The sequence below is a fragment of the Sutcliffiella tianshenii genome (assembly GCF_016908565.1).
GTDB classification, from domain to species: domain Bacteria; phylum Bacillota; class Bacilli; order Bacillales; family Bacillaceae_I; genus Sutcliffiella_A; species Sutcliffiella_A tianshenii.
In genome coordinates this window covers 57,672-114,490 of sequence record NZ_JAFBED010000007.1, presented here as the reverse complement: position 1 = coordinate 114,490, position 56,819 = coordinate 57,672, and the positions used below count along the sequence as shown (strand labels likewise).

Below are 56,819 nucleotides of genomic sequence, written 5' to 3'. Positions count from 1 at the left end.
ATCGATGTATGCAGGAAAGATCCATCTTGATGTGGATCATGCGTTGATGGGAGAGATTGCCTTCGTGCCATGGGATACCTTCGTTTTTGCGGGGATGGAGCTCGGGCCCAAAGCAGTCTGGATGCTCGGAACGGTTCTCATCATTAATATCGCATTGATTGTCTTTTTCTATAAAGAGCTGAAAATCTGTGCATTTGACCCGGAGATGGCAGTAGCAATCGGCATACCGGTCATGTTCATGCATTATCTTTTGATGGGGATGCTCTCCATCACGACTGTCGCATCGTTTGACAGTGTCGGGGCAATTCTGGTCGTGGCCATGCTGATTGCACCAGGAGCAAGCGCCTACCTTTTAACCGATAGATTGAGTGTCATGCTGGTATTAAGTGCCGTCATAGGAGTAGCTTCTGCAGTACTGGGGTACTATTTTGCTTACCTCTATAATGTTTCCATTTCCGGATCTATGGCCATGATGGCAGGGGTATTGTTTGTTCTCACCTTTTTCCTTTCACCAAAACATGGTATTGTGATGAAATGGATTTTTAGAAAATCCTTAACAAAACGATCGGCATGACTTACAAAAAACAAATGGACCAGCGGCAAAATGCCTATGGTCCATTTTGTTTTCATCATTAATGTGTAGGTTCAAATGTTTTGCAATCGGTATCTTTGCTATCGTGTGCAGTGTTTCCTTTGTGGCTTACTACATAGATAGCATCGGCGTTACAACGGTTACCTTGTCCCCAGAAGTTGCAATTTTCCACTTCGCATAAAACTTCAACATCTCTAGCCATTATCTCGTCCTCCTTTAGTTGTGGCCCTGTAAACCCGCTGTTGATTTCCGCACTAGGCGCAGCGACCCAAGGGGCGATGCTGGAGCCTCCTCAGGCTTCGCCTTGCGGGGTCTCCAGCCTACCGCTATCTTCCCGCAGGAGTCTTCGCCTATTGCTCCAATCAACAGCTAGTATAGAACAACTCTATTCTTTAACAGAACCTATGTGTAGAAGATACACTCTTAATTTCTCCCCACTTGCAAATACCATTCTTCCTATTTCAGGGAATTTTAAAAAACATGAATAATTTATATATTTTATTGACAAAGAGAATCATTCTCAATTATTATAGATTCAACAAGAGAGAATCATTCTCAATTAAAAGTGTAGGGAAAGGGTGTAAAGCGATGACATCATTAATGGTTGTAGGAGCAGATCATTTAGGGAACATCCAGGATAAATTGAAGACTTTCGGTTTTGAGGATATTGTTCATGTGGATGGCAGAAAAGTGCAGGTGGTTAAGCGATCGATCCCTGATCATGTGGATTTGATTCTGGTATTGACGGATTACATAAATCATAATTTGGCAAAAGTCATCAAACAGAAAGCGAAGGAATGCAACAAGCCTGTCTACTACTGTAAAAGGTCATGGAGTTCGATTCAGCAGACATTAAGCAGGGTGTAAAAATATAAAAAGCCAAGAGGCATCCTCCTGACTTTAATTTTCACTCTTGATATAGCGGTCGTCCTTCATGAATAAACGCCAAAAGTAGATAAAACCGGGAAACAGGATTACAAATCCGACTATATAGGAAATGAATAGCGCTCGAAATGAGGCTGGATCTGTAAATCCGTTCTCGATGGTGACATTTGGATAGATGATATAAGGCAAATGTGCACGCCCGTAAGCGTAGCTTGCCAGAGCGTACTGGATAAATGCAGAAACCACTGCAAGCCGAGGTAAACCAGTCCAGCCCTTCCTTTTATCCGGCAGTACGAGAGCTATCCCGGTTACGACAAACATCCCGGCTGAAATGAACAACCACACCAGATAATCCATCATTCCGTCAAAAAGCCATCCTGCTTCATATCTCATGGTAATCATGATCAATAATGCCCCAAACAACGAAACAGGGCCAAGAATAAGGGCATCCCTCCGATAGATTTCATAAGCATCCTTATCATTTGCCACTTTAGAAAAGTCTGCGAGCAACAAAGAGGACAGGAATAAAGTACTGCTGATTGCAAATATGATAAAGGAAAGCGCATGTGGGCTTGTCAGGAGACGACCGAGCATGAGCCTATCCACTCCATCTACCGTATCTACGTAACCTCCGTGAGTGACTGGCAGGACGAGGATAAGAAAAGCCGGAATCAAAAACCCCGTAATGCCTGAAATATAGGTTAATGGCTTTTGGTATTCCTCCACAATATGTGAAAAAACGAGAAAGCCGCTTCGAACAGCCAGAAGTAGCAGAATGATGCTTCCCGGGATTAATAATACCGTTCCCAATGTATAGGCGGCACTCGGAAAAAAGCTGTAGATGGCTACCACCACTGCCACGATGAATACATTTGTCACTTCCCATGTCGGAGAAAGGTAGCGGTTAGCGATATTGGTTGCATTCGTTTTGTTATTTTTAATATAAAGCATCGACCAGAAGCCGGCACCGAAATCCATTGTGGCCATTACCGCATAGATGAATATAAATCCCCAGAGTACAGTAATAGCAAGAATTGCATCTGTCATAAGATCAGTTCCTTTCTAGACTTGAACCCCGGAATTGGAAGGAGGCACTTCATCCAGCTCGTCCTCAAGTGGATGCCGCTTGAAGTAGTGACGCAGCACCCATACCACTGCGACTCCTAATAGTACATAAATAAACGCAAATGCGATAAAAAGGACAGCAAGATTCTGGTTGCCTGTTACCGCTTCTTCCGTCAGCATGACACGATAGATGACCCAGGGCTGACGGCCGGTGCAGGCAAATATCCAGCCAAATTCGATAGCGAGTATGGCCAGCGGCCCAGCTGCCATAAAAAGCCACATCAGCCACTTTGGAAACGTTGGCTTTTTCAGGATTTTGCTCCAAAAGAATCCTATCATTGATAACAATATCAACAAGGAGCCTATCCCTACCATTCCGTTGAATAACGTATGAACAAATAGTGGAGGCCAGTACTCTTCTGGAAAATCGTTTAAGCCAACAACAACGGTATCAAAGCGGTCATCCGCCAAAAAGCTCAAAGCCCAAGGTATTTCGATGCCCCATTTGACCTCTTGGGTTTCCCGGTCGGTGAATCCGCCGACGGCAAGTGGAGCATAGGCCTGGGTTTCAAACAACCCTTCTGCAGCAGCAAGCTTTTCTGGTTGATACTGATGCAGAAGCTGGGCTGATTCATGACCATTGATCGCGGTCATGAAAGAGAAGATGCCTCCCACGACCAAGCCCATGACCAATGCCTTTCGATGAAATTTGTATACCCGTTCGTTATGCTTGTTGCGAAGCATTTTAAAGGCTGCAACAGAGGCAATGACAAAAGCTCCTGTCATGAATGCAGATACAGCTACATGGGCAGCAGTGACGATAAAGCTTGGGTTGAAGAAGGCAGCCCAAGGGTCGACGTCCACTATTTCCCCATTTTCAATGCGAAAGCCTGCTGGTGTTCCTTCAAAGGCATGTACATTGGTAATCAGTACTGCGGATGCAGCTGCCCCGATCGTGACCAATGTCACACTCAATATACGCATCCAGGGAGAAATGCGATCAGCTGCGTATACATAAATGGAGATGAATAATGCTTCGATAAAGAATGCGTAGATTTCAATTTGAAAAGGGAGCGCCATCACTTTTCCGATCACTTCCATGAAGCCCGGCCATAAGAGGGAAAGCTGGACTCCTGCAATGGTACCGGTTGGAATGGCAACCCCTAAAAGAACAGCCTTGGCCTTTGTCCATCTCTTAGCCATTACTGCATAATCCCTGTTCTTTGTTTTCTGGTACATCAATTCCGCAATAAGGATCATCAGAGGGATCCCGACTCCGAGTGTTGCAAAAATGATATGAAATCCCATCGTGGTTCCAAACAGGGATCTTGCTATTACGACATCATCCATACTCTTACTTCCCTTCACACAAATCTGTTCCTGTCTTTTAATACTTATGGTCCACATTTTTCCACTTTATATGCATTTTTTTCTAAATTGATAGGGAGGAAGAAAAGTAGTATAATCAAAACGTAATCATTTCGTTTTGAGTAAATGATATAATGGGTATTATATATGATAGGCCAATAGAAAGGAGTGTTATGTATGAATTCAAATCCAAAGGTACCAGTTTATGTAATCAGTGGATTTTTAGGCAGCGGAAAGACGACCGTACTTTTACATATGATCAGTCATTTTAGAAATATTGGGAAAAATCCTGGCATCATCCTGAATGAACTCGGGGATGAAAATGTAGAAAACCATCTTTTTGAAGGACAGCAGGTGGTGGAACTCCTGAATGGATGTATATGTTGTACCATCCAGGATGACCTGAAAACAACCTTGAAAGGTTATATAAATGAAGAGGTTGACGTTCTGTTGATTGAGGGGACAGGCGTTGCCAATCCATTGGAGATCAAGGATGTCCTGCTTGACCCGTTGTATTTGGAGCATTTTGAATTGCAATCCATGATAAGCCTCGTTGATGCGAGTCATTACCTGGAGTATCAAAGCTTTTTTAACAGCTCCAAAGAAATAAGGGCCTTGTTAAAGGAGCAGGTAACTTCTGCAAATATCCTTGTCTTAAATAAAATCGATTTGGTTTCCGAAAAAGAGTTGAACAAAGTGGAAGCAAAGCTGGCAGATGAATTGGACGATCATGTCCCGATATACAGAACAAGCTTCGGTGAAGTTCCATTGGAGCTGATGCTTGAGAAACGATTTCATGTCAGGGAGGTCTCACACTCCCATTCCACTCATGAACTTCATCACCATCACCATCATCATATTGAAGCAACAAAGCTGAGAGTGGAAAGCCCCGTTAAAAAGGATGTGCTGGAAAAACAGCTGAAAAAGCTATCCAAGCATGTTATCCGAGCGAAGGGGATCATTCAGCTTGCAGACGATTCGAGATATTTTGAGTTTCAATATGCTGCAGGACAGTTGCGCCTCAACATGATAGAAAAACCGGATGGACTGAGCCCAGCAGTTGTTCTCATAGGTGATAAATTGGAGCAGGATAAAGTGGAGAGATTCTATAAAGAGCTGACAGAACAGTAAATGATAAAAAAGCACCGACTTTTATGGATGTAAAAAGTCGGTGCTTTTATTAGTTTAATGCTTTCTTTAAGGTTTCCAAATTCTTTCTCATCAAGCTGAAATAGTCTTCTTCATTATTCACATCTTCTTCAGTTGCTGCTTCAAGATTATGCAAAGTCAATGCTTCCGCTTTTATTTCATTCTTTACAACTTCCGCTATCTTACCGCTGATATTCTGATCGAAAATAACGTATTGAATGTTGTATTCTTTTGCAGTTTCAATGATTTCAGTAAGCTGCTTTTGGGAAGGTTCCTGAGTTGGAGATAACCCGGTTACGCTGATTTGCTCCAAGCCATATTCCTTTTCCCAGTAGCCATAGGCTGCGTGAGATACCAGTATCTTATTTGTCTTGGCGGATTCCATCGTTTCTTTATATTCCGAATCCAACGCTTCTAATTCCTCTTTTAATGATTGAAAGTTAGCTTCGAAATCTTCTTTTGCCTCTGGCTTTAATTCCACCAAAGCATTTTTGATATTTTCCGCCAGAGAGATAGAAAGAGTAGGACTTAACCACACATGTGGGTCTCCATCAGCGTGATTATGTTCATCTTCCCCGTGGGCATCCTCTTCATGGGCGTGTTCATCTTCCTCGTGGGCATCCTCTTCATGGGCATGCTCATCTTCTTTCATTAACTCAATTTCCTGGGCGGCAGCCACTACTTTAACTTCCTCATTTTCCAGAACATCTTTCGCCTTATCAGCAAAGCCCTCCACCCCAACACCGGTGTAGATGAAAGCATCAGCAGAAGCCATCTCACTCATTGTTTTCGTGGAAGGTTCAAAAGTATGTGCGTCAGCACCTGGAGGGTAGACGGATTTAACATCCACATGATCTCCTCCAATTTTATTTGTGAAATCCTCCAAAGGGAATATGGTTGTATACACTGTTAGTTTTCCTTCAGATGATTGGTTATCCGAATTACAACCAACTAAAAATGTAAAAAATATAAGTATTAGAATGGATAAAATTGATTTATTTTTCATTGTGTTCTCCTCTCATTGAGTATCCTTGAACATTATATCGTAATTATTACGATTTGAGAACTGAAAAGGAAATTGATTAATAATTTTTATTACTCTGTAACAAATGCAGGTATCGGATCATGGAATTTTGTCCAGTCCCCTAACATTTCTTCTTCAGTAAGTAGGCATGTATCCAGTGACTCTTCTAACTCATCTCGATCTAGATCAAATCCGATAAAGACTAACTCTGTCATTCTATCCCCATGAGTCTCATCCCATTTGGCCAAAAGCTCAGGTTCTTCTTTTAACGTCATTTCCTTCTCTTCCTCACTATAGGCTGCTACCCAAAGTCCCGCACCCTGAAGCATGATCGAGGCGCCTGCCTGTGAGAGCAAACCAGCCATTTCATTTCTTGAAGCTAACCAAAAGAACCCTTTTGCACGATCCACATTTTCCGGCCAATTCTCAAGCCAACTCATGAATCTCTCGGGATGGAATGGCTTTTTCCTTCTATATACAAAGGAGGATATGCCGTATTCTTCAGTTTCCGGAATGTGCTCTTCATTCAATTCCTTGATCCAGCCTGCTGCCTGGCTTGCTTTGTCGAAATCAAACAGGTTCGTATTCAGTATTCTATCAAGATCAACTGAGCTTTTTTCGGTTGGAATGATTTTTGCTTGCGGATTCATTTTTTTCAAAAAAGCTACCATATCCATCACATCCTCAGAATCGATGAGGTCAGTCTTATTCAACAGGAGGATATCGGCAAACTCTATTTGATCAATGAGAAGGTCGGAAACCTCCCGTGTGTCGTTTTCGTCGGTTCCCTCCATGCGATCAAGCAGACTTTCACCGGAATTGTAATCTTCAAAGAAGCGGAATCCATCCACGACAGTAATCATTGCATCAATATAGCATTTGGACGTTAAATCTATATTAAACTCCTCATCGATATAAGTGAATGTCTGGGCTACAGGTATCGGTTCACTGATTCCGGAAGATTCAATAACGATATATTCGATATTCCCTTCATCTACCAGACGTTCTACCTCTTTCATCAAATCCTCACGCAGCGTACAGCAGATACAGCCATTCTGCAATTCCACGAGCTTTTCCTCTGTTCTGGAAAAGCCGCCATTCTGAACAAGTGCCGAATCGATATTGACTTCGCTCATATCGTTCACAATTACAGCGATCTTTAAACCCTGCCTATTGGATAAAATATGGTTAAGTAAAGTGGTTTTTCCCGATCCTAAATATCCGCTTATCACGGTAACTGGTATTTTTGACATAATAAAATACTTCCTTTCTGTACGTAAAACGTAATCTTTACGATTTATACTTTTCTATAGTACAAGAAAGCTGAACACCTGACAACTCATTTTTATTGTCATTATGTTTTTTTTTTGTCATATTGGAAGAGAGAAAAATTTGTTGCAGAAAGAAGGTAGTAGGATGAAATTGCTGAATGAAATATTAGATCATAATCGAAACTTTGTGGAAAATGAGGAGTATGTCCAATATAAGACAACGAAGTTCCCGGATAAAAAACTAGTTGTATTGTCTTGTATGGACACTAGGCTGATCGACCTTTTGCCAAGTGCAATGAATGTGAAGCACGGGGATATGAAAATGGTTAAAAATGCAGGTGCCCTTGTATCCCATCCGTTTGGAAGCATCATGAGAAGCATATTGGTTGCGGTGTTGGAACTCAATGCGGATGAAGTGATGGTCATCGGTCACCATGATTGCGGCATGGGAAAAGTGAATTATGACTCGATTAGAGAAAAAATGGAAGCAAGGGGAATAAAGAAAGAAACGATCGATGATCTGAAATACGCAGGTATCGATGTGAAAACTTTCCTGAAAGGCTTTGACAGTGTCGAGGAAAGTGTCAGGGAGAGTGTCGATATGATTGCCAACCATCCGTTGATGCCTGATGGAGTACCTGTACATGGACTGGTGATAGACCCTAACACAGGTAAACTCGATTTGGTAGTGGATGGTTATCAATCGGTTTAAGCTTTTTCTTTTTTCTCTGGAACATGATCGATTCCACCAGGATGAAACGGATGGCACTTCAGGATTCTTTTTATGGTCAGCCATCCTCCTTTAATGGCACCAAAGCGGCTGATTGCCTCCATCCCGTAATGGGAGCATGTCGGATAGAACCGGCATGAGGGCGGTGTTAATGGAGATATGACCTTTTGATAAAAGCGGATTAGCAAAAGAAAGATCTGTTTCATATACTGTCACCTCAGAATAAATTATAGCTGATTTTTTCGGGAACGGAAAATTTATTAAATTCATATAAATCAGATGAATTTAATTGGAATTAAATCTGTGCTATAATGGGTGTAACTTACCAATAAGGAGATGTTTTCATGCCTTCAGTAGAAAGCTTTGAACTTGACCATAATGCAGTAAAAGCTCCATATGTCCGCCATTGCGGGGTACACAAGGTCGGGACAGATGGTGTTGTGAATAAATATGATATCCGTTTTTGCCAGCCGAACAAACAGGCAATGAAGCCCGATGCGATCCATACCCTGGAGCATCTGTTGGCGTTCAATATCCGTACTCATTCGGAAAAATACGACCATTTCGATATTATCGATATTTCACCGATGGGCTGCCAAACAGGCTATTATCTGGTTGTAAGCGGCGAGCCGACAGTGGATGAAATTGTCGACCTGATGGAAGATACGTTGAAGGATGCAGTGCAAATCGAGGAGATCCCAGCGGCAAACGAAAAACAGTGCGGCCAGGCAAAACTGCATGACCTTGAAGGTGCAAAACGCCTGATGCGCTTCTGGTTGGAACAGGACAAAGAAGACCTTAAAAAAGTGTTTGGATGATAATGAGGGAAGGATGGCCTACTGTGGTCATCCTTTTTAATTTCTTATGTTATATAAAACAGCGGTGTTTAATGTGCCCATAACAAAATCTAGCAAATTTGATTACAATATCATATTTTTAATAGAGATACATATATTGTTAATAACTAGAGTGAAAGTTTCCAAGACCTCTATGCTATAATGCAAATAGATAAATTAGAAGGAGTCGAAAAATGAGGACAAGCAATAATCTCTTTAAAGATATCATAGGGCTTCTATTGATTGGATTTTTCCTATATCTGTTCTTTTTTATGGATATGAAAGATTTCTCTGAGAAGATCCCTGGCTCATGGCTGAATGTGAATACCATTTTCTTGAGTATAGTCATTGAAGCTGTACCTTTCATACTACTGGGTGTATTTGCATCTGCATTGATCCAGACTTTTGTATCGGAGGAGAAAATTAAAAAATTCCTCCCGAAGAATGCGTTTGCCGCCATCATTCCTGCAGCGATTCTTGGCGCAATATTCCCGATTTGTGAATGTGCCATCATTCCGGTCGTACGTCGCCTGATAAAAAAAGGGATGCCGCTCCATGTAGGGGTCGTTTTCCTTGTTGGTGCACCGATTTTAAACCCTGTTGTAGTAGCATCCACTTTTTATGCATTCAATGGGGATCCCATCATCATGTACGGAAGATTTGGCCTGGCATTTGTACTTTGTATTGTTATCGGACTGTTGATGCTATTACTTTTTGATAATAAAAATCAGCTTCGCTGGACGAAAAATGAATTGCAAGGAAGAGTGGATACGGAAGATGAACAACCAGCCACTGCGAATAAGTGGAAAGCCACTTTCTATCATGCAAGTGATGAATTCTTCGATATGGGGAAATATTTGATTGCAGGAGCATTCATTGCAAGCTTATTCCAAACCTTCCTAGACCGGGATGTACTTGTTGCACTTGGCTCGAATGAGGTCTTGTCGCCGGCTGTCATGATGGCATTCGCCTATGTTCTCTCCCTATGTTCTGAGGCAGACGCATTTGTTGCAGCATCTTTCGGTTCCACGTTTACAACTGGATCGATTCTTGCCTTTTTAATCTATGGACCTATGCTGGACCTGAAGAATACATTTATGCTATTTGCCTATTTCAAGACGAAATTCGTGTTGGCATTCATGGCTGTCGTGACAATTGTCGTTTTTGCAGCAATCCTCATTTTCCAGCAGATTGTGTTATAAGGAAAGGATGAGATAGGATGGAAAATAATCGAGATTATGGGTTCCACATCTATTTGCGTGGAATCATACTATTAGGCTTTACACTTCTCTTCTTTAAACTTTTAGTGACCGGAAATATTACAAACTTTATTGCGCCACGGATGATGCCATTCATGTATTTTGCTGGTGCAGTCCTGTTTATCCTTGGTGTTGTGCAGATATGGAGAAGCGGTTCCAAAAATAAGGACGAATTGGTGTGCAACTGCGGATTTGACCATGGTGAGTCCTCCACACCAATCCAATCCATTGTCATCTACTCCATGTTTGTCCTGCCGATAGTGACTGGCTTCATGTTCCCGGATAATATATTGGATAGCTCGATCATTGAAAAGCGCGGATTTACGAATTCCAAGCAGATTGTGGAGGAGCGCCAGCAGGCTGGAGCCTTTGAGGGAACACCGGAGGCGGAAGGTGAAGATTCCACTTCCCGCGCAGAAGAGTATTTGAAAGACCCTGAAAAATATATGGATGAATCAGGTGAGCAATCCATAGATGAAAAATTAGCCGATGCACCTCTTGAGCATCCTGAAGGATTTGAAGTCCAGGCCCCGCCTGAAGGGTACTACGAAGAACTGAAGGCTGAGCTTTTGACAAAGGATACAATTGTAGTGGAAGACGACAAATACATTCCCATCATGAACATCATTGATATGAACCCTGAAGAATTTGTAGGGAAGAAAATTGAAATGCTGGGCTTTGTCTTCAGGGAGTCCGACTTTACATCCGATCAGTTCGTTGTCGCCAGATTTGGCCTTTCGTGTTGTGTTGCCGATGCCTCCGTCTACGGGACATTGTCTACACTTGAAGGGGCCAGTGACCTGGAAAACGATGAATGGGTAAAGGTGAAGGGGACATTGTCTGTGACAGAGTATAATGGTTGGAACCTTCCCTATGTGGAAATCGAAAGCCTGGAGAAAGTCGAACAGCCTGAAACACCGTATATCTATGAATATTATTAAAAAATATTAAAAAAACAAAACCCCAAGCGCATCCCATAAAAATTGGCGCTGGGGGTTTATTATATTTAGGGGCTCCATTAACTATCCTTCTCTTTGCCTTGTTCTTTTTCTTCAGGCATCGGATCCACCGGGTCGATTTTATGTTCATAGTTATATGCTTTATTAGTGGTCAAGATGGTCAATAAAAGAACAACAAGAACGATGATGACACATATGATCAATACGGTAGTCATATGATGAGTATTCCTCCTTGCAAGGTGATATTTCCCCTATTCTACCATTATTAGTCCGGGGTAGGAAGCAGATTACAGGATAATGAATTTGTTTATGGGGAAGATAGGAAGGGTAAAAAAAGAGCAGATACTTATTGATCAAGGAGGAAATAAGCATGTCAAAGCAATTAACAGAAGTAGTGAACAAGCAAGTCGCAAACTGGAGTGTCCTATTCACGAAACTACATAATTATCATTGGTTTGTTAAAGGGCCGGAGTTCTTTACTCTTCATGAAAAGTTTGAGGAGCTATATAATGAGGCTGCAACCCATATTGATGAATTAGCAGAGAGGCTCTTGGCTATCGAAGGCAAGCCGGTAGGTACCATGAAGGAAATACTGGAGATCTCCACCATCAATGAGGCTGAAGGAGGAGAATCAGCCCAACAGATGGTAAAGAATATCGCCAGTGATTTCTCCACTCTTATCGAAGAGTTGAAGGAAGGAATGGAAATTGCGGATTCTGCAGGTGATGAAACAACAGGTGATATGCTATTGGCCATTCATCAGAGTGTGGAAAAGCATAATTGGATGCTCCACGCCTTCTTAGGAAAATAACTGTTTCATAAAAATGGCCCGATGCAGGGGGATCCCTGCGTATCGGGCTATTTTATTGTATTTCCCCTGTTAATGGAGGAATCCCGATCCATCCCTTTCCATGTCCTCATCCGCGTTGATCAGTAAAGCCTTCACCTTGTCCATCACAAAGAGTGCTACAATCTGATGAAGCTCTTCGTCTGTTAGTTCATTCAATAATTCCAAGCACTGATCCCTCGTAAAGCTATTAACAACCGAGTATGCAACAGCATCCACATCTTCGTCATCTCTCAATAATCTTTTTTGGTATTTTTCTACCATTCCTTCTATGGATTTCACCAGCTTTCACCTCCATGATAGCTATTTACTCTATCCCTTTATCGTTCTCTATCTTCAGCGCTTCATGCAAAAAAAAGGCGGATGCTGCTTACACACCGAAATCTTTGGAGGCATAAAATAGAGTATTAAGAGGAGGGGACCATGGACAAGTATATAATTATTTATTTTGGAGCAGTTTCGTTAACAGGTTCCATCGCTTCTCTGCTTTTTGGTGGGTTGAGTAAACTGCTGTTCTTCCTGATAGCCTTTGTCATAGTCGATTATATTACAGGTGTATTTGCAGCTATTGTTGAAAAGAAACTATCTAGCAGAGTAGGTTTTAAAGGGATTGCGCAAAAGGTTTTTATCTTTGCGCTGGTAAGTATTGCACATGTGTTGGACATCATCTTAAGTACTACTATCATCAAGGACATCACTATCCTTTTCTATCTGGTAAATGAATTCATATCCATCATGGAAAACGCTCATAGAATAGGCGTACCGATTCCGGAAATATTGAAAAGAATGATTGACACCGTCAAGAAAAAGTCCGGCCTTTAATAACTTTCATGCAACAGAATAAAGCGGAGATCCTTTTGGGAAGATAAAAAAAGGATGTTGTAGGAAAGGATGAAAAAGGATGGATAAAAAAACTTATTATATTTCTCTCGCAGAAGGAAATATCTCGCAAGTCAGAACTGCAAATTCATGGGATTATCAAATACAGGCAAATGACGAGGAAATAACCCGCCTCAGGGAATTGTTCGATCAAAATTATTCCTCTGATTGGCAAGGTTTCTGGCGGGCACATATTCCTTACATCGAATACCATTTCGACCGGGCCAATGATGCTTATGACACCGGTTTGCAGCAGGTTTATAAAATGATCTATGAGCTTGGTGACGAAGAAACGAAAGCGCATATCAAAAATGAAGGGCTGATGGACGACTTAATAGAATAAATGACAAAAATTCTTCACTGGATGGTCTATATAGGATACTTGACTCTCACAATTTCGATGCTACTATGTTAAGATGGAAGAAGAAAAAAGAGGTATTGGAGTTTCGATAGTATGTATGAGTTTGAAGACATTTACCATAATCGAGTGATGTTATCCTTTAAAGACCATCCCTTTTCATCCACGCCCAAGCATGTGTGGGTCATTTGTCAGTTTGAAGATCAATGGCTTTTGACCAGTCACAAAAACCGTGGACTGGAGTTTCCAGGTGGAAAGGTTGAAGAAGGGGAAAGCGCCGATCAGGCGGCCATCAGGGAAGTGAAAGAAGAAACAGGCGGACACGTATCCCGATTGCATTACATAGGGCAATACAAAGTGGAAGGCAGAGAGAAAGTCATCATCAAAAATGTATACTTTGCCCTTATTTCACGTTTAGAGAAACAACCTACATATTTCGAAACAAACGGTCCGGTATTACTGAAAGAGCTGCCCCAAAACATAAGGAAAGACAGCCGTTTCAGTTTCATCATGAAAGATTCGGTCCTTACTTACAGTTTACAAAGAATAAAGGAGAGCAACTTTTAATGTTGCCCTCCTTTAATTATTCTTAACAAGCTTCTTCTCCAAATAGTCGACAAGCTGATACATGATTGTGGCAAAGACAGCAATGATCAGTAGGCTCAATAACACAAGCGTGAAGTTGAAGACCTGGAATCCGTAGATGATCATATACCCAAGACCCTTGGAGGAGACAAGAAATTCCCCGACGATGACCCCGACCCATGATAGTCCGACATTCACCTTCAATGTAGAGATGATGGTCGGATAGGACGCCGGCAATACTGCCTGTGTAAAAAGCTGTCCTCTCCTGGCCCCGAACGTCCTGAGCACCTTCAAATAATTTTCATCCACTTCCTTAAAAGCTGTATAGACGACAATGGTTGTAATGATGACGGAAATGATCGCCCCCATCGTAATGATGGAGCCCATGTTTGGCCCGATTGCAACTATCAGAATGGGCCCGAGTGCCACTTTGGGCATGGCATTCAGGATAACCAAGTAAGGCTCGAGCACTCTTGAGGTCATCGGGGACCACCACAGGATGGCTGCCAGGATGGTCCCGATCAATGTCCCGAGGATGAAGCCGAATATGGTTTCTGTCACGGTAATGCTGATATTGCTTAAGAGCGTTCCATCCTGCAGTTTCTCAATGAAAAGCCGGTAGATTTTGCTTGGATAGCTGAATAGCAATGGATTGATCCAACTGTTTCTTCCTGCAAGCTCCCAGAAAGTAAAGAAGACGACAAAGATGATGAGCTGATAGAGACGTACTTGCAGCTTTATTTTCTTTCTTTTATTCAGGTATTCTGTATGAAGGAGTTTCATGTCAGTCTGCTGATTCAAGCGTCTCCAGCTCCTTCCAGATCTTTTGGAACAAGGAAGAGAACAGGGGATGCTGCCTTGCTTCAAAAGGGATGCTCTGCCTGATTTCGGTTGGGACGATAAAGGTCTTGGCAACTCTTCCTGGATTAGCCCTTAAGAGGAAAATCCGATCGCTCATGGCGATGGCCTCCCCGATATCATGTGTAACGAGCAGGGCAGTCTTTTGAAATGATTTAAGTGTAGAGAAAACGAGATCTTCAAGCTTCAGTTTAGTTTGATAGTCCAGTGCGGAAAATGGCTCATCAAGAAGCAGGACCTGGGGATCTGTCGCAAGTGTCCGTACAAGTGCGACCCTTTGGCGCATGCCACCAGATAATTGGGAAGGATATAATTTTTCTACATCATGCAGTCCCATATCCTTCAAGAGCTGCAGTGTCCTCCGCTTGGAGTCCTCTGTCAGGGAGTCGGATAATTTTAATCCCAACAGGCTATTCTCTTCAATCGTCTTCCACGGAAAAAGGTAGTCCTGCTGCAGCATGTATCCTATATCCGAGACACATTCACTGGGCCTTTTTCCCTTAAGCTGAACGTCCCCTCCAGTAGGTTTCAAAAGACCTGCAATGATGGAAAGCAAAGTCGTCTTTCCACACCCGCTAGGGCCGAGAAAGGAGATGAATTCCCCCTCCTCGATTGCCATCGAAATACTCTCTAGAACTTTTGTAGCACGCTCTGGTGTGAAATATATGTGTTCAATTTGATCTATCGATAAGAAGCTCATAGATCATCATCCTATTCTTCTCCCATTACATCTTCGGCAATGGTTGTATTTACTAATGTTTCATGTTCTACATATTTTGGCAGTTCGCCGGCCTCATCCATGATGTTCTGGAGGTTCTCCCACTCTGCAGTATCCAGTACAGGGTCTGTGGCAAAGGAGCCTTGGCTCTTATAGCGATCCACGACTGTTTCTACCAATCCGACTTCTGTATCTTCAAAGTAAGGCAGGATGACCTCTGCCACTTCTTTAGCACTGTGGGAGTCAACCCATGCTTGAGCTTTAAAGAGGGCTCTTGTGAATTTCTTCACGGTTTCAGGATTCTCTTTAATATAGCTTTCCTTAGCCATAAAGGTGGTATAAGGAATCAGGCCTGACTCTTCTCCGAATGATGCGACGATATGGCCGATTCCTTCTGCCTCAAAAATGCTTGCCTGAGGCTCGAACAGCTGGACAAAATCACCTGTACCGGAAGCAAAGGCACTAGGGATATTCGCAAAATCCACATTCTGGATCAGGTTCAGGTCGTTCTGCGGGTCAATGCCATGCTTTTTCAATACAAACTCCCCGGCCATTTGTGGCATGCCGCCTTTACGCTGACCAAGGAATGTACTTCCTTTTAAATCTTCCCATGAAAAGTCAGCAAGCTCTTCTCTGGAAACGAGGAACGTTCCATCTGTCTGTGTTAATTGTGCAAAATTGATGATCGGGTCATTGGAGCCTTGTGCATAAACATATATCGACGTTTCGGAGCCTACAAGTGCAACGTCAGCACCATCAGCCAACAGGGTAGTCATGGTTTTGTCGCCGCCCCATGTTGTGGTCAGCTTCACATCCAACCCTTCCTCTTCAAAAAAACCTTTTTCAATCGCAACATATTGGGGAGCATAAAAAATGGACCGTGTAACCTCCGCAATCCGGACGGTTTCTTTTTTAGTACCACCACAGGCCACCAATGCAGCTACAAGAACAAAACACAAACCAATACTAAGGGCAATCTTTAAAAATCTCATATTCAACCTCCTCAGGCAATAAGCAAAAGCTTTGTATGTTTATATAAAATACAGTATGATTTGCCCTAAATATGTGTGAATGCCCAGTAAGGGAATTGGAGGGAAAATATTGAAGGACGGCTTGATAATAGAGAAGATGCGCTACCCGTCACCAAGTCCGCATATCGATGTGTCCTTGGTGACCTATTATAGCAGTGGACTAAAGGTGAAGGGGATGCTGGCTGAGCCAAAGGGTGAAGGAAAGTACGATGGATTTCTATATCTTCGCGGCGGGATCAAGAATGTGGGACAGGTCCGGGTCGGCCGCATTGTTCAATTTGCCTCCGAAGGCTTTGTGGTGATGGCGCCATTTTACCGGGGAAACCAGGGGGGAGAAGGAAATGAAGATTTTGCCGGTGAAGATCGGGAGGATGCCTTCTCTGCATACAGGCTGCTTCTGGAGCATGAAAAGGTGAAGGATGGCCGTATCCATGTATTTGGATTCTCCCGTGGAGGGGTGATGGCACTGATGGCCGGAATCCAGTTCCCTGATGCTTGTTCCGTTGTCAGTTGGGGAGGGGTCTCGGATATGGTGCTTACCTATGAGGAACGGGTTGACCTGAGGCGTATGATGAAGCGCGTGATAGGAGGGACACCGGGAAAGGTGCCTGATGAGTATAAGTCGAGGACACCGCTCTATGAACTTGAAAAGCTTCAGGCACCCATATTGATCATACATGGGGAGAAGGATAGAAATGTATCTGTTGAACATTCCTATCGCTTGGAAAAGCGAGCAAAGGAGCTAGGGAAAAGTGTGGAAAGCTGGTATTACCCGCAGTTTACGCATTATTTTCCGCCAAAAGAGAACAGGAGGCTTGTGGAGAGGCTTTGCGGATGGATGAAGGGGCAGGGGGATTAGAGTTGTTTGGGTGAGGATTGGGTTGATATGGGAGTGGTTGAATAAGGGCGCCGCTCCGGTTGAAAAAGTCTTTCACCGCTTCAATTTCTCCATAATCATAAATGCAAAAGAGCCGTCCGACAGATAACCAGATATCTGTCAGGACGGCTCCATATATAGTTAGACGGTTGGTCCACCAAGTCCAAGCACTTCTTCAGGAACGTTTTTGAACTTTGTGAAGTTTTCCTTGAATTTGCCAGCCAGTTCACGGGCAGCAAGGTCGTATTTTTCTCCATCATGCCATGTTTTCTTAGGCTGTAGCACTTCATCAGGTACACCAGGTACATGCAGTGGGATTTCCACTCCGAAATATGGATCTTTTTCCGTTTCCACATTTGTAAGGTCGCCTTCAAGTGCCGCTTGAACCATTGCTCTTGTATAGGAAAGCTTCATGCGATTTCCTACTCCATACTCTCCGCCGGTCCATCCTGTGTTCACAAGATAAACCTGGGCATTATGCTCATCGATTTTCTTGCCCAGCATTTCTGCATACGTTGTTGCAGGAAGCGGCAGGAATGGAGAACCGAAGCAAGTGGAGAAAGTTGTCTGCGGAGAAGTGATTCCGCGCTCAGTTCCAGCCAATTTACTTGTGTACCCACTTAGGAAGTGGAACATTGCCTGCTCTTTTGAAAGCTTGGAGATTGGAGGCAATACCCCGGTTGCATCAGCTGTCAAGAATACAATGGTAGTCGGGTGTCCCGCAATGCTTGGCTGCACAATGTTGTCCATTGCTTGCAGTGGGTATGCGGCACGCGTGTTTTCTGTTAAAGTTGAGTTATCATAATCAGCGATTCTTGACTGACCATCGATAACTACATTTTCAAGCACAGATCCAAATCGGATGGCATCAAAAATTTGTGGCTCCTTTTCGTGAGTCAGTCCGATGCATTTCGCATAGCAGCCACCTTCGATATTGAATACGCCTGTATTGGACCAGCCGTGCTCATCGTCACCGATCAGCTTTCTGTTTGGGTCGGCGGATAATGTCGTCTTACCTGTTCCAGATAATCCGAAGAAAAGAGCCACATCGCCTTCGCGTCCTACATTGGCAGAGCAATGCATCGGCATGATGCCATTCTCAGGAAGCAAGTAGTTCATGACGGAGAAGATCGATTTCTTCATTTCTCCAGCATATTCCGTACCGCCGATAAGCACGACGCGCTTTTTGAAGGAAATGATGACAAATGCCTCAGAATTTGTACCGTCCACAGCAGGGTCAGCCTTGAAGCTCGGTGCAGAGACAACACTGAATGCGGTTTCATGTTTGGCAAGCTGTTCGTCATTCGGACGGATGAAAAGCTGGTGGGCAAAAAGGTTATGCCAAGCAAACTCGTTGATCACCTGTATAGGAAGTTGATATTTTTCATCCGCGCCTGCGAAGCCTTTAAAAACGAAAATCTCATCTTTGTTTTCTAAGTAGTTTAAGACTTTTTCATATAAACGTTCGAATACTTCTTCAGAGATCGGGCTGTTTACCGTACCCCAATCTATCTTATCCTTGGAGATATCCTCTTCCACAATGAATTTATCTTTAGGGGAGCGCCCCGTATATTTTCCAGTTGTAGCAACCACCGCACCTGTAGATGTTAGGCTGCCTTCATTGCGGTTTAATACTTTCTCCACTAATTGAGGAACAGAAAGTTGCATTTGCGTGTTGCTTCCGTATATTAATTTAGTTAAACCATTATCAATACCAACCGTTTTCATCATGGATAACTCTCCTTCAACTTGTATATTAATTTCTCATCTGTTAAAAAGTATAACACATTAAACTAAATAGTCCATACTAATTAAATTATTTTATGAAATAAAGTGTGAATCCGTTAACATTTTGTGAAAAAGAGGCTTATGTACTTGTACAAACCTACTTAATGATAGCATATGTTTTTTCCTGTTTCTTCATATAAATTATTTGTCTTTTTCTGTTGACAATAAAGCTTTTATTACGCTAATATAGAACCTTGAACGGATACTCTTATTCCGAGCTGGTGGAGGGGCAGGCCCTATGAAACCCAGCAACCTGCTCAAAGGTAAATGGGCGAGCGCGAAAAAGCACTTCGCCAATTTTTTTGGACAAGAAAATTGTCGCTTGAGAAAAGGTGCTAAACCTGAGCAAGGCATCGACCTTGACCGATAAGAGTGAAAGGCTAATCTTTGAACCCAAACCTTTCCTCAACATTATGGAAAGGTTTTTTATATTTTGCACAAGATAACAAAGAACATCACAACAGGAAATGAGATCCGTATCAAACATACTGTTATAAATGAAGAGAAGTAAAACGCTTTTCATATACAAAAGGAGGAACTTTTTTTAATGACTAAACAACGTCGTTTATTTACTTCTGAATCCGTAACGGAGGGACATCCGGATAAAATCTGTGACCAAATTTCCGACTCCATCCTTGATGCCATTCTTACTAATGATCCAAATGCACGTGTAGCGTGTGAAACTTCTGTAACAACTGGACTTGTCCTGGTTGCTGGAGAAATCACTACATCTACTTATGTAGATATCCCAAAAATCGTACGTGAAACCATCCAAGGAATCGGATACACTCGTGCGAAGTACGGTTTTGACGCAGAAACTTGTGCGGTTCTTACATCCATCGATGAGCAGTCCGCTGATATCGCAATGGGTGTCGACCAGGCATTGGAAGCCCGTGAAGGACAAATGTCAGATGCGGAAATAGAAGCGATCGGTGCTGGAGACCAAGGTCTGATGTTCGGATTTGCCTGCAATGAAACTAAGGAATTAATGCCATTACCAATTTCATTGGCTCATAAGCTTTCCCGTCGCCTGACAGAAGTAAGAAAAGAAGAGATCCTTCCATACTTACGTCCAGATGGAAAAACTCAGGTAACTGTTGAATATGATGAAAACGACCAACCGGTACGTATCGATACAATCGTTATCTCCACTCAGCATCACCCAGAGATTTCTTTGGAGCAGATCCAACGCAACGTGAAAGAGCACGTAATCAAGCCGGTAGTTCCTGCTAACTTGATTGACGAAAACACAAAATACTTCATCAACCCGACTGGCCGTTTCGTAATCGGTGGACCTCAAGGGGATGCCGGATTGACTGGCCGTAAGATCATCGTTGATACGTATGGCGGATATGCACGTCACGGTGGTGGAGCATTCTCCGGTAAGGATGCAACGAAAGTTGACCGTTCCGGTGCATATGCAGCACGTTATGTTGCAAAAAACATCGTAGCAAGCGGATTGGCTGACAAATGTGAAGTACAACTTGCTTACGCAATCGGTGTAGCTCAGCCTGTATCCATCGCAGTGGACACTTTCGGAACTGGTAAAGTTTCTGAAGAGAAGCTAGTGGAACTTGTTCGCAACAACTTCGACCTTCGTCCAGCAGGAATCATCAAAATGCTAGACCTTCGTCGCCCAATCTACAAGCAGACTGCTGCTTACGGACACTTTGGCCGTAACGACCTTGACCTTCCTTGGGAGCAAGTGGACAAAGCGGATGCATTGAAAGAGCAAGCGAACGCTTAAATTTTTATTGTGGCTGCCGCCCAACCAGGTTTTGTACCTGGTTGGGCGGCAGTTTTTATTTTTTGGGGCGCATTGTTAGGTTTCCTTGCATAGTGGTGGTGGTGTCGAATTTTGCTGAATAGTGCGTTTTATCGATATGTGCCCGCTTTTCGTTGATATATTTTTATTTTCATTGATAAAAAAATTTTCTCGTTGATATAGTGTCCGGAATCATTGATATATGAAAATTCCCGTTGATATCTTAATTTGCCCCTGTAAAATCCCACTGGGAACATTCGTATTTTAAGAAAAAGACATAAAATCCTCTCAAAATTACACACCAAACAAGCCCTTCAACAAAAAAACAGGCGAAATGAATCGCCTGTCTACTCTTTCAATAAAGTTTAAAGCGCATCCTCCAACATTTCATAGAGCGAGGCGCGTTCCGCTTCCTTTGTATTCCATTCATCCTGGTACGCTTGCAGGACCACTAGATCTGTTTCTTTTTCCATCTGTGCTTCCAATTCGTATATTGCCAGTTCCAGCTTCTCCAATCTAGCCTCGATACTTTCAGGTTCGATGGAAGTTGGGGCATTTTTCTTTACTCGTTCGGTAGGGGCAATTTTCTCTTTGACTTCTGCACCTTGAATGCCAGATCCCATTAATTCTTTTCTCTTATTCCGGGCATATTGGTAGTTGCCGGTATAGGTGGTGAGCCTCCCGCCTTCAAGCCAGCAGGTTTTCTCGAAATATTTATTCAGAAAGTATCGGTCATGCGACACGGTGACGATCGTTCCGCTGAAATCCTCTAGCGCTTCCTCCAGGACTTCCCTTGATTCAATGTCCAGATGGTTTGTCGGCTCGTCGAGGATAAGCAGGTTGATATCCTGATACATCAGCTGTGCCAAGCGTAAGCGCATTTTTTCCCCGCCACTTAGATTCTCCACCCGTTTAAAAACAGAGGGACCGTAGAAAAGAAACTTTGCAAGAACATGCCGGGCCTGTTCCTGGCTGATTGGCACATATTCCCGGAAAGCATCAATCAAGGTCTGTTTCGGGGTAGCGGCCTCCACATGCTGAGAGAGGTATCCGATTTTTACGTTGCTGCCTACTTTTAATTCTCCGGAATCAGGTTTCTCCTCGCCCAACAGAATTTTAAGGAGAGTGGTTTTTCCTGTCCCGTTTTGCCCGACGATCGCGACTCTTTCCTTAAAAAATACATGAAGATCAAGCTGATCAAAGAGCTTGCGACCATTAAAGGACTTTGCCAATGCTTCCATTGATAGGACGTCTTTCCCGCTCCGTTCGCTTCCTTCAAATGTGAGGCCCATAGCCTTTCTCTCCAATATTGGACGTTTGACTTTTTCCATTCTGTCCAGGGCCTTTTGCATGCTTTTTGCACGTCGATGCATCGCGGCGTTTGGCGGGTTTGCCTGGTTTGCCCATTCTTTGAGGCGTTTGATTGTCTCTTTCATCTTTTTGATTTTCTTCTGCTGTTCCTGATATGCTGCGAATTCAAGGAGAAGGCGTTCTTCTTTTTCCTTGATGAATCCGCTGTAGTTTGTATGATAGACATGTGTTTCCCCGTCTTCAAGATCGATGATTTTAGTTGCCACCTCGTCCAGGAAGTAGCGGTCATGGGAGATCACGACAACTGTTCCAGGGTAGTCGCGCAAATATTGCTCCAGCCACTCCACTGAAAATATATCCAGATGATTGGTCGGTTCATCGAGCAACAGCAGCTCGGGGTTTTGCAATAGAATAAAACCCAGGCAAATTTTTGTCTGCTCTCCACCACTTAGACTGGCAAAATCCTGTGAAAGCAGGTGGGAGATTTTCAATCCGTTTGCTATCTTCTGTATCTCGGCCTCGATTTCATAGCCGCCCATAAAAGAGAAGCGCTCCTGAAGGGCACCATATTCCTCCATGATCCGTTGAAGCCTGATATCATCAGTTTCCTGTGTCATTTGCAGCTCAAATGCCCTCAACTTTTCCTGTATCACCATCGCTTCGGAAAAAGCGGAGGAAAGGACATCTTCTCCTGTCGTTCCTTCAGGAAAAGAAGGGATCTGGGATAGATAGCCGACATTGATCCCTTTTTTAATATGAATCGCTCCAGTATCGGGCATCTCTTTTCCGCTGATCAACTGAAAGATCGTGGTTTTGCCGCTTCCGTTCCTGCCTACTAAACAGATTCGATCCTTCTCCTGGATGTCGAGGGAAAGGTTTTCAAAGATTTTCGTTCCTGCAAAGCTTTTGCTTATATCATTTATTGTACATAGCATCATATTAATGAGCTCCTTAAGTTATTTTTTTGAACACAAAAAACCATGAGTAAGAAGGAGTCTTCTTAACCCATGGTTTTCAATTGAATGCCCACCATATGTGTGGGATGAAGGGGTGAGAGATCTCTTACTATCTGCAACATGTATTCAGTTTGTTAAAAAAGGACAGACGTATCCCGTCAACAAATGAATCATGAAAAATCGCACGGCATAAATGTAAGTATGACAAGTATTGCCCGCGAAGCTTTACAGATAGTAACATCTCTTTCCCTCCTTTCCGTTCGTCAGATTACCACTATTATATACAAGAATATCTAAAGGTTGCAACTTTTCTGTAAAAGGAATTAAGCGAGCTTCTTGATATCTTCATTCAAAGCATCCCGGTAGTCGAGCAAAAGCCTTTCGAATATGGAGTCCCAGGATTTCTTGAGGGCGTATTCCCGGCCGGCCAAGCCCATCTCTTTTCGCAAGGATGTATCATATATAAGGGAAGCAATGGCTTTTGCGAAGGCTTTGATATTTTTTTCAGGACATAATATCCCGCTTACACCATTTTTGATGATGGAACGAACCCCACCAGCGTCTGCACCGATCACGGGAGTTCCGCAAGCAAGAGACTCGAGTACCACATTGCCAAAGGTTTCGGTTGCAGAAGGAAAGAGAAAAAGATCGGAGGCTGCATAGATCTCGGTCAGCTCTGAGCCCGAACGGAACCCGGCGAAGGTCATATAGGATGGAGCCTGCTTCATTAAATCCTGCTTCAGCGGGCCGTCTCCTACAATGATCCAGTGTGTTTGCTCGCGGATATGCTGCGGCAGGGCTGCTTCAATGGCAGGCAAAAGAGCAACGTCTTTTTCAGGTGCCAATCTTCCTACAAAGCTGATGATGTACTTACGTTTGATATGGAATTTTTCTTTAAGTAAGGTAGGGGAAGTCCCGGGATGAAACAGATTGCAATCCACCCCCCGCGGCCAAATGGAGGTATTGGTGAAACCGTGCTTTTTCAGATGCTCCTGGGTATCTATGGAAGGTACGAAAATATTCCGCAGCGGCCGGTGAAACCATCTCATATATGTCCAAAGAAACTTTGAGAGAAATTGAAGGTCGTAATATTCAAGGTATTTATCGAAGTCTGTATGGTAGGAACCGACTACAGGGATGTTGAGTTTCTTTGCGAAGTGCAGACCGCAAAGGCCAATGTTGAAGGGGGTTGCCACATGAATGATGTCAGGCTGGAATTTCTGCAGCTCTGCTTTGACGGAAATCATGTTTGGAAGCGCAATCCTGCATTCGGGATATAGGAAGAAGGGAAGACTCACAAAACGATGTACGTGACTTGAAAATAGATCTTCCCCTGAACTGACAGGTGCAAATACCCGATATTCAATTCCTTTCTTCTCCAAGTAGGACGTAAACCTCTTTAATGTCCTCGCAACACCGTTTACATCCGGTGTAAAAGTATCGGTGAAGATCGCTATTTTCACAAGAATCCCCCATTTCAATTTTTTAGATAAGTGCATATGGATGAAAAGAAGCAAGAGCCAAGTAGGAAAAGCATCCTACAGAGGTGCCGAGGATACAGCCGACTGCCACATCTGAAGGATAGTGAAGGCCGAGGTACATCCTTGATATCCCGACACTTATTGCCAGAGGAAGAAGAATGACTGCAGCACTAGGCGCATAAAGGATGAAAGGGAGTACTGCTGAAAAAATGGCAGTAGTATGGCCTGAAGGGAAGGAGTGGTCCTTTAATGGGCTATTGGCCACTTTTATCTCGGCAAGTGCCAGGTAAGGACGTTTTCTCGGATAGAATTTCTTCATGATCGACACAGGAATATGGCTGATTCCCAGGGCGATACCGCTTGCGATGGCAGCGTATCTCAGAGAACTGGATCCAAGGAGAATAATCAGTATAATAGTGCTGATGGTAAAGCTTGCTCCACCGGCATGAGTAATGGTACGGAAGAAAAGGTTTAATGCCTTCTTTTCAAAATGCCGATTAATTCCTCGGAATAGATGACAATCAAAGTCATAAAAATTGTGCAGGAATTTGATCATTTTTTTTCAACCCCTTTATAAAGAAATTGATCTATATAGCTCTATTTTAAGTAGTGAATATTTAGGAAATGATAAGGGATTGTAAAATATAGGTTAATGTTGATGATGATAATAAAAAAAACCGTCATGAAATCATAACGGTCTTTGCAAAGATTTGTAATATTGTCCTTTCTCTACGTATTCCCTGCGAATGCGTGCCATGTCTTTTTTATCTTCTTCTGTCAGTTCACGCACCACTTTTGCAGGACGTCCGAAGGCAAGGGAATTTGGTGGGATTTTTTTGCCGGGGGAAACCAGGCTTCCCGCCCCGATGAAGGAGCCCTCCCCGATTTCGGCCCCATCAAGTATGATGGAACCCATGCCGATCAGGGCGTTTTTTCTGATAAATGAACTATGTAAGGTGCATTGGTGGCCAACTGTCACGTCATCTTCTATAATTAAAGGTCTATTCGGACTTTGGTGCAATAGGGACTGATCCTGGATGTTGACCCTGTTTCCGATGATGGTGGGAGCGACATCCCCGCGGATGACGGTATGAAACCAGATGCTGCTTTCTTTTCCGATTGTCACATCCCCTGTGATGACGGAAAAATCAGCTAGAAAAGCAGTGGGATCGATCTGGGGTTTTTTATCGTGATATGGGTATATTTTATACATGAGGTCCTCCAACTTGTCATATAGATTTGTTTTATTTTATTATATCAGAAAGATACATGAAGTTATTAAGGGAGTGTTTGTATGTGGAAATGGGAGGTCGAAAATCCGAAAGGAACCGTGGTGATCGTACATGGTGCCCAAGAACATCATGGGCGATATCCATGGTTGATCGACCAATGGAAGGCAAATGGATTCAACGTAGTGATGGGGGATCTGCCAGGTCAAGGACTTTCCACTAGAAGAAGAGGTCATATCGACACGTTCGATGAATATATAGAAGAAGTGGAAAATTGGATCAAGGAGGCGTACCTTCTGAAGCCGCCGGTCTTTGTCATCGGGCATAGCATGGGAGGGCTTGCAGTCATCCGCACCTTGCAGGAGAAAAGCCCTTTGCTGGTTGCAGGGGTCATCCTCTCCTCACCATGCTTGAAATTGCTTCATCATCCTGCTAAAGGGCTTGATGTACTTTCGAAAGGCCTGAATTTGATCATGCCAAAGACTAAATTCAATACCGGCCTCACAATTGACAAGGCAACACGGAACGAAGAACTGATCAAAACTGCCGGCGATGACCAATTGTATATCACCAAGGTTTCCGTCAGATGGTATCGGGAGCTCGTCCAATCGATGAATCATGCATTTACGAGCATTGACAAGTTCCCCGATATACCGATTTTGCTTATGCAGGCCGGTGATGATCTGATTGTAGATAAAGAAGCATCTGTCATATGGTTCAACTCTTTAGCAGCCAAAGAAAAAAGCTATAAGGAATGGGATGGACTATATCATGAAATATTCAATGAACCGGAGCGGGATAAGGTATTCCGTTATGCGAAAGCCTTTTTTGACTTACAATTAGAAGGAAGTGAATAAGCTTGAAGGTACCGACCCATCCTTTTTCGCTCATGAAAAGTGTGTATCGCCATGTCTTTCCTGTTGTCTATGAAGAACTGGCGTATTGGAAAAATAGAGCCTCGGAAATACCTGATGCCGAATTGAAGACGCAGGCCCTGGCCAGTATCGATTCAAAAGCGTTTCATTGCGAGGGTGGGGGGATCCTTTCCTTGCTTGCAGGCCGTGATATAAAAAAGGCAGTCAGGTTTATCGTAGCTTATCAGACCATCAGTGATTATCTGGATAACCTTTGTGACAGAAGCACCTCGCTTGACCCGGTGGACTTTGCAACGTTGCATGAATCGATGAAGGATGCGTTGACTGTCGGTTCCCCGGTGAAGAACTATTACCGTTTTCGAGAGGAACAGGAGGATGGAGGGTATCTGTGTGATCTGGTAAAAACCTGCCAAAGCGTGTTGAAGGATATTGAACATTACCCGATAATATTTCCTCATTTAATAAAGCTTTGCCAATATTACTGCGACTTGCAGGTACATAAGCATGTTGTGGTGGAGGAGCGGGTTCCCCGGCTGGAAAAGTGGTTCAGCACCTATAGGGAGGAGCTTCCTCCGATGGAATGGTATGAATTTTCTGCGTGTTCCGGTTCGACACTTGGTATCTTCTGCTTGGTGTCCCAGTCGTTTCGCGAGGATTTTTCGGATGAGCATGCCTCAAAAATCGTAGGAGGTTACTTTCCGTACATCCAGGGTCTGCACATTCTGCTTGATTACTTTATCGATCAGGAGGAGGACCTGGCTTGCGGAGATTTGAATTTCTGTACGTATTTCCCGAGTGAAGCAGTATTGATGGAGCGGCTGAAGCATTTCGTAGCAAAGGCGGACGAGTATACTGCAGGGCTTCCTTTTGAAAAGTTCCACCGCTTGATCAATCGCGGGCTGCTCGGAGTATATCTCTCCGACCGCAAAGTCCATGACTGCAAAAACGTATCGGGTATGGCCAAAAGCATCATCCGCTCAAGTGGCGGCACGGCGTTCTTCTTTTATATGAATGGACGGGCTTACAGGCGGATACAGCGATGGCGGGAAAGTTCGTAGGGTTGTCGGAAATTGGTGGAAAGTCCTTCATAGAGGTTATGAAGGACTTTTTTATGGTTAGGCAGGTGTAAAAGGTTCATCATAAAGCGGATGAAGGACCTTTTGATGGTTAGGCAGGTGCAAAAGGTTCATCATAAAGCTTATGAAGGACCTTTTACCAGTGAAGCATGCACAAAAGGTCCATCATAAAGCCGATGAAGGACCTTTCCACAGTAAAGCAAACACAAGAAGTCCTTCATACAACCGATGAAGGACTCTTCTCCAATACGCTATCCTATTTCTTCTCAATCGCAATGATAAAAGGTGGGTTGTTCACCTGATTCATAAATCGGTACTGCAGGACATGGGCTCTTTTCTGGTCAAGGCCTGAAACGTAGTCCAGCAGCGCGTCCCGTTCGACCTGGCCTTCGGGGTGGCCATGGTAGACGACCAGCACGATGACCGCTTCCTTTTCCATAACAGTCAAAAGCTGTTCCACCGCTGCTATCGTACTTTCGGCAAGTGTCACAATTTCTTTGTCCCCGCCTGGAAGATACCCCAAATTGAAAATGGCACCGCGTATTCTGGAGTGGTCAGCTTCTGGGATCAGTTCCGAAAGGCGTGCATGGCTTTCCTGAAATAATGTCACGCGATCCTGAAAGCCATTGTTCCGCACTTGCTCCAAAGTGGCACTGACTGCCTCCTCCTGGATATCAAAGCCATAGACATGTCCACTTTGACCAACCAATTCAGCAAGAAAGACGGTGTCATAACCGTTGCCAATGGTGCAATCCACTGCAATGTCCCCATCCGAAACCGCCAGCTTCAATATTTTTTTACTATACGGCAATACCCGCTCAAGCTTCATGTCATCGCCTCTTCTTTAGGTACATAGTATTTTCCTTGATAACTGTCGCGACGTTTCAGTTCGGCATCAATCGCATTCAGCACCGACCACTTATCCACGCTCCACATCGGCCCGATCATGATATCGATGGGACCATCCCCTGTAATCCGATGAACGATCATCTCTGGTGGAAGGATCTCAAGCTGATCACATACGAGCTGGATATAATCATCGAAGGAAATAAACTCAAGCATGCCTTTTTCATATTGCTTTACCATTGGCGTACCTTTTAAAAGATGAAGAAGGTGAATTTTGATTCCCTGTACGTCAAGGTCAGCAACAGCCTTTGCTGTTTCCATCATCATTTCGTTATTTTCCAACGGAAGGCCGTCAATAATATGGGAGCAGACCCTGATGCCGTGTTTCCGGAGTTTTCGGACGCCTTCTTTATACGTCTCAAAATCATGGGCACGATTGATTAGCAGAGCAGTTCTTTCGTGAACAGTCTGAAGTCCCAGTTCTACCCAGAGATAGGTGCGTTCATTGAGTTCGGCCAGATATTCTATCACATCATCAGGCAGACAGTCGGGCCGTGTTCCTATGGATAGTCCCACCACGCCCTCCTGACTTAGGACGGTTTCGTATTTTTCCCGGAGTTCTGCTACAGGTGCATGTGTGTTGGTGAAAGCTTGGAAATAAGCCATGTATTTTCCGTCTTTCCACTTATGGTGCATTTTATCTTTTACTTCATTGAATTGCGTAATCAAGTCATCCGCACGATTGCCGGCAAAATCACCTGATCCTGCGGCGCTGCAAAATGTACATCCTCCATGGGCCACCGTGCCATCACGATTGGGACAATCAAACCCGCCGTCCAATGCTACCTTGAACACCTTATGCCCGAAGGTTTGACGGAGATGATAGTTCCATGTGTGATATCGCTTGTCCTCTACGGAATATGGAAACGGATTTTGACTTTTTATGTTGGTCATCCGTACTCCTCCTCTTTTTTTAATCCTACATGATTTTAGCACGTATTAGGGAAGGCTTACAATTTGATTTCGGACTTTCCATTATAGACAAGAATTTTCCTGTCCGCTTTTACCGAATGCCACAAAGAAAAATGTGCAAAATAAAGAGGAGCATCACAATTAAGTGTGAGGTGAAGGAAATGGCAACGAGACAATCAGTGGAACAATTCATTCAGCAATGTGAGGATACTTTACGGAATGCACATGCGCAATATAGCGAAGCGAAGCAGCTGGAGCATTACAATGATACCGAGTTTACGAATGCACAGGAACAGATAGAAACGACTTATAATGATCTGATGCATCTTTCTGCGAGCTGCAATGCCCAGCAGCGTGAGCAGCTCAATCGCATGAGGCTGCAACTGCAAAGTCTGCAAAATGACATGACCTTGCTAAGGCACTAACACATCGGAGGCGAACCTAATGAAAAAACGGTCCAAACAAAATAATCCTGAACAAAAGACGGGAAACACCGTAGAAATGGGAGCTGAATATAATCCGGTGAAAGATGTAAAGCAACAGAACCTTAAGCGATCCCAACCGGTCAGATCCAAAAACCATAGTGAAAAAGAACAAAGGCGTGGCCATTAGGCCGCGCTTTTTCTTTAAGGGGCCAGACCCCCAAATTGTCTTAATTATTACATTTTACCATTTCAAGTAATTTGTATTGAAACTGGGAACAAAACCAATTACAATTATTTTGGCTTTCGAAATAATTGGTTAAAGGAGGGCATGCAGTATGTTGAAAATGCCCAAGGCTCTTTGGTTGCTTGTTGTTGGTATGGCAATAAACGTAACGGGAGCTTCTTTTTTATGGCCGTTAAATACAATATATATTCATGATATTCTAGGCAAATCCTTGTCGGTTGCAGGTCTTGTGCTTATGGTAAATGCAGGGGCAAGTGTCATCGGGAACCTGATTGGCGGGTATCTGTTCGATAAGATCGGCGGTTACAGATCGATCCTGCTCGGGATATCGATTACAATCACTGCATTGATAGGGATGACGCTGAACCATTCATGGAATTTCTACATCATTTATTTGACCATCATCGGTTTCGGATCCGGAATCGTTTTTCCATCCATGTATGCAATGGCTGGCTCAGTATGGAAGGAAGGCGGTAGGAAGTCGTTCAACGCGATGTATGTATCGCAGAACCTGGGGGTTGCCATAGGTGCTGCGCTCGGGGGACTTGTAGCGGATATTCGCTTTGACTACATATTCCTTGCGAACACGGTGACATATGCGATATTCTTCTTTATTGCGCTTTTTGGCTACAGAAGCATTCAGGCGAACCCGACGATCCAATCAACAGTCCTGGATCATTCCAAAAAAATAAAAGATCATACAAAGCTTTATGCGCTTCTGATTGTTTGTATCGGATATCTATTATGCTGGATGGGTTATGTACAGTGGCAGACATCGATTGCAACGCACACGCAGTCTCTCGGGATTTCCCTTAAGCAATACAGTATCCTTTGGACGATCAACGGGGCGCTCATCGTTTTGGCCCAACCTTTGATATCTTATATCGTCAAAAGGTATATCAAGACGTTGAAAGCACAAATCATGGTAGGGTTGATGATATTCATCGCTTCCTTTGCCGTTGCCGGGACTGCCGAGCAGTACACGGCATTTGTGACAGCGATGGTCATCCTTACCGTTGGAGAGATGTTTGTCTGGCCTGCCGTGCCGACGGTGGCAAACGACCTTGCTCCAAAAGGCAGGGAAGGCTTCTATCAGGGCATTGTTAACAGCACCGCAACCGGTGGCAGGATGCTCGGTCCGTTGATGGGAGGGATCTTGGTGGATCTTCATGGCATGGAAATGTTGTTTGGTGTGCTGATGGGCTTGATGGTCATCGCCATTTTCACCACCAGCATCTATGACCGGAAACTGAAGGTGCAAAGAGGTATCCAAGAAATAACAAAGAGTGCCTGATTAGTGGCAGTACGTTTATTTGAGAAACGTACTGCTTTTCTTTTTGCTCAAAACTATTGACATAAAATATCCAAATGTGATAATTATTTAGTGGGGTTAGCACTCTTGATAGGAGAGTGCTAAATACATAATTGAACCTGGAAGGAGATTGTGAGCATGGCTAAGAAAGAATTCCAAGCTGAATCGAAAAGACTATTAGAAATGATGATTAACTCGATCTACTCCCAGCGAGAGGTATTTCTTCGCGAGTTGATCTCCAACGCAAGTGATGCGATGGATAAAATTTATTACAGAGCACTGACAGATGATTCCTTGACATTCGATAAGGATAACTACTTTATAAAAGTGATTCCAAACAAAGAGGAACGCACATTGACGATCCACGATACAGGGATCGGGATGACAAAAGATGAGCTTGAAGCAAACCTTGGTGTCATTGCAAAAAGCGGATCCCTCGCCTTCAAAAAGGAAAATGAAATCAAGGATGGCTTTGATATCATCGGGCAATTCGGCGTTGGCTTCTATGCGGCTTTCATGGTTGCGGATGTCGTCACAGTCATCAGTAGGGCATTAGGGCAGGCTGAAGCCTATAAATGGGAGTCTGAGGGTGCAGAAGGCTATACGATTGAGCCTGCTGAAAAGGAAACCGTCGGCACAACGATCATTCTGAAACTGAAAGAAAACACAGAAGACGAAAGCTTCGATGAATATTTGGAGGAGTACCGCCTAAAGGCGATCATCAAAAAATACTCCGATTTTATCCGTTATCCGATCAAGATGGATGTCACCACCACCAAGCCTAAATCCGAAGACGATCAGGAGCTTGAAGAAATTAGTGAGGAACAGACCATTAACAGCATGGTTCCGATCTGGCGGAAAAATAAGAACGAATTGACAAAAGAGGACTACGAGAAATTTTACCAGGAAAAGCATTACGGCTTTGATAAGCCACTCAAGCACCTTCATGTGAGTGTAGATGGAACGATCCGTTACAACGCGATCCTATATATTCCGGAAAATATGCCGTATGACTACTATTCCAAGGAATTCGAGAAGGGCTTGGAGCTATATTCGAGCGGAGTGCTGATCATGAACAAGTGTGGGGACCTATTGCCGGACCACTTCAGCTTTGTCAAAGGCCTTGTGGATTCTGAGGACCTGTCGCTGAACATCTCCCGTGAAATGCTGCAGCAGGACCGCCAATTGGCATTCATCGCGAAAAACCTGGCGAAGAAAATCAAAAGTGCACTTCAGAGCATGCAAAAGGACGAACGCGAGAACTATGAGAAGTTCTATCAGGCTTTTGGCCGCCAACTGAAATATGGCGTATATGCTGATTTTGGTGCGAATAAAGAAGCATTGCAGGACCTCATCATGTTCTATTCTTCCAAAGAGAAAAAGCTGGTTACCTTGGATGAGTACGTATCCAGAATGCCTGAGGACCAGAAGTACATCTACTATGCAACAGGTGAATCCAAGGAGCGCATAGAAAAGCTGCCACAGACCGAGATGGTGTTGGACAAAGGCTATGAAATGCTTTATTTCACAGAGGATATCGATGAATTCGCGATTAAGATGCTGATGAACTATAAGGAAAAAGAATTCAAGAATGTGTCCAGTGGCGACCTGGGTATCGATACGGATGATAATGACAAAGACTCTGAAGCGAAACAAGAAGAAAACAAGGAATTGTTTGATGCGATGAAGGAGCTTCTGGCTGGTAAGGTTACCGCGGTCAAGGTGTCCAAACGCCTGAAAACTCATCCTGTCTGCCTGTCCACCGAGGGCGAAGTGACCATCGAGATGGAGAAGATCCTTGCAGCGATGCCGGACAACCAAAACATCAAAGCAAACAAGGTGCTAGAAATCAATACAAACCATGATGTATTCCAGTCCTTAAAAGAAGCCCATGCCAATGACAAAGAAAAGTTGGCGCTTTATACGAATCTGTTATACCACCAAGCCCTGCTGATTGAGGGTCTGCCAATTCAAGATCCGGTGGAATTCACGAATGACATATGTAAAGTGATGGTGTAAATTGACGAAAAGCCTCCCTAATCGGGGGCTTTTTTTGTTGAAGGATTTATATTGACCACATCGGTCAGTAGGTGTATGATTTAAGTGACCAGAGTGGTCAAATGAAAAGAAGGTGAATGAAGATGTATTCTAAATTCGATAACTTAGCATATGAAAAACGTGCTAGCATCATTAATGCTTCCATGCAGGAATTTACAGACAAGGGATACCAATTGGCATCGACCAACGAAATCGTCAAAAGGGCAGGTATTTCAAAGGGCTCACTTTTCAACTATTTCAATAATAAGAAGGATTTGTATTTGTTTCTGATTGAATATGCTATAGAGGTTTCCCGAGAGATAATGACAGAAATCGATTTCAATCAAACAGATCTGCTTGAAAGGTTAAAGCAGATCACCGTTATCAAGCTAAGGGTGATCAAGAAATATCCGGAGGTCTTCAATTTTCTTCAAGGGGTGATAGCAGAGGGTTCCGAAGAGGTGAAGCGGGATGTGGAGCGGATAACGATGCAGTTTGCCCAGGAAAGCTATCAAAAATTGTATGAAAACCTTGATTACTCCAAGTTCCGAGATGATATTGACATTCAAAAAGCAATCAAGACGATCTATTGGACCATTGAGGGAATCGGTAACGAAAGCAAGGAGAAGATCAAGTCCAATAACGCAGAAAGCTTTGATGTTGATGCACCTTTCAAGGAGATGGACGATTATATTGAACTGTTTCAGAAAATATTTTATAAATAACAGGGTGGAGGGGCTAGGATGTCAGTCATTCAATCAAAGAATTTAACCAAGTACTATGGAAAGGTTCTCGCACTCGATGGCGTGGACTTGGAGGTCAATGAGGGAGAGGTTTATGGCTTCATAGGTCCAAATGGAGCGGGAAAATCCACTACCATCCGGATCCTTCTTGGACTATTGAGAAAGACAAGTGGCGATGTCCGCCTATTTGGCAAAGATCCTTGGAATGATGCGGTAGAACTTCATAAGAGAATAAGCTATGTTCCCGGGGATGTGAATCTTTGGCCAAATCTGACGGGCGGAGAAGCGATTGACCTGTTTGGTCGCATTCGTGGGGATATGGATAAAAAGCGCCGTGACCAGTTGCTGGATAGATTTTCACTTGATCCGAGTAAAAAGTGCCGTACTTATTCAAAAGGAAATCGCCAAAAAGTGGCACTTGTTTCTGCATTTGCCTCCCAAGCAGAGTTGTTCATTCTTGATGAACCTACTTCTGGTCTTGATCCATTGATGGAATCCGTTTTCCAGGAGTGTGTTGCAGAAGTGAAGGCTGAAGGGAAATCTGTTCTTTTATCAAGCCATATCCTCGCTGAAGTGGAAAAACTCTGTGATCGTGTGGGCATCATACGGGAAGGGAAAATCGTGGAATCGGGTACCCTTGATGAACTTCGTCATTTGACGAGAACATTCATGACTGTGAGTACCTCTAATAGGATCGAAGGGCTCGACAAGGTAGAAGGGGTCCATCAACTCGAAATAGTGGGAGACGAGGCTAGGTTCCAGGTTGATTCGACAAGGATGGATCAGGTGCTGAAGTTCTTGGCTCAGTATGAAATCAAAGGGTTGACAAGTACACCTCCTACTTTGGAGGAGCTATTCATGCGTCATTACGGGGAGAGTATCCAGGATGCAAAGGGCGGTGAGTGAACATGAATAGCCACAAATCGTTTGCAGGGACTTGGATCTTGATGAAATTCATGATGCGCCGTGACAGGATCCAGATTCCGTTATGGATTTTCGGATTGACTCTTACCATTTTTGCGACGCTTGTCAGCTTCGAGGAGATGTATCCGGGTGAAGAAGATCGACAAGGCATCGCAGTAACGATGGCAAACCCTGCTTCCATTGCCCTGACAGGACCAAAACTTTATCTGGAGGATTACACAATTGGTGCGATGATGTCCCACCAGATGCTTGGTATGGCAGGGATTGTGGTAGCGCTTATGAGCGTGTTTCTTATTGTGCGGCATACGAGAAAAGAAGAGGAGACCGGCCGTGCTGAACTTGTCCGTGCATCTGTTATCGGAAGGCATGCGATTGTCACTGCTGCATTTATCTGGGCCATTTCGGTGAATCTGGGGCTCGCGCTAATTGTGGCCCTAGGTTTAGGGGCTGTCGGGGTGGAAAGTGTGACATGGGAGGGCTCGTTCTTGTTTGGGGCAGGATTGGCTTCTATAGGTCTATCATTCTCAGCGCTTGCCCTGCTTTTCGCTCAGTTGATGGAGCATGCAAGAGCGGCGTCAGGTCTTGGGGCAGGAGCGATTGCTGTGGCTTTCAGTATGCGGGCCATCGGTGATCTTGGAGATGAAACCCTGTCATGGCTTTCTCCGATTGGATGGGCTCAGCAGACTTCAACCTATGTGGATAATCTGTGGTGGCCTTTGCTTCTAAGTTTGGTTTTTACCACCATCCTTATATTAATAGCATTTCCGCTTAGTGCTACAAGGGATGTGGGGGCAGGTCTGATTCGGCCAAGACGCGGCAGAGCGGAAGCATCCGCCATGTTACATGGTCCACTTGGGCTGGCATTCCGCTTACAGCGTATGAATCTTTTGATTTGGGGATTTGCGATGCTCCTATTTGGCATGTCATACGGGGCATTTATCGGAGAAGCGGAAGAAATGTTCGGCTCCATAGGTGATTCCCTGGATGGCATGCTCCCGTCCAGGGATGGAGGAGTTCTCGCGGACAGCTTTGCCGCGATGTTTATGACGGTAGCAGCCATGATCGGGTCGATTCCTGCATTACAAAGCATCCTAAAGCTTAAGAGCGAAGAGAATGCAGGTCGCATTGATCCGTTGCTCTCAAATGTGGTTTCCCGAACAAGACTTTTGGGGAGCTACTTGATTGTGGCCCTTTTAAGCAGTTTATTTCTTATGTTGATGGCAGGAGTAGGTATGGGCATAACAGGAAGTCAGAGCATGGGGGATTCCAGCTACTTGGGGACACTTACCATTGCTGGTCTTTCCTTTACACCTGCACTTTGGGTAACAATCGGTCTTGCCGTTGCCATTTATGGTTATTTTCCCAGAAAAACAAGCTTTAGCTGGGCAATGGTCGGTTTTGCATTTTTTGTGGTATATCTTGGAGGGGTGCTTCAGCTACCGGAATGGGTCACCAATCTGTCCCCATTCACCCATATTCCTAGGATCCCGGCAGAGGACTTTGATGTATTGCCACTTCTTGTATTGACTGCAGTAGCAGCTGTTCTCATGATAATAGGATGGTTTGGGTATTCCAGACGGGATATCACCCAATAAGCGCTATGAACTGATTGTTTACAAAAACAGAGCTGACGCCTTGCTGTCAGCTCTGTTTTTTTACCCTATATTCGTCTCCACCTTTTTATGTAGAAACTCGTATGATAATACCAAGCCGCCACAAAACAGTCCGACAGCCACGTATGCCGGAAACAAGTGTGTAAAGGTTGTATATCCAATTAGAAAATGAATCAGGATGCCTGTGATGAATGCAGGAAGCCCTCCAATCAGGATGGTCCACCACACCCATTTGTTCCCCTGCTGAAACCCCCAGAGGGAAAGCATCAATACGAGAAGCCCGACGCTTAATAAGGCACTTCCGAATCCAGCCCGGTCATGGGCCAATACGGAAATGAGGTTCTGGTTGAATGAATCGAGCAGCTCTGGGGGCATGCAGATATATTGGATATCTGTCGCGACAAAAACAGAGGTGACGCCAATATAGGAAATCACGATCCCGCCGACTACAAAGGAAAACCCCATCAGTACAAAAGCTAGCTGCCCATACACTCCCTTTTTCCAGACAGAATCATTTTTCAGATTGGATGAAGACGGTGTACCGTTCAAACCTCTTGTCTTGATAAAACCGTAGGCATACACAGGCAGAAGGATCAGCCAAAATAGCAGATGCAGCCAATCGAAATAGCCATAGCCAATGAAGGAAAAGATGCCAAGAAAACCGATGATGGCCGCAACATCGATGGCTTGTTTGGCCCAAAGGAGACCTTGTTTGACTCCGTATCGAGCCAGCTGCATATAGACGATTCCCCCCGAAATCATCGTCCCTGCCAATGTCAGCCTGTCATGTGCCATAAACAGCATGATGCGCTCATTAAAAAGCCATATTTCTTCTTTTTTCACCCCAAGGAAATGCTCATCATATGGCAGAACAATGGATGTCACCCCAAAAAGAAAGGCAAGCATTCCGCCCAGCAGAATGAATAAACCGAAAAGCCAGTATGAGTACCACCCATTGCCGACAGGTGCTGGCCGCTCCATCACCCCTAACAATGATTCGTTGATCCGTTTTGTCAGTCCTGGTCCGGAAAATACATACCCGTCAGAAAGTAGGACAAGGTCAGCACCAGCACGCATCAGCTCGTGGGCTTGCCAGGGCTCAGAAATTCCACCTGAGGTAACAATGGTTTTCTTGTAACCTCTTTGTCTAAGATGTTCTACCGTTTCTGCAAGCTCGAAGTCTCCTGTTTTCTCTTCCAGTACTACCCCATCGAAGGAGCTCAGCTTTATCGGCGACAACTCTGTCATGCTTGACGTCACTATCCAAATTGGCTTATTGGTGTAACGCCTAAACTCAGCATCCATATTTTCAACAATATAACCATCTGCATATGGTTCAAGTTCAGCCATCATCCTCTCCACCTCTTGACTGCTTCCGGAGAGGCGAAGGAAAATTGGCTGTTTTTTCGTGAGTTTCCTAAGCTTGTCGATTGTTTTCTCTAAACCGACGGATGGTTGTACTTCTGGAAAATCTATGCGCTTTGCTTTATTATCTTTTATCGGTTGCTGCCTGCTTTCACGAGGTTTCCATGTAACAGGGCCGATCTCCAAAAAACCAAATCCTAGATTCGAAAACGCCATGGTGCCGGTTAGCATCGGATCGATTTTTCCTGACAAGCCAACAGGATTCTTGAAATCTATTTGTTGGATTTCTTTATGTAATAGTGGAGAAGATTCTTCACGTCCCAGGAAATTGATGATATGTGCACCCAGCCCGAATGGAAGGGAAGCGATTGTGTTCATCCCGCGATGAATGAACTCCCTTGCAACAAGTGGTGGCAGCACGGAAAGGACAGGTTTGAAAATGCCATGGTAAGACCAATCTGGCATGGGGCATTCCTCCCTGATGAAGATTGATATGTTACGTTCATTGTAACATTTTGCAAAACAGGAAAACCGATTTTCTCCAATAATATTCCTTTGAAACCTTGTCAGAATTTTATGATATATTAGTAGAGTGGACATGCAGGAGGGATTCTTGATGGGAGTAAAGGATAGTTTACTGACAGATGAAATGATGGATACGATCATTGCAAATGCTTTTGAGTGGATCGTGGTGGTAGACCATCGTGGGGATATCATCTATTTGAACGACAGCTATAGCGCTTTTTTGGACGTGGATAGCAAGACAGTCATAGGCAAGCATGTAACGGAAGTGATAGAAAATACCCGCATGCACCATGTCGTCCAAACAGGCAAGGAGGAGCTGGCGGACTTACAATATATACGTGGCAACTATATGATTGCCAATAGAGTGCCGATCTTCAATAGAAATAAAGAGGTCATTGGTGCGTATGGCACGGTCATTTTCCGAGACACAAGCGAATGGGATAAAATGAACAGTCATGTGAAAAGCATGCTTGGACGCATCCGGAACTATCTGCAGGAATACGAACAGCAAACAGGAGTCAAATATACATTAGAGGACATCATCGGAAAATCAAAGCTCATTCAGACGTTGAAGGAGAAGGTCAAGCATATAGCATCAAGTGATGTGTCCGTTCTGATCAGGGGTGAGAGCGGAACGGGAAAGGAGCTTTTTGCTCACAGCATTCACCAGTTGAGTAACAGAAGCTCAATGCCCTTTATTAAGTTAAACTGTGCAGCAATACCTGAACATCTCCTGGAATCTGAATTATTCGGGTATGAGGAGGGTGCTTTTACAGGTGCCAAAAAGGGCGGGAAGAAAGGGAAATTCCTATTGGCAGATGGTGGTACTTTATTTCTTGATGAGATCGGGGATATGTCGCTGCCGATGCAGATAAAGCTGCTTCGGGCACTGCAGGAGGGGGAAGTGGAACCTATAGGTGCCGGTAAGCCGATACAAGTGAATGTCAGGGTGATTGCGGCTACCAATCGTCCTTTGGAAAAGATGATGGAGGAAAAGCGGTTCCGTGATGATCTCTACTACCGGATTCATGTTATTCCTTTTCACATTCCGTCCTTGAGGGAAAGAACAGAAGATATCCCGATGCTTGTGGAACATTTCATCCAGAAAATATGTAAAAGGACCGGCAGGAGAATAACATCTGTGACCCCGGATGCCCTGGCAGTATTATCTCGTTACCGCTGGCCGGGGAATATCAGGGAATTGGAAAATGTAATTCAGGCTGCCGTACACCTTTCCACAGGAGATAAGCTGACGCTTGAAGCGTTGCCTGATTATCTGACAGAGTCATACTCCATCCCGTTCGGTTCCAAATCACTGAAGGATACCTTGGAAGAAGCAGAAAAGCAAGCAATCATTCAAACACTTGAAAATGTGAATGACGACAAGCTGGAAGCCGCAAAATTGCTTGGGATAAGCAAATCGAGTTTATATGAAAAAATCAAGAAATATCACATAGGATAAGCGAGTCCGGAATTCTGGAAAATAGTCCAGAAATCTGGACTCGCTTTTTATCAAGGCGGACGAAGATTATTTGAGTTTTAGTCCAAATTTTCGGAAAATATAGAAGTTCGGAAAATTGAAACATTTGTCCGAGGTGGATTCGTGAAGTTGGCACGATTTTTGCATATAAGAAAATGGAAGACAAAATAAATAGGAAAATGCTTTGATGGAATGAAAGCGTTTACCGTAAAACGAGGGGGAAAGAAGATGCTCAGCATGATTGGTCTTATCGGGGGTTTGGCACTTTTAATTTTTTTAACGATGAGAGGCATGAACCTGCTTGTAGTAGGTCCGCTGTCAGCATTATTTGTTGCAGTATTAAGTGGAATGCCATTGTTTCCACAATTGGTCGGGGAAGGAGAAGTTAACTTTGTAAGCAGCTATATGGGCGGGTTTTCTTCCTTCGTCACATCCTGGTATTTAATGTTCCTGCTTGGGGCCATTTTCGGGAAGGTAATGGAGGATAGCGGAGCTGCAGACTCTGTATCCAAATTTATAGTGGATAAGCTTGGAATGAAATATGCCGTACTTGCAATCGTGGCTGCATGTGCCATTTTAACCTATGGAGGAGTCAGCTTATTCGTAGTTGCATTCTCTGTCTATCCAATGGCGATCAGTTTGTTCAAACAGGCAAATTTGCCTCGTCGCTTCATTCCGGCGGCACTTGCGTTCGGTTCAGTAACTTTCACCATGACTTCTGCGGGTTCACCGGAGATCCAGAACTGGATCCCGATCGATTATCTTAACACAAGTCCTTATGCCGGTTGGGAAGTCAGCTTGATTGTTGCAGTGTTCATGATGATCTTCGGTTACTGGTGGTTAAAGAGAATGATCTCAAAAGCGGTAAGCCGTGGCGAAACATTCACAGCAAGAGCCACAGACCCGATAATGGATGCCAACAGAAAACTTCCGAATCCATTTGTCAGTATGATTCCGTTATTGGTGGTATTGGGAATCAGTTTCTACTTCCATGACGATTTAAAACAATCTGCATTAATAATTGCGCTTTTGGGTGGAATCATTGCTACTTATATTGTTGGTAGAGCTTATTTCAAATCCTTCTGGAACGCAATTTCCGAAGGTACGATGGGAGCCTTGATAGCAATCGGTAATACAGCGGCAGTTGTAGGATTTGGTGGGGTTGCAAAAGCTGTGCCGGCATTTGGCGAGGTTGTGTCCGCCATGACGAGCATTCCTGGAAGCCCATTGATCGGGGCTGCCATTGCAGTCAGTGTCATTGCCGGTATGACTGGTTCCGCATCAGGCGGTCAGGTAATCGCACTTCCATTGATTGCACCGCACTATATCGACATGGGTGTAAATCCAGAAGCCCTTCACCGTACGGTTGCCATATCTTCTGGTGCGCTGGATTCCCTTCCGCATAACGGGTATGTCGTAACGACGGTCCGCGCGATTTGTGGAGAGACACATCAGGCCGCCTATGGACCTGTCGCAGCTGTTACGGTAATTGTTCCGTTAATCGGTGTGGCAATAGCAATTGCCTTATTCTCACTTGGACTTGGCATCTAATAGGATAGGAGGGAGCATAAGTGGTAAAAGATAAAGTTGTCCTCATCACTGGAGCAGCCCAGGGAATTGGCTATGAAATAGGCAAACGATTCGCAGAGGCTGGCGCAAAAGTGGTGTTGACGGATCTGAACAGTGAAACAGTGAAAACAGCTAGCGCTGCCTTAAATGAGCAAGGATTGAAGACATTAGGAATCAAGTGTGATGTAACATCCGAAGATGATATTAAACAATCAATCGATGCTGCCATCAGGGAGTTCGGGCGAATTGATGTATTAATCAATAATGCCGGTCTCCAGCATGTTTCGATGATTGAGGATTTCCCGACTGAAAAATTCGAGCTATTGACGAAGGTGATGCTCGTTGCACCATTTGTAGCCACCAAGCATGTCTTTCCGATCATGAAAGAGCAGAAATTTGGACGCGTCATCAATATGGCTTCGATAAACGGTCTGGTCGGTTTTGCAGGCAAGGCTGCATACAATAGTGCCAAGCATGGTGTAATCGGATTAACAAAAGTCACGGCCCTAGAAGGGGCTGCTCATGGCATAACCGTCAATGCCCTCTGTCCGGGGTATGTAGATACACCGCTTGTGCGTAATCAACTTAAAGATCTTGCAGAAACCCGGAAAGTTCCATTGGAAAATGTCCTAGAAGAAGTGATCTATCCTCTAGTCCCGCAGAGAAGATTGCTTCAAGTAAAGGAGATTGCCGACTATGCGATGTTTCTATCCAGTGATTTAGCTGGTGGAATCACTGGGCAGGCTGCTGTTATCGATGGAGGATATACCGTGCAATAAGGAAAAACGCCAGGGCCATGGAGCATCTGGCGTTTTTTGCCGAAAATAAATCAAAATAATTTGATTTAATTAGTTGCATATTTTTTCCTCTCCGCATATAATCAAAGTAGATAATCAAAATAAATTGATTTAAGGAGAGATTAAGATGCATACCAATTTTTATACATTGGAAAATATGAACAATCAAAAAATTAATAGCCTAAGGGAAGAACAGATGCTTCATATGATGGCAAATGCTTCAAGGGGTGAAAGAAAGAAAATCGGCAATCCATTCAAAGCGAGTTTCCTGAAGATGACAAAGAGCTGGAATGACCAACAGGAACCTTGTTGCGTTTGTGAGTAAAATTTCCGAAAATTAATCAAAAAAATTGATATTAAAGGAGTAGATGAATATGTTTTTAATGTTCAAGAAAAAGAAGGATGACTGCTGCAAAGTGGAGATCGTGGAAGTCCAGGAAGAAAAATGCTGCGAGAGCAGCCAAAAGGACTCTGATAACAAAAAAGAGTGCTGCTGATTATTGATTGGAATAATTAAATCGTAAAACGTTCATAATGATTAATGAAAATACCCCTTGAAGTTTTCCAATAAATTCTTTACAATACAGATTATCAACTAAACTTATACGTTGAAGAGGATCAGTAGTGGACGAAACGAGCACAAGAGAGTTGGCGGATGGTGCGAGCCAACAAACGAGCGTTCATGAACTCGCCTTGGAGTAGCAGATGTGAACCCTTCACTTATGAAGGAAGTAGTGTTGTGCCGTATCATCCGCGTTAAGGATTCGAGTGATTATCACATTTGTGGTAATAATCTGGGTGGTACCGCGGTAGGTTATGTATATTCAAACCTCTCGTCCCTTTTATAGGGATGAGGGGTTTTTTGTATTTATCTTTAGTTGTTGTCCAGCTGCAGCGCCTACCCCCTCGAGGTCATAAGCCATTTTCCTGCAAAGGTCAAAGAACGACCTTCTCCGGAAACTGTCTTATGCTTGTCGGGGGTGAGCAAGGCGCTTCCGTAATTCAGATTAGGAGGAAAAGAAGATGTCGTTTCAGCATCAGTCCATTGAACAAAAATGGCAAAAGTATTGGGAAGAAAACAAGACGTTCAAAACACATGAAGAAAAAGGGAAAGAGAAGTTCTATGCACTAGACATGTTCCCATATCCATCCGGCGCAGGCCTCCACGTAGGTCACCCGGAAGGCTATACAGCAACAGACATCCTTTCACGCGTGAAGCGAATGCAGGGACAGAACGTCCTTCATCCGATGGGATGGGATGCATTCGGTTTACCGGCAGAGCAATATGCATTGGATACAGGAAATGATCCTGCCGAGTTCACCGAGCAGAACATCAATACATTCAGAAGACAAATCAAGTCCCTTGGATTCTCCTATGACTGGGATCGTGAAGTGAATACGACAGATCCTGAGTACTACAAATGGACACAATGGATCTTCTTGAAGCTTTATGAAAAAGGCTTGGCATATGTGGATGAGGTGCCGGTAAACTGGTGTCCTGCATTAGGTACTGTACTTGCAAATGAAGAAGTGATTGATGGAAAATCAGAGCGTGGCGGACATCCGGTCGAGCGCCGTCCGATGAGACAGTGGATTCTTCGAATTACCGAGTATGCGGATCGCCTGCTTGAAGACTTGAATGAATTGGATTGGCCGGAAAGCTTAAAGGATATGCAGCGCAACTGGATCGGCCGTTCTGAAGGAGCGAACGTACATTTTGCGATTGATGGAACAGACGAGAGGTTTACCGTATTTACGACTCGTCCTGATACGCTATTTGGTGCAACCTATGCCGTATTGGCACCAGAGCATCCATTAGTGAAGAAAATTGTGACTGAGGACCAGAAGGATGCAGTGGAAGCTTATATCACAAAGATTCAAAGCAAGAGTGACTTGGAGCGTACAGAGCTTTCCAAGGAAAAAACGGGAGAGTTCACTGGAGCTTATGCTGTAAATCCTGTGAGCGGTGAAAAGCTTCCTATCTGGATTGCGGATTACGTATTGATGAGCTACGGAACAGGTGCCATCATGGCAGTACCGGCTCATGATGAGCGCGATTATGAATTTGCAACTAAATTTGAGCTGCCGATCGTTGAAGTGGTTGCCGGTGGAGATGTTACGAAAGAGGCATACACAGGGGACGGAGAGCACGTAAACTCCGATTTCTTGAACGGACTTGGAAAAGAAGAAGCGATCTCAAACATGATCCAGTGGTTGGAAACAAACGGAAAAGGTGAGAAGAAGGTTTCGTATCGCCTACGTGATTGGTTGTTCAGCCGTCAGCGTTACTGGGGTGAGCCGATTCCTATCATCCACTGGGAAGATGGCACAACAACGGCAGTGCCGGAAAGCGAGCTTCCGCTTGTTTTACCGAAAACAAAGGAAATCCGTCCATCCGGGACAGGGGAATCACCACTTGCAGCAATTGAAGACTGGGTGAATGTAGTAGATCCTGAAACAGGTAAAAAAGGACGCCGCGAGACGAATACAATGCCGCAATGGGGCGGAAGCTGCTGGTACTACCTTCGCTATATCGACCCGACCAACAGTGAAAGATTGGCCGATCCTGAAAAGTTAAAAGAGTGGTTGCCGGTTGATATTTATATCGGTGGAGCGGAGCACGCGGTTCTTCACTTATTGTATGCCCGTTTCTGGCACAAATTCTTGTATGATATCGGTGTGGTTCCAACAAAAGAACCATTCCAAAAGCTATTCAACCAAGGAATGATCTTGGGTGAAAACAACGAAAAGATGAGTAAATCCAAAGGGAATGTCGTTAACCCTGATGAAATCGTCGAATCTCATGGTGCTGACACATTACGCCTTTATGAAATGTTCATGGGACCTTTGGAAGCTTCCATTGCCTGGAGCACAAACGGACTGGATGGCTCCCGCCGCTTCCTTGACCGCGTATGGAGATTGTTTGTCGAAGAGAATGGCAAGCTTAGTTCCAAGGTTGTGGAATTGACGGAAGAGGATACTTTGGAGAAAACCTACCATGCAACCGTCAAAAAGGTTACAGAGGATTACGAAGGACTTCGTTTCAACACGGGAATCTCGCAAATGATGGTATTCATCAATGATGCCTACAAAGCGGATGTGATTCCAAAAGAGTATGTGGAAGGATTCGTTAAGCTATTGTCCCCGGTTTGTCCGCATATCGCGGAAGAGCTTTGGGAGAAGCTTGGAAACGAAGGCACAATCACATACGAAGCTTGGCCGGTCTATGACGAGTCTAAGCTAGTGGAAGATGAAGTGGAAATCGTCGTTCAAGTTAACGGTAAATTGAAAGCGAAACTTTATGTCCCTGCAGATGCCACGCGTGAAAAGATGGAAGAAATTGCACTTGCTGATGAAACAGTAAAAGAATCCATCGAAGGAAAAACGGTTCGCAAGGTCATTGCTGTACCAGGGAAATTGGTGAATATTGTAGCAAACTGATCACTATGATTTTTGAAAGCAAGGCTGCCGAAGATTTGGCAGTCTTGTTTTATTTTTGTTAGAATGAATGTATCTTTACACACTACATAGAATCGAGGTTTTTATGATGGAAGAAATCAAAACCATAACAACAGATGAGCTGAAGAAAAAGCTGGATGCAGGGGAAGAGCTGCTTTTGGTAGATGTCCGTGAAGACGAAGAAATCGAAACAGGCAAGATCAAACAGGCAAAGCACATCCGCATGGGTGATATCCCTGCAAGCCTGGATCAGCTTGATAAGGATAAAGAATACATCGTCATTTGCCGCTCGGGGCGCCGCAGCGAAAATGTCTGCCACTACCTGCAGGAGCAAGGCTACAAGGTACGCAACATGGAAGGCGGCATGCTGGAGTGGGAAGGCGACGTGGAATAATCTTATTTTGGTAAATGGGACCGGCTTGGGCTGGTCTTTTTTTGTTTGGGTAAGTTCGAGACTTAAATGAAACCTCTGCGCCTTCTACACGTATTACTATGAGGAGGGGGGGATCACATGGAATTCATTCAACAGCATTCATTCTATCTATTTTTAATATTCATCGGCTTGCTTCTCATCTATGAAAGTATTACAAAATACAGAACGAAGGGTGTTTCTTCCACTTCGAACAGTGATCGATACCGGCGCGTCCTTTATGGGGCCATGTTATCTCTTGTACTGTTGATTGCATTCATTCAAATGGATTTGCAAAAGGAGGCCTTTGTTGCAGTGGTCGGACCGTTGCTCATTGGTCTGCTGACGATGGTGAAAGAGCGGAAGAACACGGAATTGCATGTATTTAGTTATGAGCCATACACATTTTTTGAGATTTTGGAAAAACTCCTGAACAGTCATGGCTACGGATATTTTAAAGAAGTGAAGGGAAACGATGATTACTTAAGCAGCAATTATATCACCTACTATTATTTGGATGATGGCGATGAAGAAATCAAGATCAATTGGAAGGACCTTGATAAAAGTGACCTACAGGTGTCATTTCTTAGATTCGGGGATAAAGCCTTCATCGAGGAATTAATGAAAGAACTGAAAGAACGGCGCCCACCCATTACATATTTTAAATTCAACAAGTATTCTCTGGGGTTCGCGGCTGTTTTCATCTATTTGGGCATGATGAAAGTCCTCGGATACTAGTAAAAGCTCCTTTTCATAGGGGCTTTTTTTAAAAGGCTCACCAACCTGGTATAAACAAAGAGTTTTCCTCCTATACATAGTAGTAAATGGGAGGTGGACAGACCATGGTGCAGATCAAGATGTTCGATGAGGAGCATGAACGGGACCTTGAGGATGCGGTAAACGACTTTCTGAGAGGGCTTGCAGACAGGGATTTGATAGATATCAAGTATCAGGTGGGCTGCTTATTGGAGGATGAAGAGCAGATTTATTGCTTTTCGGCAATGGTAATATTTAGAGCCTGAAAAAATCTGAAAAAGATGTTTATCAGGCTCTAAAATCTGGGTAGAGATAAGTAACTTATTAAAAACCAGAAACAATTATTAAAAAGCTGTAACAATTATTAGTGCCTATCGTCTAATCAAATAACATAACCCGAAAGGATGGATGGACCATGAACCACCACACTCAAAACGAAACGGTAATGACAGAGGAAAAATCATTTATGAATGAATTCGCCATGTATGGAGTCGGACTTGGACTAGTATTCTCGTTTGTATTAATGGTAACTGCGTAGGCTTGCCGCTTTTTTCCCGGCGTTCAAGCCTGCCAGCCTTCCGGTAACCAGAGCAGAAGTAATGTTGTACCCACCAGTATATCCATGGATATCAAGTACTTCCCCGCAAAAATATAATCCGTCTTTCTGTTTGGAAGCCATCTCTTTTGGATGGATCTCTTTTACAGAAACACCTCCGCCGGTCACGAATGCCTTTTCGATTGATAAGGTACCGGATACTTCAAATCGGAATTGCTTGCACATTTTCGCGAGTTCCCTTATTTTTTCATGGGCTAGTGTTGCACCGATTTCCTGTTCATCAATCCCACATTGCTCCAACAAAAATAATAAGTATCGCTCCGGCACAATGCCTTTAAGTACATTCTTAATGGCTTTTTTGGGTTCGTCCTTCAACAGATTGTGAAGCTCCTGGAATACTTGCTCCTCATTGATGCTTGGAAGGACATCCAGGCTCATCGTCACGGATCGGACATTGAATTTCTTCATCGTTTTGACCACATACTGGCTGCAGCGCAATACAGCCGGGCCTGACACACCAAAATGAGTGAATATCATATCCATTTGATGTGTTTTGACCACTTTTCCCTTTGGATTCAATACACTTAGCGCAACATCTCGTAAAGAGAGCCCTTGCAGTCGTTTTTCTCGGATAAAAGGCTCAGTCGAAGTCAATGGCACTTCTGTCGGGAAAAGGTCAGTCACTGTGTGTCCCGCTTTTTTTGCCCAAGGGTATCCGTCTCCTGTAGAGCCTGTATGTGGTACCGATTTTCCGCCAACCGCAATGACGACACATGTGGACTCGATGAATTCCCCGTTTTTCAACAGGACCCCTTTCGTTCGGTCCTCTTCATATTCCACCGTTTCAACTGCGGTATTTGTCCGGATTTCCACTTTCAGTTGTTTCATTTTATCCAAAAGAGCATCCACGACACTTTGGGCCTTGTCGGTCACAGGGAACATGCGGCCATGGTCCTCCTCTTTCAATTGAATGCCAAGTCCCTCAAAGAACTTGATGATATCTTCATTACTAAACTCTGAAAACGCACTGTATAGGAATCTTCCGTTACCGGGAATATGCTTGATAATCTCATCGACTGGAAGCCTGTTTGTTACATTACAACGCCCGCCGCCTGAGATAGCCAGCTTTCTGCCAAGCTTATTACCTTTATCCAACAGAAGGACACGTGCTTTCTGTTCCGCTGCAGCGATCGAGGCCATCAGACCGGACGGACCGCCGCCAATTATTATTACATCATATTTCATCTTTTCACCAACCAACTAAATTTAGAAAACCTATCCTTTATTATATACTGTAAACGGATGTTGGACAAAATAGACATCTTTCCGTATGATTTTGAGAGATAAAGTTAACGAAAAAGGGGTATACAATGAATTATTCACCAAATATAACCGAAGCGCATCATCCAGAAGACGGTGGATGGACCATTGATGGGGGTATCCCCGTTCTGCTCTTGTCCATACCATCATTAGATGATCTCATTCCGACAAAAATAAATAAATATTCTTATGCATGGCTCTATGAAAAAGAGATGGATGCTTACATTTTTTGTGCGAGGATAAATGACAAAGATGAATTCGGGGTTCTTTTTTCCCGCGAGGAAGCAGGCCGGCTTCTTCTCGAGGCGGATGCTTATGGGGAGTTTAAAGTAGTCATTTGCAAAGAGGCATTCGAAAACTTGGAAGATGACACGCCATTCATCGCTTTTTCCAGGATTTCTCTCGATAGAAGCGTCCTTGCAGGCTGGTAAAAAACATACACGTCAACACCCTTTATGGTAAAATACTAAGGTTAGACAAAAAGTTACATATAGTAGGTAGGGATTTTATGTCAACATCGAATATATTAAGAGGTACGTTTATTTTAACTTTGGGAACGATGCTTTCCAGGGTGTTAGGATTAGTCTATATTTTTCCGTTCTATACTTTGGTAGGAAAGAGCGGGGGAGAATTATATACGTATGCCTATGTTCTCTACTCAGTTGTTTTGAGTGTGGCAACAATGGGCGTGCCATTGGCGGTATCAAAGTTCGTCGCTAAATATAATGCTTTGGAAGAGTACGCAGTAGGGAGAAAGCTGTTCCGCTCCGGTATTCTATTAATGAGCATAACAGGTGTCGTTTCCTTTCTCGTACTATATCTCCTTGCACCGGTGTTCTCACCGATGATCATCAATGAAGGCAGTAAGCACTCCTATGATGATATAACATTGGTAATCAGAATGGTCAGTTTTGCCCTATTACTGGTACCTGTCATGAGTTTGATAAGGGGATTTTTTCAAGGCCATGAATCAATGGGGCCGACAGCCGTATCACAAGTTGTAGAGCAGCTCGCAAGGATTATATTCTTGTTGGGCAGTGTATATATAATCATGAAGGTAACAAAAGGTAGTCTGCCTACCGCAATTGGTTATGCCACTTTTGGTGCGTTTATCGGGGCGGTCGCTGGACTTGCCATACTCATATGGTACTGGTTCAGCAGGAAAAAGCATCTGGACACCCTTTTGGAGAAGGATAAGGGTACCATGGATATATCCTACAAGGAAATGTACAAGGAAATAGTCCTTTATGCGGCTCCTTTCGTATTTGTCGGGCTTGCCATGCCACTATATCAATTGGTCGATACCTTCAGTTTTAACAAAATAATGGCGATGGCCGGGTATGCCAATTCCGGTGATGCTTTTGCAATCATCAACAATTACGGCCAAAAGCTTGTCATGATCCCAATCACGCTTGCTACTGCTTTCGCCTTGTCATTATTGCCTGCGATCACCAGGTCATTTATCAGCAATGACCAGGATGTCCTGCATCGTCAGATGAGCAAGACGTTTCAAATTCTGCTTTACTTAACATTGCCAGCTTGCATCGGTCTTTCCATACTCGGTGGGCCGGCATACGCAGCCTTTTATTCATACGATGAACTTGGTGGATATTTGCTGACCTGGTACGCTCCTACTGCGATCCCGCTGGCAATTTTCACAGTAACGGCATCAGTCCTGCAAGGAATCAACCGCCAGAAGTATACAGTCTATGGATTGGCGCTTGGGATAGGGTTGAAGCTTGTGCTTAACTTCCCGCTTATTTACCTCATGGGTGCAGAAGGATCGATTGTCGCAACCGGAATCGGGTATACTGCAAGTGTAGTAATGAACTTATGGGCAATTAAAAAATACACAGGGTTCGACTATTCCATCGTGTTCAGAAGAACGATGCTGATGGCCATTTTCAATATTGCGATGATAGTGGGAGTGTTTATCGTACTTCAGTTATTGGAAGGATTCATTCCATACAGCGATGGCCGCTTGCAGGCAATTATCGTGATATTCATTAGTGCAGCTGTTGGAGCGGGAATCTATTTCTTCCTAAGCTATCGCAGCAATTTATTAATGTACCTTTTCGGGAACAGATTTCCGTTTTTAAATAGAAAAACAGGTGAAAGAGGCCTTTAATATCAAAGGAGTTAACTATGAGATTAGATAAACTATTGGCAAACAGCGGCTATGGAACCCGTAAAGAAGTGAAGAAGCTGTTGAAGACAGGCGTTGTAAAAGTGGACGGCAAGGTAGTGAAGGATGCAAAGGTTCATGTGGAGCCCGAGGAACAAGAAGTGACGGTATTGGATGATGTGGTGGAATACCGCGAGTTCATCTACTTGATGATGCATAAACCTCCTGGATTCTTGTCGGCAACCGAGGACCACAGACAGGAAACGGTTGTGGATATTTTACAAGAGGAAGATAAGATTTTTGAACCTTTTCCGGTGGGACGGCTTGATAAGGATACGGAAGGATTTCTGCTCCTGACCAATGATGGCCAGCTTGCTCATCAGCTGCTTTCACCGAAAAAGCATGTTCCCAAGACTTATTATGCAAAAATTGACGGAGAAGTAACGGAAGAGGACATTGCATCATTCCGTGAAGGTGTCACCTTGGATGATGGCTACGAAACCTTGCCTGCCGAGCTGAAGATACTTTCTGCCGGTCCTCAATCCGAAATAGAAGTCACCATCGTCGAGGGGAAATTCCATCAAGTGAAAAGAATGTTCCAGGCAGTCGGAAAAACGGTTACCTATCTGAAGAGGCTCAGTATGGGACCGCTGGAACTCGATCCAGATCTCGAACTCGGTGAATACAGGGAACTGACGGATGAAGAAGTGGAACTCTTAAAAGAGAATAGGTAATCTCTAAGAAGGTTACAGAAGCAACTGATGTAGAGTAATACAAGATAAAACAGGCTGGAGATCTTCTCCTTCCTGTTTTTATTTTGTCTAACTTTGCAAAGACAACAAAAAGAACCGACTCCGCTCGGATCGATTCCTTTTCCACGCAATATGCAAATTATTATATCTATGTAACGTTAAGACGACAACCTGACCTTCTTTTCTGTAGTAGCCCATTTACCTTTAGTGGGGCTTTGAACAAGACCATTAAAAGCTAACACATTTAAATCACGCTGGACGGTTCGGGGGGTGATCCCAAATTCATCGACCAACTGCTGTGTGGACACAGTCCCTTTCTCATGAATAAACATGTAGACGGCTTTAATACGGGTTAGCATACGGTTTGTTGAAGGTTTCAAAAAACCACTCCTTATCCGGTATTTAACGTGTTACTACTAGATAATTCTTGATGGTAGGTGTTTAGTATTAAGTTAGTTTATATTGTACACGATTATACATAAAAAATTCTAGAATAATGATGCTATTTACACAATTTTAACAAAAAATGTGACATTCCTATGATAAAATTGGATTATTATTCCTTATCCATGATTTTACATTAATCGACAACATTGTGCCAGCTTTTTTTTGAAAATTCGAAACCTTGTCCCTGAAGTTCCGTATAAATGAATGGAGGAGGCAAGAAATATGAACTTGATGACTTTACATTTGAAACGAGCTGGCTATGATGATGAAATGAAGGTAGTGGAAAATATAGCATTAACCGTGAATGCAGGAGAAATGGTTGGACTTATTGGGCCTAATGGGGCGGGAAAGAGCACCTCCATTAAGACTCTCCTTGGCATGAATCCTTTTTATGAAGGGGAAATAAAACTCCCATCGGATAATTCTTTTGCATATATCCCCGAAAAGCCGGTGTTCTATTACGATATGACTCTATGGGAGCATATAGATCTGATGGCATCCTTGATGGAACTTCCAGAGTCGGAGTGGAAGCCTAGAGTGGATGAGCTGCTTGATTTGTTTGATTTGAAACATGTTATTCATGACTCACCTGCGACCTTCTCGAAAGGGATGCAGCAAAAATCAATGCTGATATTTGCCTTCCTATCACAGCCTTCCTTATATGTGGTAGATGAACCGTTCATTGGCCTCGACCCGATTGCAACAAAGGATCTGCTACTGCTTTTTGAAAAAGAGCAGAAAAGAGGCGCAGGCATTCTGATGTGTACGCATGTACTTGACACCGCGGAGCGAATCTGTGACCGGTTTGTGCTTCTTTCGGATGGAAAGGTGAAATCTTCTGGTACTTTACAGGATATTCAGAGGGAATGCGGGTTGCCTGAAGGTTCTCTTCTTGATTGTTTCTACACCCTCTCATCAAGGAGCGCATCCCGATGAGTGGAAGTGCACTGTTCCGGTACCGCTATAGGAAGGACCGGGAGTATCAATGGAAGAACATCAAGGTCGTCATGGACTGGACCATTTTGTTCTATATTTTCCTTACCATCCTATTTGTAGGGGCAATGGTTTATGACTCGATTCCTGAAATAGTTGAAATAATCAGTCAATTACCTTTTGGCCTGACTATACTACTTATCTATCTTTTACTAAATAATGGCAGTATCAGGATCTTTGTGGAAGCAGCGGATAGTTATTTTTTTATTCACCGGAAAGATGTCCCCCAGTCTATAAAAGGTTTTAGCATCTGTGTCTCCCTATTGAAGAATACTGTGATATCCATTCTGATCGGGTGTGTGTCTTTTCTTTTGCTTGATACGGTGGAGCCGGGTGCCTTTTCTTTTCTTCCTTATATCACCTACATTGTGTTAACACGACTTTTGTTGATCATCATAGGCCAGCTGATTGATTTGAGATGGAAAAGCTGGAGTAACAGATTGATAAGCATTGCCGTTTTTGTTCTTGGTGGAGCATTCTTTTATTTATCATTGAAGAGTGCCCTCGGTATCTCCTTGAATGTCACGCTTCTGCTCATGGTTGCAGCTACTCACTATGTATATTGGAAAGCGGATAGCTTTGATTTTGATGTATCGGAAAACGAGAAGATAAAGCAAAAGTATGTCGGGATGATGTTCGCCATGTCCGAGTACGTCCATATTCCGAAGGCTTCCAAACGGACAAGGCCTTTATTATTCAGAAAGTCCCAAAGGATTTTTACGGACCGCCGTCCGGAAAATGCCCTTGCGGAACTGTTTTTCAAATACTTACTAAGGAATTTGCGGCATGTCTCGTCCTATCTGAAGATCATTGGCATCACGATTGCGGTGATGATCTATATGCCCCTATGGATGAAGTTTGGATTGTTTATCGCATTTTTCTTTTTCATGAAAGAGTGGTTAAATATAGTATATGATGAACTGACTGCCCACCCTTTCTTAAACCTGTATAAAGGTAAAGGGATATTAAAGGAGCACTTTCAGGATGCGGTCACAAGATGGCTCTATTATCCGGCATTGGGTATAGTCGGCTTTGTCCTATTGATGAATGCAATGTTTCATTTTTTATGGAAGGGATGATCGTATAAAATGACCAAGATCAATTGGCTGGATGAAGTGGAAAAAAGAAAGGAAGCGCTCATTAAGGATACTCAATCATTCTTAAGGATAAACAGCGTGCTGAATGAAGAAGAGGCATCCCCTGAAGCACCGTTTGGAAAAGGGATTGAAGAGGCGCTTCAATACTTGTTACATATAGGGAAAGAAGATGGATTTATTACAAAGAACGTTGATCATTATGCCGGACACATCGAGCACGGACAAGGGGATGAGCTAGTTGGGATTCTCTGTCATGTGGATGTGGTTCCGGAAGGCGATGGCTGGACAGATGCCCCATTCAGTGCCTCCATCCGTGACGGGAAAATTTTTGCCCGTGGCGCCATTGACGACAAAGGTCCTACAATGGCGGCCTATTATGCCTTGAAAATAGTGAAGGAGCTTGGTCTTCCTTTATCAAAACGCGTGCGCATCATTATCGGTACGGATGAAGAAAGCAGCTGGCAGTGTGTGGACCACTATTTCAAAAACGAGGAAATGCCGACGATGGGCTTTGCTCCTGATGCAGACTTTCCAATCATCTATGCGGAAAAAGGACTTGGGGATATCCGTCTGAAGCTAAAACAAATTGAAGGTAAGCCAACTGGAACTGCCACTCTGCTATCGTTTGATTCAGGGAGACGTCTGAATATGGTTCCCGACCACGCGAAGGCGACATTGGAATTGTCAGGCAGCCTGGAGGAAGCTACGCATAGCTTTAATCGATTCATTGAAGCAAAGGGTCTAGAAGGCGGCTATACAAAAGAGGGGTATGCGCTGTTCCTTTCCATCAAAGGAGTTTCTGCGCACGCGATGGAGCCTGACAACGGAAATAATGCAGGGTATCATCTGGCAGAGTTCCTTCATTCCCTTGCATTGGATGCCGATGGTGCGGCATTTGTCTCTTTTGTTACTGAAAAACTGGCATTCGACTCCAGAGGGAAAAAGCTGGGCATTGCGTTCCAAGATGACATAACAGGTGATTTGACCGTTAACACCGGTGTATTTTCCTATAGCCAATCCACAGGAGGTACACTCGGAGTAAATATTCGCTTCCCGGTGACGTGCGATGTAGAAGCAGCTCGCGGGAAAATAAACGCAGCAGCAGAAGAGGGCGGCTTTGAGTTATTGAAATACGAAGTGGCACCTCCGCATCACGTACCGAAAGACCATGAACTGATTCAGGCCCTCCAGAAGGTATATGAGGAGCAGACAGGGGAAAAGGCGAAGCTCTTGTCCATCGGTGGCGGCACTTATGCAAGATCGCTTGAGGCCGGTGTTGCATTCGGACCACTTTTCCCTGGACGCGAGGATGTTGCCCATCAGAAGGATGAGCATATTTTTATCGAGGACTTGGTGAAGGCTACAGCAATTTATGCTCAAGCGATCTATGAGCTTGCAAAATAATCTGATGTAAAAAAAAGATTGTGATAGAATGAAAAGGTTACCAGACTTCTTTAGCTGGTAACCTTTTCGCTATATATCAGCAAGAAAGAAGGTTCATCATACAATGTCTACAAACCGGTACTTTTACAGCTTTTATTTTCTCGTATTCTTCAGTTTTGGCGCTCTATTCCCGTTGTTAACGGTATATCTCAAGGAGGATGTCGGGCTATCGGGCTCACAGATCGGCATGATCATGTCGATCAGTCCGGTTGTAATGATCCTCATACAACCGATGTGGGGAGTGTTCAGTGATTATACACAAAAGCCAAGGCAGATCCTGATTGGCACATTGTTTTTTACAGGATTGGCCGGCTTTGTCTTTGCCTTTGTCGGAAGCTATGCAGGATTGCTTGTCATCGCATTCCTACTGGCATTTTCCCAAAGTGCGCTTGTGCCGATTTCCGATAGCATCACCTTGAATTATGTGCAAAAGACTAAAGGGAATTACGGCTCCATCCGGTTGTGGGGAGCAGTCGGATTCGCGATAGCGGTCCTTGTTTCCGGGAAACTATCGGAATATTTTTCTCTGACAGTCATTTTCTATGTATTTGCCATCGGCCTGTTCATAGCCATGCTGGTGGTTTTCTTCCTGCCGAAAGAAAGCCAGGCGATGAACGTGAATATCAGGGATGGAATAGGCACTTTGATGAGAATGCCCAAATTTGTATTGTTCCTTATTACTACGTTCCTGATATTCGGTCCGGTCTTTGCGAATAACTTCTATTTCGGATTGTTCATCACTGATATAGGGGGCACGGTGACAGGTGTAGGGATTGCCTTCCTGTTGGCTGCAGGGAGTGAGGCGCCTTTCATGAGGTTTGCAGGTAAATGGATATCC

61 protein-coding genes, 1 riboswitch and 1 other annotated feature (2 of these 63 cut by a window edge) are annotated in these 56,819 nt (G+C 43.9%); of the genes, 39 read left to right on the top strand and 22 right to left on the bottom strand.

Annotated elements, in window-relative coordinates; genetic code table 11:
* Window positions 1-574, top strand: the 3' portion of a protein-coding gene (locus JOC95_RS16070; RefSeq protein ID WP_204418228.1) for a metal ABC transporter permease. Its footprint begins 311 nt before the window's first position; 574 of the gene's 885 nt are visible here — the last part of the coding sequence; its start codon lies beyond the left edge, outside the window; the stop codon is at window positions 572-574.
* Between the two features lie 58 nt (window positions 575-632).
* On the opposite strand, the gene JOC95_RS16065 is transcribed toward JOC95_RS16070, so the two are convergent.
* Window positions 633-794, bottom strand: coding sequence for a DUF1540 domain-containing protein (locus JOC95_RS16065; protein WP_204418227.1), 162 nt, complete (start codon window positions 792-794; stop codon window positions 633-635).
* Between the two features lie 386 nt (window positions 795-1,180).
* On the opposite strand from JOC95_RS16065, the gene JOC95_RS16060 reads away from it, so the two are divergent.
* Entirely contained in the window at window positions 1,181-1,459 is a 279-nt protein-coding gene (locus JOC95_RS16060; protein WP_204418226.1) for a DUF2325 domain-containing protein, read from the top strand.
* Window positions 1,460-1,492: 33 nt separating this feature from the next.
* Here the strand turns inward: JOC95_RS16060 and JOC95_RS16055 are convergent, their stop codons facing one another.
* Entirely contained in the window at window positions 1,493-2,524 is a 1,032-nt protein-coding gene (locus JOC95_RS16055) for a cytochrome d ubiquinol oxidase subunit II (protein ID WP_204418225.1), read from the bottom strand.
* A 15-nt stretch (window positions 2,525-2,539) separates the two neighbouring features.
* Complete coding sequence (locus JOC95_RS16050) at window positions 2,540-3,892, bottom strand: cytochrome ubiquinol oxidase subunit I (RefSeq protein WP_204418224.1); 1,353 nt, start codon at window positions 3,890-3,892, stop codon at window positions 2,540-2,542.
* 195 nt (window positions 3,893-4,087) lie between these two features.
* Here JOC95_RS16050 and JOC95_RS16045 point away from each other — a divergent pair, with 195 nt between their 5' ends.
* Complete coding sequence (locus tag JOC95_RS16045; protein ID WP_204418223.1) at window positions 4,088-5,041, top strand: CobW family GTP-binding protein; 954 nt, start codon at window positions 4,088-4,090, stop codon at window positions 5,039-5,041.
* 49 nt (window positions 5,042-5,090) lie between these two features.
* On the opposite strand, the gene JOC95_RS16040 is transcribed toward JOC95_RS16045, so the two are convergent.
* Entirely contained in the window at window positions 5,091-6,065 is a 975-nt protein-coding gene (locus JOC95_RS16040; RefSeq protein WP_204418222.1) for a metal ABC transporter substrate-binding protein, read from the bottom strand.
* A gap of 89 nt (window positions 6,066-6,154) precedes the next feature.
* Complete coding sequence (locus JOC95_RS16035; protein WP_204418221.1) at window positions 6,155-7,336, bottom strand: GTP-binding protein; 1,182 nt, start codon at window positions 7,334-7,336, stop codon at window positions 6,155-6,157.
* Between the two features lie 163 nt (window positions 7,337-7,499).
* Between JOC95_RS16035 and JOC95_RS16030 the strand changes: the two genes are divergently transcribed.
* On the top strand, window positions 7,500-8,066 hold the full coding sequence (locus JOC95_RS16030) for a beta-class carbonic anhydrase (RefSeq protein WP_204418220.1): 567 nt from the start codon (window positions 7,500-7,502) through the stop codon (window positions 8,064-8,066).
* Here the strand turns inward: JOC95_RS16030 and yidD are convergent.
* Window positions 8,063-8,290 carry a membrane protein insertion efficiency factor YidD gene (yidD, locus tag JOC95_RS16025; protein WP_204418219.1) on the bottom strand — a complete coding sequence of 76 codons (228 nt, stop codon included), beginning with the start codon at window positions 8,288-8,290 and terminating at the stop codon, window positions 8,063-8,065. The genes JOC95_RS16030 and yidD overlap by 4 nt on opposite strands.
* Before the next feature lie 138 nt (window positions 8,291-8,428).
* Between yidD and JOC95_RS16020 the strand changes: the two genes are divergently transcribed.
* From JOC95_RS16020 to JOC95_RS16010, 3 genes are all read left to right on the top strand, one after another.
* Entirely contained in the window at window positions 8,429-8,902 is a 474-nt protein-coding gene (locus tag JOC95_RS16020; RefSeq protein ID WP_204418218.1) for an S-ribosylhomocysteine lyase, read from the top strand.
* Between the two features lie 212 nt (window positions 8,903-9,114).
* Window positions 9,115-10,122, top strand: a complete 1,008-nt coding sequence (locus JOC95_RS16015; protein WP_204418217.1) for a permease — start codon at window positions 9,115-9,117, stop codon at window positions 10,120-10,122.
* A 17-nt stretch (window positions 10,123-10,139) separates the two neighbouring features.
* Complete coding sequence (locus tag JOC95_RS16010) at window positions 10,140-11,120, top strand: TIGR03943 family putative permease subunit (protein WP_204418216.1); 981 nt, start codon at window positions 10,140-10,142, stop codon at window positions 11,118-11,120.
* A gap of 77 nt (window positions 11,121-11,197) precedes the next feature.
* On the opposite strand, the gene ytzI is transcribed toward JOC95_RS16010, so the two are convergent.
* The gene (gene ytzI / locus JOC95_RS16005) at window positions 11,198-11,353 is read right to left on the bottom strand and encodes a YtzI protein (RefSeq protein ID WP_204418215.1); all 156 of its coding nucleotides are present in this window, start codon (window positions 11,351-11,353) and stop codon (window positions 11,198-11,200) included.
* 155 nt (window positions 11,354-11,508) lie between these two features.
* On the opposite strand from ytzI, the gene JOC95_RS16000 reads away from it, so the two are divergent.
* Entirely contained in the window at window positions 11,509-11,949 is a 441-nt protein-coding gene (locus JOC95_RS16000) for a Dps family protein (RefSeq protein ID WP_204418214.1), read from the top strand.
* A 69-nt stretch (window positions 11,950-12,018) separates the two neighbouring features.
* Here the strand turns inward: JOC95_RS16000 and JOC95_RS15995 are convergent, their stop codons facing one another.
* Window positions 12,019-12,267, bottom strand: coding sequence for a DUF6154 family protein (locus tag JOC95_RS15995; RefSeq protein ID WP_204418213.1), 249 nt, complete (start codon window positions 12,265-12,267; stop codon window positions 12,019-12,021).
* A gap of 141 nt (window positions 12,268-12,408) precedes the next feature.
* On the opposite strand from JOC95_RS15995, the gene JOC95_RS15990 reads away from it, so the two are divergent.
* The 3 genes from JOC95_RS15990 to ytkD all read left to right on the top strand — a co-directional run bounded on the left by JOC95_RS15990 (window position 12,409) and on the right by ytkD (window position 13,789).
* On the top strand, window positions 12,409-12,807 hold the full coding sequence (locus tag JOC95_RS15990) for a phage holin family protein (protein WP_204418212.1): 399 nt from the start codon (window positions 12,409-12,411) through the stop codon (window positions 12,805-12,807).
* A gap of 79 nt (window positions 12,808-12,886) precedes the next feature.
* The gene (locus JOC95_RS15985; RefSeq protein ID WP_204418211.1) at window positions 12,887-13,207 is read left to right on the top strand and encodes a hydrolase; all 321 of its coding nucleotides are present in this window, start codon (window positions 12,887-12,889) and stop codon (window positions 13,205-13,207) included.
* A 111-nt stretch (window positions 13,208-13,318) separates the two neighbouring features.
* Entirely contained in the window at window positions 13,319-13,789 is a 471-nt protein-coding gene (gene ytkD / locus JOC95_RS15980; RefSeq protein ID WP_204418210.1) for an RNA deprotection pyrophosphohydrolase, read from the top strand.
* Between the two features lie 12 nt (window positions 13,790-13,801).
* Here ytkD and JOC95_RS15975 read toward each other — a convergent pair whose 3' ends face one another.
* The 3 genes from JOC95_RS15975 to JOC95_RS15965 are packed head-to-tail and all read right to left on the bottom strand — an operon-like array spanning window position 13,802 to window position 16,375.
* Window positions 13,802-14,590, bottom strand: a complete 789-nt coding sequence (locus tag JOC95_RS15975) for an ABC transporter permease (protein ID WP_404802043.1) — start codon at window positions 14,588-14,590, stop codon at window positions 13,802-13,804.
* Between the two features lies 1 nt (window position 14,591).
* Window positions 14,592-15,365 carry an ABC transporter ATP-binding protein gene (locus JOC95_RS15970; protein WP_204418208.1) on the bottom strand — a complete coding sequence of 258 codons (774 nt, stop codon included), beginning with the start codon at window positions 15,363-15,365 and terminating at the stop codon, window positions 14,592-14,594.
* Between the two features lie 11 nt (window positions 15,366-15,376).
* Complete coding sequence (locus JOC95_RS15965; protein WP_204418207.1) at window positions 15,377-16,375, bottom strand: ABC transporter substrate-binding protein; 999 nt, start codon at window positions 16,373-16,375, stop codon at window positions 15,377-15,379.
* 79 nt (window positions 16,376-16,454) lie between these two features.
* Between JOC95_RS15965 and JOC95_RS15960 the strand changes: the two genes are divergently transcribed.
* Window positions 16,455-17,273 (top strand): alpha/beta hydrolase family protein, encoded by an 819-nt coding sequence (locus JOC95_RS15960; protein ID WP_204418206.1) that lies wholly within the window; start codon window positions 16,455-16,457, stop codon window positions 17,271-17,273.
* Between the two features lie 159 nt (window positions 17,274-17,432).
* Here the strand turns inward: JOC95_RS15960 and pckA are convergent, their stop codons facing one another.
* Window positions 17,433-19,019, bottom strand: coding sequence for a phosphoenolpyruvate carboxykinase (ATP) (gene pckA, locus JOC95_RS15955; protein WP_204418250.1), 1,587 nt, complete (start codon window positions 19,017-19,019; stop codon window positions 17,433-17,435).
* 265 nt (window positions 19,020-19,284) lie between these two features.
* Window positions 19,285-19,452, top strand: a riboswitch (SAM riboswitch).
* Between the two features lie 174 nt (window positions 19,453-19,626).
* On the opposite strand from pckA, the gene metK reads away from it, so the two are divergent.
* Window positions 19,627-20,826: a methionine adenosyltransferase gene (metK, locus tag JOC95_RS15950; RefSeq protein ID WP_204418205.1), complete on the top strand. Its 1,200-nt coding sequence runs from the start codon at window positions 19,627-19,629 to the stop codon at window positions 20,824-20,826.
* 383 nt (window positions 20,827-21,209) lie between these two features.
* Here metK and abc-f read toward each other — a convergent pair whose 3' ends face one another.
* From abc-f to JOC95_RS15930, 5 genes are all read right to left on the bottom strand, one after another.
* Window positions 21,210-23,093 carry a ribosomal protection-like ABC-F family protein gene (gene abc-f / locus JOC95_RS15945; RefSeq protein WP_204418204.1) on the bottom strand — a complete coding sequence of 628 codons (1,884 nt, stop codon included), beginning with the start codon at window positions 23,091-23,093 and terminating at the stop codon, window positions 21,210-21,212.
* A 127-nt stretch (window positions 23,094-23,220) separates the two neighbouring features.
* Window positions 23,221-23,352, bottom strand: a complete 132-nt coding sequence (locus JOC95_RS21625) for an RAxF-45 family protein (RefSeq protein WP_318245827.1) — start codon at window positions 23,350-23,352, stop codon at window positions 23,221-23,223.
* Window positions 23,353-23,434: 82 nt separating this feature from the next.
* Entirely contained in the window at window positions 23,435-24,574 is a 1,140-nt protein-coding gene (locus JOC95_RS15940) for a glycosyltransferase (protein WP_204418203.1), read from the bottom strand.
* Window positions 24,575-24,596: 22 nt separating this feature from the next.
* Window positions 24,597-25,148: a phosphatase PAP2 family protein gene (locus tag JOC95_RS15935; RefSeq protein WP_204418202.1), complete on the bottom strand. Its 552-nt coding sequence runs from the start codon at window positions 25,146-25,148 to the stop codon at window positions 24,597-24,599.
* 132 nt (window positions 25,149-25,280) lie between these two features.
* A complete protein-coding gene (locus JOC95_RS15930) occupies window positions 25,281-25,805 on the bottom strand; it encodes a gamma carbonic anhydrase (RefSeq protein WP_204418201.1) in 525 nt (174 codons plus the stop codon).
* An 81-nt stretch (window positions 25,806-25,886) separates the two neighbouring features.
* On the opposite strand from JOC95_RS15930, the gene JOC95_RS15925 reads away from it, so the two are divergent.
* Together JOC95_RS15925 and JOC95_RS15920 are read left to right on the top strand one after the other, a co-directional pair.
* A complete protein-coding gene (locus tag JOC95_RS15925) occupies window positions 25,887-26,678 on the top strand; it encodes an alpha/beta hydrolase (RefSeq protein ID WP_204418200.1) in 792 nt (263 codons plus the stop codon).
* 2 nt (window positions 26,679-26,680) lie between these two features.
* On the top strand, window positions 26,681-27,754 hold the full coding sequence (locus JOC95_RS15920; protein ID WP_204418199.1) for a tetraprenyl-beta-curcumene synthase family protein: 1,074 nt from the start codon (window positions 26,681-26,683) through the stop codon (window positions 27,752-27,754).
* A gap of 274 nt (window positions 27,755-28,028) precedes the next feature.
* Here JOC95_RS15920 and mnmM read toward each other — a convergent pair whose 3' ends face one another.
* Complete coding sequence (mnmM, locus tag JOC95_RS15915; RefSeq protein WP_204418198.1) at window positions 28,029-28,601, bottom strand: tRNA 5-(aminomethyl)-2-thiouridylate-methyltransferase MnmM; 573 nt, start codon at window positions 28,599-28,601, stop codon at window positions 28,029-28,031.
* Entirely contained in the window at window positions 28,598-29,563 is a 966-nt protein-coding gene (gene mnmL / locus JOC95_RS15910; protein WP_204418249.1) for a tRNA modification radical SAM protein MnmL/YtqA, read from the bottom strand. Before mnmL ends, mnmM begins: the two co-directional genes overlap by 4 nt.
* A 188-nt stretch (window positions 29,564-29,751) precedes the next feature.
* On the opposite strand from mnmL, the gene JOC95_RS15905 reads away from it, so the two are divergent.
* The 7 genes from JOC95_RS15905 (at window position 29,752) to JOC95_RS15875 (ending at window position 36,870) form a co-directional block, all read left to right on the top strand.
* Window positions 29,752-30,015, top strand: coding sequence for a YtzC family protein (locus JOC95_RS15905; protein ID WP_204418197.1), 264 nt, complete (start codon window positions 29,752-29,754; stop codon window positions 30,013-30,015).
* A gap of 19 nt (window positions 30,016-30,034) precedes the next feature.
* Window positions 30,035-30,202, top strand: a complete 168-nt coding sequence (locus JOC95_RS15900; RefSeq protein ID WP_204418196.1) for a glycogen biosynthesis protein GlgD — start codon at window positions 30,035-30,037, stop codon at window positions 30,200-30,202.
* Window positions 30,203-30,359: 157 nt separating this feature from the next.
* Window positions 30,360-31,553, top strand: a complete 1,194-nt coding sequence (locus JOC95_RS15895) for an MDR family MFS transporter (RefSeq protein WP_204418248.1) — start codon at window positions 30,360-30,362, stop codon at window positions 31,551-31,553.
* 156 nt (window positions 31,554-31,709) lie between these two features.
* The gene (gene htpG / locus JOC95_RS15890) at window positions 31,710-33,590 is read left to right on the top strand and encodes a molecular chaperone HtpG (protein ID WP_204418195.1); all 1,881 of its coding nucleotides are present in this window, start codon (window positions 31,710-31,712) and stop codon (window positions 33,588-33,590) included.
* Window positions 33,591-33,712: 122 nt separating this feature from the next.
* The gene (locus JOC95_RS15885) at window positions 33,713-34,333 is read left to right on the top strand and encodes a TetR/AcrR family transcriptional regulator (protein WP_204418194.1); all 621 of its coding nucleotides are present in this window, start codon (window positions 33,713-33,715) and stop codon (window positions 34,331-34,333) included.
* Window positions 34,334-34,351: 18 nt separating this feature from the next.
* Window positions 34,352-35,257 carry an ABC transporter ATP-binding protein gene (locus JOC95_RS15880; RefSeq protein ID WP_204418193.1) on the top strand — a complete coding sequence of 302 codons (906 nt, stop codon included), beginning with the start codon at window positions 34,352-34,354 and terminating at the stop codon, window positions 35,255-35,257.
* Between the two features lie 2 nt (window positions 35,258-35,259).
* Window positions 35,260-36,870, top strand: coding sequence for an ABC transporter permease (locus JOC95_RS15875; RefSeq protein ID WP_204418192.1), 1,611 nt, complete (start codon window positions 35,260-35,262; stop codon window positions 36,868-36,870).
* A 60-nt stretch (window positions 36,871-36,930) separates the two neighbouring features.
* Here JOC95_RS15875 and JOC95_RS15870 read toward each other — a convergent pair whose 3' ends face one another.
* A complete protein-coding gene (locus tag JOC95_RS15870) occupies window positions 36,931-38,718 on the bottom strand; it encodes a dihydroorotate dehydrogenase (RefSeq protein ID WP_204418191.1) in 1,788 nt (595 codons plus the stop codon).
* A gap of 151 nt (window positions 38,719-38,869) precedes the next feature.
* On the opposite strand from JOC95_RS15870, the gene JOC95_RS15865 reads away from it, so the two are divergent.
* The 10 genes from JOC95_RS15865 to JOC95_RS21570 all read left to right on the top strand — a co-directional run bounded on the left by JOC95_RS15865 (window position 38,870) and on the right by JOC95_RS21570 (window position 47,786).
* A complete protein-coding gene (locus JOC95_RS15865) occupies window positions 38,870-40,240 on the top strand; it encodes a sigma-54 interaction domain-containing protein (RefSeq protein WP_204418190.1) in 1,371 nt (456 codons plus the stop codon).
* Window positions 40,241-40,486: 246 nt separating this feature from the next.
* A complete protein-coding gene (locus tag JOC95_RS15860) occupies window positions 40,487-41,809 on the top strand; it encodes a GntP family permease (protein ID WP_204418189.1) in 1,323 nt (440 codons plus the stop codon).
* Between the two features lie 20 nt (window positions 41,810-41,829).
* Window positions 41,830-42,606 carry a 3-hydroxybutyrate dehydrogenase gene (locus JOC95_RS15855; RefSeq protein ID WP_204418188.1) on the top strand — a complete coding sequence of 259 codons (777 nt, stop codon included), beginning with the start codon at window positions 41,830-41,832 and terminating at the stop codon, window positions 42,604-42,606.
* 145 nt (window positions 42,607-42,751) lie between these two features.
* The gene (locus JOC95_RS15850; RefSeq protein ID WP_204418187.1) at window positions 42,752-42,949 is read left to right on the top strand and encodes a hypothetical protein; all 198 of its coding nucleotides are present in this window, start codon (window positions 42,752-42,754) and stop codon (window positions 42,947-42,949) included.
* A gap of 49 nt (window positions 42,950-42,998) precedes the next feature.
* Complete coding sequence (locus JOC95_RS21575; protein WP_275580572.1) at window positions 42,999-43,121, top strand: hypothetical protein; 123 nt, start codon at window positions 42,999-43,001, stop codon at window positions 43,119-43,121.
* 102 nt (window positions 43,122-43,223) lie between these two features.
* Window positions 43,224-43,468, top strand: a binding site (T-box leader).
* A gap of 179 nt (window positions 43,469-43,647) precedes the next feature.
* Entirely contained in the window at window positions 43,648-46,065 is a 2,418-nt protein-coding gene (gene leuS, locus JOC95_RS15845; RefSeq protein WP_204418186.1) for a leucine--tRNA ligase, read from the top strand.
* Window positions 46,066-46,171: 106 nt separating this feature from the next.
* The gene (locus tag JOC95_RS15840) at window positions 46,172-46,477 is read left to right on the top strand and encodes a rhodanese-like domain-containing protein (RefSeq protein ID WP_204418247.1); all 306 of its coding nucleotides are present in this window, start codon (window positions 46,172-46,174) and stop codon (window positions 46,475-46,477) included.
* Between the two features lie 117 nt (window positions 46,478-46,594).
* A complete protein-coding gene (locus JOC95_RS15835) occupies window positions 46,595-47,230 on the top strand; it encodes a hypothetical protein (RefSeq protein ID WP_204418185.1) in 636 nt (211 codons plus the stop codon).
* A gap of 104 nt (window positions 47,231-47,334) precedes the next feature.
* The gene (locus JOC95_RS15830; protein ID WP_204418184.1) at window positions 47,335-47,514 is read left to right on the top strand and encodes a sporulation protein Cse60; all 180 of its coding nucleotides are present in this window, start codon (window positions 47,335-47,337) and stop codon (window positions 47,512-47,514) included.
* Window positions 47,515-47,663: 149 nt separating this feature from the next.
* The gene (locus JOC95_RS21570; RefSeq protein ID WP_263629545.1) at window positions 47,664-47,786 is read left to right on the top strand and encodes a hypothetical protein; all 123 of its coding nucleotides are present in this window, start codon (window positions 47,664-47,666) and stop codon (window positions 47,784-47,786) included.
* Here JOC95_RS21570 and JOC95_RS15825 read toward each other — a convergent pair.
* Window positions 47,769-49,049, bottom strand: a complete 1,281-nt coding sequence (locus JOC95_RS15825) for a BaiN/RdsA family NAD(P)/FAD-dependent oxidoreductase (RefSeq protein ID WP_204418183.1) — start codon at window positions 49,047-49,049, stop codon at window positions 47,769-47,771. The two genes, JOC95_RS21570 and JOC95_RS15825, sit on opposite strands and share 18 nt — an antisense overlap.
* Window positions 49,050-49,174: 125 nt before the next feature.
* Between JOC95_RS15825 and JOC95_RS15820 the strand changes: the two genes are divergently transcribed.
* The 3 genes from JOC95_RS15820 (at window position 49,175) to JOC95_RS15810 (ending at window position 51,983) form a co-directional block, all read left to right on the top strand.
* Window positions 49,175-49,555, top strand: a complete 381-nt coding sequence (locus JOC95_RS15820; protein WP_204418182.1) for a hypothetical protein — start codon at window positions 49,175-49,177, stop codon at window positions 49,553-49,555.
* A 77-nt stretch (window positions 49,556-49,632) separates the two neighbouring features.
* Window positions 49,633-51,252, top strand: a complete 1,620-nt coding sequence (locus JOC95_RS15815; protein WP_204418181.1) for a putative polysaccharide biosynthesis protein — start codon at window positions 49,633-49,635, stop codon at window positions 51,250-51,252.
* Window positions 51,253-51,269: 17 nt separating this feature from the next.
* Window positions 51,270-51,983 carry a pseudouridine synthase gene (locus JOC95_RS15810; RefSeq protein ID WP_204418180.1) on the top strand — a complete coding sequence of 238 codons (714 nt, stop codon included), beginning with the start codon at window positions 51,270-51,272 and terminating at the stop codon, window positions 51,981-51,983.
* A gap of 176 nt (window positions 51,984-52,159) precedes the next feature.
* Here JOC95_RS15810 and JOC95_RS15805 read toward each other — a convergent pair whose 3' ends face one another.
* The gene (locus JOC95_RS15805) at window positions 52,160-52,381 is read right to left on the bottom strand and encodes a DeoR family transcriptional regulator (RefSeq protein WP_204418179.1); all 222 of its coding nucleotides are present in this window, start codon (window positions 52,379-52,381) and stop codon (window positions 52,160-52,162) included.
* 289 nt (window positions 52,382-52,670) lie between these two features.
* Between JOC95_RS15805 and JOC95_RS15800 the strand changes: the two genes are divergently transcribed.
* From JOC95_RS15800 to JOC95_RS15785, 4 genes are all read left to right on the top strand, one after another.
* Window positions 52,671-53,384 (top strand): ABC transporter ATP-binding protein, encoded by a 714-nt coding sequence (locus tag JOC95_RS15800; RefSeq protein ID WP_204418178.1) that lies wholly within the window; start codon window positions 52,671-52,673, stop codon window positions 53,382-53,384.
* Complete coding sequence (locus tag JOC95_RS15795; RefSeq protein ID WP_204418177.1) at window positions 53,381-54,520, top strand: ABC transporter permease; 1,140 nt, start codon at window positions 53,381-53,383, stop codon at window positions 54,518-54,520. The genes JOC95_RS15800 and JOC95_RS15795 overlap by 4 nt, the downstream gene beginning before the upstream one ends.
* A 9-nt stretch (window positions 54,521-54,529) precedes the next feature.
* Window positions 54,530-55,942 carry a dipeptidase PepV gene (pepV, locus tag JOC95_RS15790; RefSeq protein WP_204418176.1) on the top strand — a complete coding sequence of 471 codons (1,413 nt, stop codon included), beginning with the start codon at window positions 54,530-54,532 and terminating at the stop codon, window positions 55,940-55,942.
* A gap of 103 nt (window positions 55,943-56,045) precedes the next feature.
* Window positions 56,046-56,819: the 5' portion of an MFS transporter gene (locus tag JOC95_RS15785; protein WP_204418175.1), read on the top strand. Its footprint extends 381 nt past the window's final position; only the first 774 of its 1,155 coding nucleotides appear in the window; the start codon lies at window positions 56,046-56,048; its stop codon lies off the right edge, out of view.

Bases quoted from the DNA above. Each gene is read 5' to 3' on its own strand.
- JOC95_RS15840 (WP_204418247.1), top strand. From the start codon at position 46,172: ATGGAAGAAATCAAAACCATAACAACAGATGAGCTGAAGAAAAAGCTG.
- JOC95_RS16035 (WP_204418221.1), bottom strand. From the start codon at position 7,336: ATGTCAAAAATACCAGTTACCGTGATAAGCGGATATTTAGGATCGGGA.
- JOC95_RS15930 (WP_204418201.1), bottom strand. From the start codon at position 25,805: ATGTATAAAATATACCCATATCACGATAAAAAACCCCAGATCGATCCC.
- JOC95_RS15985 (WP_204418211.1), top strand. From the start codon at position 12,887: ATGGATAAAAAAACTTATTATATTTCTCTCGCAGAAGGAAATATCTCG.
- JOC95_RS15975 (WP_404802043.1), bottom strand. From the start codon at position 14,590: ATGAAACTCCTTCATACAGAATACCTGAATAAAAGAAAGAAAATAAAG.
- JOC95_RS21575 (WP_275580572.1), top strand. From the start codon at position 42,999: ATGTTTTTAATGTTCAAGAAAAAGAAGGATGACTGCTGCAAAGTGGAG.
- ytkD (WP_204418210.1), top strand. From the start codon at position 13,319: ATGTATGAGTTTGAAGACATTTACCATAATCGAGTGATGTTATCCTTT.
- pepV (WP_204418176.1), top strand. From the start codon at position 54,530: ATGACCAAGATCAATTGGCTGGATGAAGTGGAAAAAAGAAAGGAAGCG.
- JOC95_RS15835 (WP_204418185.1), top strand. From the start codon at position 46,595: ATGGAATTCATTCAACAGCATTCATTCTATCTATTTTTAATATTCATC.
- leuS (WP_204418186.1), top strand. From the start codon at position 43,648: ATGTCGTTTCAGCATCAGTCCATTGAACAAAAATGGCAAAAGTATTGG.
- JOC95_RS16050 (WP_204418224.1), bottom strand. From the start codon at position 3,892: ATGGATGATGTCGTAATAGCAAGATCCCTGTTTGGAACCACGATGGGA.
- JOC95_RS16020 (WP_204418218.1), top strand. From the start codon at position 8,429: ATGCCTTCAGTAGAAAGCTTTGAACTTGACCATAATGCAGTAAAAGCT.
- pckA (WP_204418250.1), bottom strand. From the start codon at position 19,019: ATGAAAACGGTTGGTATTGATAATGGTTTAACTAAATTAATATACGGA.
- htpG (WP_204418195.1), top strand. From the start codon at position 31,710: ATGGCTAAGAAAGAATTCCAAGCTGAATCGAAAAGACTATTAGAAATG.
- JOC95_RS15820 (WP_204418182.1), top strand. From the start codon at position 49,175: ATGAATTATTCACCAAATATAACCGAAGCGCATCATCCAGAAGACGGT.
- JOC95_RS16010 (WP_204418216.1), top strand. From the start codon at position 10,140: ATGGAAAATAATCGAGATTATGGGTTCCACATCTATTTGCGTGGAATC.
- JOC95_RS15905 (WP_204418197.1), top strand. From the start codon at position 29,752: ATGGCAACGAGACAATCAGTGGAACAATTCATTCAGCAATGTGAGGAT.
- JOC95_RS16015 (WP_204418217.1), top strand. From the start codon at position 9,115: ATGAGGACAAGCAATAATCTCTTTAAAGATATCATAGGGCTTCTATTG.
- JOC95_RS15925 (WP_204418200.1), top strand. From the start codon at position 25,887: ATGTGGAAATGGGAGGTCGAAAATCCGAAAGGAACCGTGGTGATCGTA.
- JOC95_RS15850 (WP_204418187.1), top strand. From the start codon at position 42,752: ATGCATACCAATTTTTATACATTGGAAAATATGAACAATCAAAAAATT.
- JOC95_RS15825 (WP_204418183.1), bottom strand. From the start codon at position 49,049: ATGAAATATGATGTAATAATAATTGGCGGCGGTCCGTCCGGTCTGATG.
- JOC95_RS15800 (WP_204418178.1), top strand. From the start codon at position 52,671: ATGAACTTGATGACTTTACATTTGAAACGAGCTGGCTATGATGATGAA.
- JOC95_RS16045 (WP_204418223.1), top strand. From the start codon at position 4,088: ATGAATTCAAATCCAAAGGTACCAGTTTATGTAATCAGTGGATTTTTA.
- JOC95_RS21570 (WP_263629545.1), top strand. From the start codon at position 47,664: ATGAACCACCACACTCAAAACGAAACGGTAATGACAGAGGAAAAATCA.
- JOC95_RS15900 (WP_204418196.1), top strand. From the start codon at position 30,035: ATGAAAAAACGGTCCAAACAAAATAATCCTGAACAAAAGACGGGAAAC.
- JOC95_RS15965 (WP_204418207.1), bottom strand. From the start codon at position 16,375: ATGAGATTTTTAAAGATTGCCCTTAGTATTGGTTTGTGTTTTGTTCTT.
- JOC95_RS15830 (WP_204418184.1), top strand. From the start codon at position 47,335: ATGGTGCAGATCAAGATGTTCGATGAGGAGCATGAACGGGACCTTGAG.
- JOC95_RS21625 (WP_318245827.1), bottom strand. From the start codon at position 23,352: ATGTTACTATCTGTAAAGCTTCGCGGGCAATACTTGTCATACTTACAT.
- JOC95_RS15810 (WP_204418180.1), top strand. From the start codon at position 51,270: ATGAGATTAGATAAACTATTGGCAAACAGCGGCTATGGAACCCGTAAA.
- JOC95_RS15990 (WP_204418212.1), top strand. From the start codon at position 12,409: ATGGACAAGTATATAATTATTTATTTTGGAGCAGTTTCGTTAACAGGT.
- JOC95_RS15870 (WP_204418191.1), bottom strand. From the start codon at position 38,718: ATGCCAGATTGGTCTTACCATGGCATTTTCAAACCTGTCCTTTCCGTG.
- JOC95_RS16040 (WP_204418222.1), bottom strand. From the start codon at position 6,065: ATGAAAAATAAATCAATTTTATCCATTCTAATACTTATATTTTTTACA.
- JOC95_RS16030 (WP_204418220.1), top strand. From the start codon at position 7,500: ATGAAATTGCTGAATGAAATATTAGATCATAATCGAAACTTTGTGGAA.
- abc-f (WP_204418204.1), bottom strand. From the start codon at position 23,093: ATGATGCTATGTACAATAAATGATATAAGCAAAAGCTTTGCAGGAACG.
- JOC95_RS16000 (WP_204418214.1), top strand. From the start codon at position 11,509: ATGTCAAAGCAATTAACAGAAGTAGTGAACAAGCAAGTCGCAAACTGG.
- JOC95_RS16065 (WP_204418227.1), bottom strand. From the start codon at position 794: ATGGCTAGAGATGTTGAAGTTTTATGCGAAGTGGAAAATTGCAACTTC.
- JOC95_RS15865 (WP_204418190.1), top strand. From the start codon at position 38,870: ATGGGAGTAAAGGATAGTTTACTGACAGATGAAATGATGGATACGATC.
- ytzI (WP_204418215.1), bottom strand. From the start codon at position 11,353: ATGACTACCGTATTGATCATATGTGTCATCATCGTTCTTGTTGTTCTT.
- JOC95_RS15885 (WP_204418194.1), top strand. From the start codon at position 33,713: ATGTATTCTAAATTCGATAACTTAGCATATGAAAAACGTGCTAGCATC.
- JOC95_RS16055 (WP_204418225.1), bottom strand. From the start codon at position 2,524: ATGACAGATGCAATTCTTGCTATTACTGTACTCTGGGGATTTATATTC.
- JOC95_RS15935 (WP_204418202.1), bottom strand. From the start codon at position 25,148: ATGATCAAATTCCTGCACAATTTTTATGACTTTGATTGTCATCTATTC.
- JOC95_RS16060 (WP_204418226.1), top strand. From the start codon at position 1,181: ATGACATCATTAATGGTTGTAGGAGCAGATCATTTAGGGAACATCCAG.
- JOC95_RS15875 (WP_204418192.1), top strand. From the start codon at position 35,260: ATGAATAGCCACAAATCGTTTGCAGGGACTTGGATCTTGATGAAATTC.
- JOC95_RS15815 (WP_204418181.1), top strand. From the start codon at position 49,633: ATGTCAACATCGAATATATTAAGAGGTACGTTTATTTTAACTTTGGGA.
- JOC95_RS15970 (WP_204418208.1), bottom strand. From the start codon at position 15,365: ATGAGCTTCTTATCGATAGATCAAATTGAACACATATATTTCACACCA.
- JOC95_RS15960 (WP_204418206.1), top strand. From the start codon at position 16,455: ATGCCCAGTAAGGGAATTGGAGGGAAAATATTGAAGGACGGCTTGATA.
- JOC95_RS15795 (WP_204418177.1), top strand. From the start codon at position 53,381: ATGAGTGGAAGTGCACTGTTCCGGTACCGCTATAGGAAGGACCGGGAG.
- JOC95_RS15880 (WP_204418193.1), top strand. From the start codon at position 34,352: ATGTCAGTCATTCAATCAAAGAATTTAACCAAGTACTATGGAAAGGTT.
- metK (WP_204418205.1), top strand. From the start codon at position 19,627: ATGACTAAACAACGTCGTTTATTTACTTCTGAATCCGTAACGGAGGGA.
- mnmM (WP_204418198.1), bottom strand. From the start codon at position 28,601: ATGAAGCTTGAGCGGGTATTGCCGTATAGTAAAAAAATATTGAAGCTG.
- JOC95_RS15895 (WP_204418248.1), top strand. From the start codon at position 30,360: ATGCCCAAGGCTCTTTGGTTGCTTGTTGTTGGTATGGCAATAAACGTA.
- JOC95_RS15860 (WP_204418189.1), top strand. From the start codon at position 40,487: ATGCTCAGCATGATTGGTCTTATCGGGGGTTTGGCACTTTTAATTTTT.
- yidD (WP_204418219.1), bottom strand. From the start codon at position 8,290: ATGAAACAGATCTTTCTTTTGCTAATCCGCTTTTATCAAAAGGTCATA.